We start from the raw sequence: 56962 nt of genomic DNA on the forward strand, positions 1-56962 counted from the left end.
GCACTTGCCATTCTTTTTACTCCAGGGGTTTTAATTCAACCTGACCAAAGGTGTCTTCCTGGATCTTGGAGGAACGCGGGACGCACAGCTTGGCAGCGATACTCTTGAACAGATCAGTCTCGGGGCCTTTGACGTGGATGCCGGAACGTCTGATGGTGATGACATCCTCGGACGGGCATGCATTGACGCAGGCACCGCAGAGAATACACAGATCAGCATTCACTGCAATTGTCGGCTCGATACTGTCCTTCTTCAGTTGAAGAGCGGGGACAGGGGTCGGCAGGTAGATGGCATTGCACGGGCAGATGTCAACACAGGTGGAACAGCCGCCGGGACATTTGTCGGCGTTGAAAACGATCTCACCGTCGAAGAACTTCTTGATAGTGACAGCTTCTTCGGGGCAGACTTTTTCACACCAGCTGCAGGTGACACAGGTTTCTTTGTCGATCGTGACTTTGCCGGCAAGCTTGCTGCCTTCCTTGACAACGCGCTCGACAACAATTGCATGTTCCGGACAGGCGGTTGCACACACCTGGCAGGCATTACACAGAGATTCGTCCCAGACGACTTCACCGGCAGAACCTACCTTTTCGGCAGTGAACGGAATGCGCTTGATCTTCAGAGCCGGACAGAGAGATGCGCAGATACCACAGACATTGCACTTCTCTTTGTCGACGACTAACGTCGTTACGGCGTCAAGAGCGGTTTGCCGCTTGGCACCGTCAGCGACCTCACCCTCATAGACAGGGATGTCGCGGACAATCGCATCACGCGGACATGCTTCACTGCACGTCGTGCAGCGGACACATTTGTTTTCATCAATCTCGGCAGTGAAATCATACTCCGGGAAACCTTCCTGTTCTTTGATCGGAAGGCTCGGTTCACCGTCAACTCTGACCTCAAGTGCGTCAAACGGACACAGAATCGTACAGACACCGCAGTAAGAACACTTGGCGGGGTCAACAGAGATAGCGGCTTCGTCTTTGACGGCGCCGCGGCGGACAGCACCGACAAGGCCGAGAATGATTGCATCCTTCGGACAAACTTCGGAACAGATACCGCATCCGGTACATTTGGTCGTGTTTAACACGAGGTTCGACACCTTCTTCAGGAGGCGCTGCTCCATAATGACGGTGTCATTCTCCATCTTCGTGGAGTATTTTGGATACATTGTGCTCATTGCCATGTATGAATCCTCGGTTCTCCAATCTTACTTAGTGGGTGGCTCCCTCAACAGCTTTCGCTGCAACAGGTCCATCCTGCGGTCCTACCAGTCTAATAACATCGTATGGGCATGCTTCGACGCACACACCGCAACCAGCACACAGTTCGTGTTTGATGTCAAGGATCATAGCCTTGCCATTCTGAACGAGATAGATCTTGTCTGTTGAGGCAGGATCTACGGTGTTGAGTTCCAGTGCGTTTACCGGGCAGGCGACCACACAATTGTTACAACCGGTACATCGCTCCATGTTGATATGCATTGCAAATGCCATTGCTTATATGCACCAGCCTATATCGATCGAAATCGATTACTGAAATGGTTGTGGGAGAATATAGATAAAGTTTCTTAATAAAATGGAGGCCGAAAACAGGTGTATTTTGCCCATTGTAAGTTTAAAAAGTTAACAAAATACATTTGTAAATGTAAAGTACACAAAACAGGAGAGAAAGAACACCCGGAAACCTAATATGACCAAGAACAAAGGATAATTATCAGATTCCAATATAACCGCATTAAACCCGGCATTATCCAAGAATATCTCATTTGCGCGCGTATTTGAAACAGAGATCATAGAGTCAAAAGTATTGAACCGACCAGCATATTAACAAGGTTTGATTATCCGGACAGATTGAGATTATCAGTGGGTAACTCAGGACCCCTGCAGACTCTATTATTATAGTGCATCTTCACGCCCGGAATTATTTCGGTATCGATTACCTCTTATACTCTCACCACCGATATTTCTGTTAACGAAAATTCCGGTATCAAAGCCGGACATAATGCAGGATATCCATGATTACCTTAACCCCGGAACAGGTAAAAGAACGGTTTGGACCGTTATTCTGCCATCGCCTGCTGGTGATGACTGATGAAAAGGAAGGAATCGCTGAACTTCACGAACAGTGCCACGCCCGCGGCCCCATTGAGTGGGACCACATGAACCGCAGACGTGCAGGTGGTGCCCTCATCTCCGCAAAGACGGAAGGAACTACCATGACTATGACAGCAAAGATCGGATCCTACCCCATCCGGTTCGGTCCATCTGACACCGAACTCGGCGGCCAGGCGCTTGAAGCAGTCATCATCAACAACAACGAAGTGGCCACCAGTTGGGCGGGTGCTGCGGGAGCGGGTATCGGTATTGCCGCATGTCTGGCACAGGCACCGGGTGTAATCAGAACCGAGTACAACTCAGAAGAGGATCTCCATGTCGGCGGAGCACATATCTGCCGGAGTACCATTGTTCTGCCGAAGTACGAAAAGATCACCTTCGGTATCGATGACACTGACACCAAAGAAAGCGGAGCGACCTGGGTGCTTGCCATGAAATGCGGAGAAGCCTGCACCATTGACGGAGCAATCTTCCTCGGTATGAGAATCATCCAACTCAACCCCAAAGCCCCGGAGAAAACCACCAACTGTACCGGATCCGTTATTACGTTTGCAATAAAGCCGGAGAAGAAAGAGGAACTGATTCAGTTCGTCAAAACATTCGTCGAAGAACGCTCGGCAAGTACCGACACCGGCATCTGCTACTGGAGCGGAATCAAACTGCCGGAATCTCCCTACGCAAAACGGATCAAAACCGAACTGCTGACAAAAGACGATGCCGCCGCCGAAGCGGAACGCCTCGGGATTCAGTTCGTGGACGCGGCAAACGGGAAAGGACGTATCGGTGCTCTTGGAGCACTTCTGTGGGCAAACGGAGGTGTGGAAGTTGCAGGGCTATATGGCGAATCTTCGTGATCCCTATCAGGCACCGTATCAGGAGATCATTGCGATCGCCTCCGAGGACGGTAAACAGATAGAACTCATTGAATGTTTCGACTGTATCGGCGGCGGCATGTGGGTGGCAAAACACTATGCCCAAAGCCCCCTGGTAACCAGTGTCAGAAAAGTAGGGACCACCATCCGTTACCACATTACCCCAGGATCAGCGGAACTCCCGCTTGCCGGATCAAAATTTCCCGCAGGAATCTCCGGAGCAAAAGTATCCGACACCGAGATTGCGGTCTCCTACCTTGGCATGGGCGGCGGGGGTGTCGGGGCATCCGTCTGCCGGGCAGGAGCGAAGGGTGTTCTCCGGGCCGAGACCACACCCTGCGGCGGTGGAAAACTTGCCGGCTCAACACTGCATCTCCGCAGAATGGAACGGGTCATCATCGGTATTGACGACACCGACACGCCGGAGGTCGGAGCAACCTGGGCACTGACACACAACATCGCCCGCGAGGTGGAAGACGACAACTCCCGCTACCTCTCCCATACCATCACCCAGCTTTTCCCGGTCGCCCAGCGAACCAAGAACTGTGTTGCAGTGGCAATCGAGTTTGCCACAACTGAACCGGATGTGCTGATCGACAGAGTACAACAGCTCGTGGAACAGTACACACTCTCCGACAAGACCGGCATGGTAGCTTTCCGCGGCTTTGATCCCGCACCACTGGAAGAGTACGCATGGATGGTCAAACGCGGAGAAATTACGCTGGAAAGCATGGAATCGATAAAACACTATCTCGACATCCGCATCGGCGGATCGGGAATTATCGGTGCAGCGGCGGCAATTCCGCTCTACACCAGATTTGACGAGGCACTGGAACTATGTGGGAATCCCTGAAAGCACAATTACTTGAGATCGGCACGGCACAGCTCACCGGAACCGACGCATCCGAGTATGAATCAAAATCAACCGCGGGACCCGGAGCCGGAGGACGCGGGTCAGTCTTCTTCAGCTACGAAGGACACCGTGTGCGTCTTTCTGTTGCAGACGAATCACCGATTACAATCCGCCACATCGGCGGCGGAACCGTGATGCTGACCTACGGGTGCATCGAAGTTCTCGGCAAACTCGAAAAACCGGGAAGTCACTGCCCCGGCCAAGCATACATTACCATCAGCGGTTCCTGTATTTTTCACTGCAAATACTGTCCGGTACCGGCAAACGCTGCACCGACAAAACAGACGGACGAAATCATCTCCCTCGTCCGGGACGCAGGTGACATTACGGCAATCTCTCTGACAAGCGGAGTCACCGGAAGTGCCGAAGAGGAAGAAGAAAGAACCCTTGCAGTGGTGAAAGCACTCAACGAGTTTGATATCCCCATCGGCGTTTCAATCTATCCGGTCTCCGGCACTGCCCGCCGCCTGCATGAGGCGGGGGTGGCAGAGGTCAAGTTCAATCTGGAGACCGCAACTCCCGGACTGTTCGCGGAGATGTGTCCCGGCATGGATCGCGACATGGTCAATGCCGAACTGGACGAGGCGGTGAAACTGTTCGGCAGAAACCATGTGTTCACGAATCTCATCTTCGGACTCGGTGAGACCGATGAGGAGATGAAGACCGCAATTGATGATCTCTGTGCCCGCGGTATCATCCCGAGCCTCCGCCCGTTCTCTCCCGGAGGCGAGTTGAAAGATCTGCCGCGGCCCGGCTTCAGGCGGTTCATGAATCTCTACAAACATCACCGCGCAGCTCTTGCGGCGAATGGTTTGGACACCCGTGAGGCAAAAACAATGTGCATCGCCTGTACCGGATGCGACATGGTGCCGGGCCGGGACTGACTGCGATAGGCGGATTTAATTTGCAGCATAGCAATAGAATAGAGTAGCAGCATGATCTTTCCAACCGAATGCAAATACATCGGCAGTGCGGCAACAAAACCGTACGGCGATACGGTGTACTTCCTGACGAAGTATCTGATCCATCCGGTACCGGAAGGTTTTGAGATTCTGGAAGTGGAGCACGAGGGAGAGAGCGGCTACCTGCGGAAGGTGAAGTCCGTCCGCCGTCTGGTAGGGCCGGAAGACATTGCCGTGTGGGAAGGACCGATCACACCGCACGACCGGACCGGCCTTATCAGAAAGGCGTTGTCCACCGGAAAACGATGCACCATCTTCGGCGCAAATGATGAACACCGGACCTTTGTCCTCGATCCTGATCTTTCGGGGCTGGAAACGGTGCATGTCTATGACATTACCCCGCCGCGGGCGAACCTGTCGGAAAATCTGAAGATTCTGGAAACACTGGGATTTTTCGGAACAGAAAATATTCTGTTCGAGCATCATGTCAGGGACATTGCAAAAATTCCGGCGGATGTGTATCCCTGCCGTGCAGGAGGTTTTGCGAAAACCCTTGACCGAGACAGTCTGCACGGCGGTGAACATGTCGCCTGCTGTCTGACCGGACGCCACATCTGCGGCGAGTGTTACGGCGATGATTTTGTGTTCGAGGATACGTGCCCTCTCTCGCAGGTGGCTGAAGAACCATTCATCGCCCGGTGCTGCCGGGCGGAACGGAGCGGGATCGGTATCTATAACGGAAAGTTCGGCGCTGTTGTGCACTGGGGTTCGTCGCCCCGCGTGATGCTGGAGGCGGTTGACAACATGATTGCCGCGTGGCGGAAGAGGTTGGAGGAGGAATCACATCATGGTTAAGCTCGGATTTCATGTCTCGATTGCCGGGGCTTTTGCAAATGCAGTAGAGCGGGCACAGGCACTCGGATGCGATACGTTTCAGATATTTACCCGCAGTCCGCGGGTGTGGGCGGCAAAACCGGTAGATGCAGTTGCGGCTGATGCATTCACCGCGGCTCTCGCCGCGTCCGGCATCAGTCCGGTAGTGGACCACATGCCCTATCTCCCGAACCCTGCGGCTGAGAAACCTGAAATTTATGAGAAATCGGTTGCGACGCTGACCGACGAACTCAACCGGTGCAGCCTGCTGAAGATCCCCTATCTTGTCACCCACCTCGGACATCACGGGGTGGAAGGACACAGGAAAGGGCAGGAAAAGGTTATCGCTGCAATCGGTCATGCTCTGGACAACGCCGCAGGCGACACCATGATTCTTCTGGAGAACACCGCAAACGAAAAGAACACGGTCGGAGGTACGTTCACGGATGTCGGTGCAATTGCCGACGGACTTGGACGCGAACCGCGGGTAGGTTTCTGTTTTGATACCTGCCACGCGGCAGCAGCCGGGTACGACCTCAAAGGCCACGGTGCGGAGACGGTCTTCGGATGGTTTGCGGATGAAGCGGGAGATCTCTCGCGGCTGAAGGTGATTCATCTCAATGACATGAAAGGAGGAGTCGGATCGCATCTCGATCGTCACGAGCATCTCGGACTTGGGACGCTCGGCGAAGAGACGATTCGCGATGTACTGACATTTCCGAAGATTTCCCACTGTGCATTCATTATGGAGACGCCGTCAAACGAGGTGCGGGACGATGCAGGGAACATGGCTGTTGCGCGGCGGCTCGCTGCGATGTGACGGAAATGAATGCCGCAGACCGGGACGGACTGCTCGCAAGCCTTCCAAAACTACATACAACTATGTTGGGGGCGGAAAGAGTCAGAAAAAATCTCTCACTGAACGCCACGGATGATGTGGTAAACTGGTGCAGGGAGCAGATCAAAAATCCCGCTGCAACGATACGAAAGAGCGGGAAAAACTTCTATGTCCAAATTGATGGCTGCGAGATAACGATTCATGCCCGCAGCTGCACGATCATCACCGCACATCGAATCTGAGGGAGCTCTGCTCAAATTTTTTTCGGGCGTTTTTCATGGAAAACTGCGAAACAACAGCGACAGCAGTTCCTCACTGCTGCCCACAACCTCTGCTTCCGTTTCCAGCATGAGATTCACCAGCTCATTCTCACTGTAGCGCCGGAAATCCGTGCGGATCGCAATTATCCGTTTGCCAAGTGCTGTTGCATACCCCATCTCCCATGCAGTTCCGGAGTCCACATCGGAACCATCAATCACCGCAACAACAATGTCGCTGTTTTTCAGAGCCGCAAGATTCCATCGGTAGATCAGTTCCTCACGGTTTTTACTCCGCGACTCTGCGGTATCCTCAAACTTCTGGGGAAGATGCACAGCATAATACTGCGAAGCAAGAAGATCGGCAAGACCGGCATTGTAGATCTTCTGTGCCTCGGAAAACAGCGGGGCAGCAAGGTAGATACGGTACCTGGCAAAACTCCGGACATCGATCAGCGGAATATCAGCAAACCGTTTGAGAAACACGCCGGGACCTGCCGATTTCTCGTCACCGTAGTAGGTGGTCGTGACACCGCAGGTCGGCGATGAGTTCACCCCGAGAATGGCAATCGGACCCTCACCCCGTTCGGCAATCAGTGCCCGCACATCCTCTTCAAGACGATCGAGAACTGCGGCAAACTCCGGCGTGTTGAGGCGGTCGAGGAAGGAACCGGGACTTCGGGGAACACCAAGATACAGCGTCTCGGGGCACGGAAGCGGTACCATCTCAATGCCGAACTGCCGGCAGCGTGCAGCAGCAGCTGCCCACACCGCACGATCTGCATCGGTGGTGATACCTTCGGCACGGAGCTTTTCGTTCAGAATGCACGGGGAGACAAGGACATACATTGGTATGTCGTTAGGAGGTCTGAAGAGATAAAATCCCCAGACAGACGAAAACACATATCCGAACCTCCCACATACACACTACGACAAGTGCGGGATGCGGTACCCGAAATCAGAATAACCGTTCACGCACAATAAGGATACAGAAATGGCCCGGGACAGAATTTCGCTTATCGCCTACCGCGACAACTCCTGCGATCCGAAAAAATGCACCATGAAAAAACTGGAGCGGTTCGGTATGCTGCGGATAGTAAACCGCATCCCGCAGATTCCCAAAAGCACGCTGCTCCTGGATCCGACCGCAGGGTTCGTTCTCTCCCCTGCAGATCGCGCCTGGGTGCAGTCGATAACCGCTCTTGACTGTTCGTGGGAAGTTCTTGACACCGCAAACCTCGGGTCATGGAAAGGACGGAGGGCACTGCCGTTTCTGGTTGCAGCAAATCCGGTCAACTTCGGCAAACCTTTTACTATGACCTCGGTCGAAGCGATTGCCGCAACGCTGTACATCCTCGGTGAAGAGGAACAGGCAAAGAACGTTCTTGCAAAATTTCACTGGGGACTTAACTTCCTTGCCCTTAACGCCGAACCGCTTGCCGAGTATGCGGCGGCAGAAAACAGTACTGAGGTCCTGAAGATCCAGAGCGAATACATCGGCTGAAACGGCGGCACCGAGACTATTAACATCTGAAACGACCAATTAACACCTATACAATGGCAAGCGTAAGCATCCGGAGATACGGGCAGATCTTTGATGTACTGGTGAAGTACGGATTCTCCTATTATCTCAACGAACTTTTCCCCGGATTCATCAACACCAAAAAGGCGGCGCAGGACGATTTCAGTTCCTACTCAATGTATGCCAGAGTCAGAATGGCTCTTGAGGAGCTTGGACCGACGTTCGTGAAGTTCGGCCAGCTGATGAGTACGAGAACCGAACTGTTCCCGCCGGAGATGATCGAGGAGCTGTCCAAACTGCAGGACCGTGTCGGAGTCGTGCCGTTTGATGAGGTTATTCCAACACTGGATGAATACATTCCCGACTGGCGGGATGTATTCACCTCGGTGGATCCGCAGCCGCTTGCCGCAGCCTCTATTTCCCAGGTGTACCGCGCTGTTATGCAGGATGGAACCGAGCTTGCCCTAAAGATTCAGCGCCCGAACATTCAGGACAGAATCGAACAGGACATTGTTCTCCTCAAATCCATTGCCGAGCGGATCGAGGAGCGGCGGCCGGATCTCCGCATCTATAATCCGGTGACGCTGGTGGACGACTTTTCAGTACAGATTAAAAAAGAACTGGACTTCACCCGTGACGGGATGAATGCCGAGCGACTCGCACGAAACATGCGGATCTCCGGCATTCCCGGCATTAAGGTCCCGAAGATTTACTGGGAGTTCTCCGGAAAAAGCCTGCTTGCAATGGAATTTGTCTCGGGGGTCAGGAGTGACGATGTGGATGCAATTGTTGCGATGGGCATGGACCCGAAGGATCTTGCAAGCCGCGGCCTGAAAGCGTTCATGGTGCAGATCTTCCAGAACGGATTTTACCACGGTGACCCGCACGCAGGAAATATCCGTGTCTCGCCAAAGGGCGACCTGGTGTTTCTCGACTTCGGTGTCTGCGGCGTGCTGATGAAGGATACGCGGAACAAATTCATCTCGCTGATGCTTGCGCTTTTTTCGGCGGATACGGATCTGACGATCCGGTACGTGAAAAATCTCGGCGTAAAGATTCCCTCAAGCGGCCTGGATGAGTTCCGCGGAGAACTGTATCTGGCGCTTCAGGACAGCAAGGATATGGGCGCCCAGATGAACTTCTCAGGTCTTGTTGCGGCAATTCAGGAGTTGTTCCAGAGGAACAACATCCGTGTTCCCTCGAATCTGATGCAGCTGTTAAAAGCGCTGATGCTGGTTTCCAATATTGCATTCACGCTTGATCCGCAACTGGAGTTTGCCAAAGAAGCCGAGCCGTATCTGAAGAAACTGATCGCAGAGGACATGAAGGATCCGGACAATGTACAGAAGAGAATTCTGGATGCAAAGGTGCGGCTGGAGGATCTCTCCCGCGTGCCGCAGCAGTTGTCCTCGGTTCTGGAGATGGCTTCGGAAGGAAAACTCAGAATCGATGTTGCGGCAAAGGAGGTCGGCGAACTCCGCATGACGATCGAAAGCTCTATTGATCGTCTGGTAATCGGTATGATGGTCTCGGCAATTGTTATAGGTCTGTCGCTGGTGCTGATGAGCCAACCAGCCGAGGCGGGATACTATCCGCTGCTTGCCTACATCGCCGCCATCATTGTGATTGCGATCATTTTCTACAAGATGAAGACCCGCAAAATCAAAAGAGAAGAATAATTATTTCTTTTTTGTGTGATTTTTCGGGAAATAGGGGAGCAGACGATCGTTTTGTTCTGAGATTTCTGTGCGCTCTGTGATGAACCCATCGGTCGGACCGGGAGAATATTCCATGTTGTGCCAACAATAAGGAAACCGCACGAGAACTCAGCTGACAGCAGAATATCTATGGTTGAGGCAGATAGACGCTTCATCTGATCAAATCAGATCATGATATAGCGGGAGCGGACGATCGTTTTGTCCGCAGCGGCCGCAACAGTGACGAACGCAGGGTAATGCCCTGCGGTCTTCATGGCTGTTTCGTCAACAGGGCCGGGGACAGTGAGTTCGGCACTGAGGGTTCCCGTACTGTTTTTGAGGGTTATTGTCAGTTCCTCCGGGTGCATCCCTTCCGGCATGGCACGGATGAGCGCCTGGATGTGATGGATTATCTGAAACATCTGGGTTTTGTCCATGGTCCAGAGGCGTCCGCAGTCAAGAAGAAGACGGGAGACGTCGATCTCCGGATGTTTGCCGAACCGGATACTGGTGTGTGTCGGAAGACCGATCTTGAAGAGGAGACCGAGGATGACCACGAAGATTGCCCCGGAGGTGAGCGGTGAGGCAAAGAAGAGTTGGATGGTCTCAGGGAGTGCAGTGTAGAGATTTGGACACATGACGGAGGAGACGCCGATCATGATGGGCAGGATAACAACGAAGGTCCTGCGATTGTCCAGTACACGGGAGGAGATGCTCTGTACTCCGCCGAGCATAATGAAGGCAATTGCATAGATGACAACTGCGCCCATGATGGGTTCGGGCATGATGTGGAAGAACCAGCCGATGGCAGGAAGAAATCCGCAGATGATCAGGAAGAGACCAAGACCGAGACCAATATTCCGGGATGCGATGCCGGTACCGGGAATGAGGCCGGTGTTGGACGCAGAGGAACCGATACCGATACCGCCGATGGCAGAACAAAGAGCTGCACCGAATCCTTCAGAAAGAATCCCGCGGCGAAGATTGCCGCGACCGGTTTCACCGGTGTACTCGTCAAGGAGTGCAATGTTTCCTGCGGATTTGAGCATGACGCAGAGCATGCCAATCGCGAAGGGGACCAGAAGGCCGATGTCAAAGCTGTAGCTGACAATACCTATCGGATTCGGGAGAGAGAAGAGGGGGGCGGACCCCGCAGACTCAATGTCAGCAGGGGTGAGAACACCGAAGAGGACAGAGGAGACGAGGCCGATGAGAATGCCGATAAGAACTGCGTAGAATCTGAATATTTTTTTCTGCTGGATGCCGAGGAGGATCATGGAGCCGAGCGTGATGATGCCGACGGCGGTTGCCGCGGGGTCAAGCGGTCCGGATTCTCCGCTGCCGAAGAACAGCGGGAAAGAGAAGGGAATGATCGCAAGTCCCAGCATGAACATGACGACACCGACGACTTCCCCGGGAAAGAGGAGGCGGAAGTACCGCGTAAGCCGGCTGAGGATCATTTCAAGAAAGCCGGAGACTATCATCATGCCGTAAAGGAGAGGAAGGCCGCCGGCGGTTGCGGCGAGCATGGATGCCGGGAGATAGGAGGAGTTCGGGACCATGGGAAAGATGTAACCGCAGCCGGTGTAGCGGAATGCCTGGAGGAGGGTGGCAATTCCTGAACCTATCAGGGTTGCGCTGATGAGGAAGGTAGAGAGGTCTTCACCGCCGCCGAGAGCCCGGGTGATGATGACGGGATAGGTCATATAGACGGCGAGGACAAAAAAGTGCTGGAGGATACTGAGGACGAGGACGGACGGGGGGACGCTGTCACTGACGTTGTACACCGGACGGTCTGCGTAGTCCATGATTGAGGAGATATTTTTGTCTGGGGGCTATTATAGCTTTGGAACACGTGATGATCAAAAATAGAGAGAACGAGGTTGATCTAAATCTGAAAGAGCGGGTTAATCAACTCCCGGTAATTAATACAGGCCCATTATAGAGAGTGATCGAGGACGCATTGACAGGGCTACCACTTGTACAATCCACAACCATTTCCTGAACTTTAACACGATATGTTGTTCCCGAATTAAATGGCTGATTATTATCATCGTGGGCAATTTCAAGTGAATTTTTCCCCAGATTTATCATATCGACTATTTCAGATGGATAATATGTACGTGAAACGATTTGTTCATTATTTGAAGGATCATACACAGACACCACGAGTTGTTTTCCCCACGTATATTTATAACGATGTATCCCGTCCTGCGACACTATAACTATCTCGTCCGGTAACAATTCACCATGGACATTCTCTGCATCCCAGCCATTTGGAAGAGTAACAGAAATCCTATACTCCCCCTCATACCACTGGCCATTCCACACTGAATTTACATCCACAGGCCACGGCTCAAAGTCCAGTTTCCCGGTCCATATCACCACCGCGGTGTCATCAGGAAAGATACCGGTTACCGTGGTAGTGTGCGTTCCCGGCATCCCGACATGAGCAAACCGGATAGGAACACCCACATGCCTGACAGCCGCGGTTGTATCTGTACTCTCGGCTTCGGTAACATAGGGGTTCCCCGCTACCGAAACGCGCAGAGCCTGCAAACTGCTGACATCCCTGCCGGTAAAGAATGTTACCAGTACATCGGTGTGATCCGAGGTTACCTTCAGTCCCACACTCTTCGGATCATTGCCTCCTCCCGCCATACCGGACGTCACCATCACAACAAGCGCAGCGACAACCACAACGATTGCAACAAGCAGAATCGTTGCGATCGTTGATGAAACCGCATCATCTCTTCTCTTCTCTTCTCTTCTCTTCTCTTCTCTTCTCTTCTCTTCTCTTCTCTTCTCTTCTCTTCTCTTCTCTTCATTGTGACAACATCCTGAAAATATTCCCAAGAGAATACCATACGATCTCATCAGAATAGGACGGCACAAAATATAATAGTATACCCTGATGAGACGTTGCACCTAAATTTGTTTATTCATGGGCGACGAATGATCGTTGTTGATCGAATTTCAGCCCACGATTCGCACGACAGAGCCGTGCTCACCGCTCCACGGGAAGACACAAAACGCATGCCTTCGGCCTGCTCACTGCTTCGCAGAAACACACGGAAGCAAAAAAATTGTTCTCCCGAAAAAAAGTCTGAAGAAACAGGGACTTGAAAATTTTGAACAGTGATAAAGAAATCCTCTCCCGAAAAATGAAAATGACCGGAGACATATAGGGATTAACATATTTTTCAAAAACTCACCGCGTCCCCGCAAACAACACCCATAAAAAAATTATTTCCCCATCACCTTACACACAAACGTACACTCCGGTCTTCCGCAGCGCCCGTCGCAGGGATCCAGATGCACAATCACCGACGTCCTTGGCATCTCCGCGACAAGCTCATTCTCAATTCCCTTCAGCACCGCATGCGCCGCATCAAGAGGCGTTGCATGCGGCATCATCAGATGAAACTCCACAAACCGGTTCGGTCCTGACCGGCGGGTCTTCAGACTATGGAAGTTCGTAAACTCATTTGCATGACGGCAGATGATCTCCTTTATCAGAATCACTTCGTCCTCGCTCAGGCTTTCATCCATCAGATCCGCAAAACTCCGGCGGATCAACGAATACGCTTCCCGGAGAATCAGCAGCGCCACAATAATTGCGATCACCGAATCAAGGAACACGAGATGGGTGATCTGAATCAGCACAAGGCCCGCAAACACTCCTGCAGACGTCAGAACATCCGTGCGCAGATGCCAGGCATCACTCTCCAGCGCAATTGACTCTGTTTCCTTTGCAACTTTCATCAGCCGCTGCGACACAAAGAAGTTCATCACCGCAGAAATACCCATCACAATCATACCTGCATACAGCAGATCGAGCGACACCATCTCCCCGCCGGAAATCAACTTGTGACATGCTTCCCAGATAATAATCCCTGCCGCAAGAACAATCAGCAGCGCCTCGACCAGACCCGATGCATCTTCGTACTTCCCGTGGCCGAACGCGTGATCCGCATCCGGCGGCTCGGCTGATTTCCGCACCGAAAAATACGCAATGCAGGAAGCAAGAAGATCCATGCCGGAGTGAATACCCTCCGAAATAATACTCACCGAACCTATCGAGACACCCGTCAGAATCTTTGCAACCGTCAGGAACAGATTCGAAAACACCGACAAACAAGCGACATTCTGTTTTCTGGCATCATCTGTTCCGGTATTCATATTGATCACGACAGTAGAAAATATAGGTCAGCGCCACGTAAATAACTTAAGCGAGTCCGGATACGACATGACAACCAAAGATGCACTGATTATCCGCATCTCCAGTCAGATCACACAAGAGCAGGAGTACGGCAAAACCCTTGAAGAGGGTAAGTGCCGTCTCGCCAGAACAAAATACTGGGTTCCTCTCCCGATCATTCTCCTCCTCGTCTGGACAGTCATCTGTATCCTGCATGACATAGACCCCGTTGACGTACTCATGATGTGGATCGTCGCAAGCCTCTTTATCTACATGTTTTACTTCTTCCTCATGATGATCCCCTCCCTCGGTTCCGGTACCAGTACCCCGTTGACTGATGCAAATACGCATATCCGGATCCGTGAGTTCCTGCGGCTTGCAAACCTTCTGAAAACATTCCGTAAAAACAAAGTCACTTTTATCGAAATTTTCTGGAATGCATTCCTCATCAACGCAAAGCCGCTTGCAAAAGGATTTACGATCATTTACTGCATTGACGTCATCTGTGCCGTTATCCTGTATGCAGAAGAGATGATCGACCTGCATCTGCTTCTGATCATCATACTGCAGATTGTCGTCATCCTCGCCTTCTATGCAAAAATTGTCCGGGCAAACCCCGATGCACCGGGTTTTTTCGTGCCCCGGACCATCACCTCTGAAACACCGGGGACGGAAGCGGCAAAGTTCAAAATCTGGCTGTATATTAGTACCGCCGCGATGTTCACCGGTCTCTTAATCGTAGGCGCAATGCTGTTTCCGGGACTCACCTTAAACCAGTATCTTGAGTTCATCTCCATCCTCCCGACCGAGTACCCAATCATCCTCCTGCTCACCCTTCTTACGCAGGCGGTCATTATCCGCTATTATCAGGGGGTGGAAAGCCATAGACTGATGACTGCGTTAAACACCCGCCATATTGCAGTTCTCAGAGATGATCTGCTGCCCCGTGTTCGTGCAGGAAATGAGGAGCAGATGAACGATCTGCGGCGGGAATTTTTGCTTCTCCGGATGAACAAACTCGTTGTGCAGGAGTTTTTCAAGCGGTTTCCGGTCTATGCAATCCTGCCGAATTTCCTTCTCATCGCCGATCCGACCGCCCGAGAGGTACTTGACAGTACCGGCGACGAGAAGAGTATCCGGGATCTGTTGTGAGGTGGAAAAAAGAAAGGTTACCAGGCGTAGAGTTTCTTGGCACGCTGGTCAATGTGGTAGGAGGGATCAATGCTGAGAATAATGTCGCGGAGGACTTCGGGGTCATCGGGAAGGTGGTAGGTACAGATGGCAAGCCGCGGATGATCGCGTCTGATGGTGTTTGCAGCCCCGCGTAACATGTCCCGTTCGGCGCCTTCGATGTCTGCTTTGATGAAGTCAATGCGGGGAATATTATTTTCGGCAACCCAGTCGTCGATGGTGGTGCATTCAATCGTGGTGGTTGCAGCGTCGCCTTCACGGGAGATGCGGCTTCCGCCAATGTTGTCATTGTCTTCCACAAAAGAAAGGGTACACTTTTTGTCCGAGAGTCCGTACGGAACAGGAATAATTTTTCCGTCACAGTTGTTGGAGGTGATGTTTGCGTTCAGGAGACGCAATGCACGTTCCTGCGGATCAAATGCATACACGGTTTTTGCTCCGCGCTTCACCGCAAGAATGGAGAAGACGCCTATATTCGCACCGCAGTCAATGACGATGTCATCGTTGTGCAGCTGGACGGATTCTGTTTCGTAGGGCCCTTCGCCATTGAACTCTTTCTGGGAAAAGTCAGGAATGCTGAGCCAGTGTCCCGAACGATCATAATACATTCCTGTGGGAAAAATATCAGCATATTCTATTGAAATCAATCTGAAAATTACAGGATGATCAAGATTTAACGTAATATCATGCAGACAAATCTCTTCAGGCGTAGTGTACTTTTGCTGAGACCATGCATGTAGTCTTCTTGATTCTTCAGCATCAATTCCCAGCCTTCGGGTAACCTCACCGGTCAGCCAGTAAACTTTCTGCCAGTACCGGTATTCCTGCTTGGCAAATTCATCATCAGGATACCTCTGGTACAATTCAAGTGCCAATCTCTTTGCCTCATATACCCCACCGCCTTCTTTTCGGTTCTGGATCAGCTTCTGATAAAATCTCATTGAATCCTTCTCAGTCAGGATATAACCTGTGGTAAAATATTTCCAAAAGAAGACGGACAACGAAAAAATCAGAGGCAATCGCAGTGTCTGCACAACATCAGAAAGTGCACAGAGATTGAATTTCTTTCCAACATCAGCACAATGAAAACCAGAAATATTCTCCGGAAAACCCACCATTGAAAACGTAAATCCAAAGAATATACTACGAATGGATTAGTTTATAATTCATACGAACAAATATCCTGACTGAGCAGGATTCAGTACAGACACCGCATCAGCAGGGCAATCGTCTTCGCATCGCAGATGCGGCCGTCCATCACCATACGCATCGCATCCTCTTTTGCCACACGCACCACCTCGATAATCTCATCCTCATCGCGGGGAAACTCCTCGCACACCGAAAGATCCCGTGCCTCAAACAGCCACAGCTTCTCCGTACAAAATCCCGGCGACGAGTACACAAACCCCCGCGGAATCAGCTCACCGGCAGAAAACCTCGCCTCCTCCGCAAGCTCACGCCGCGCCGCATCGATCGGATCGCAGTCGTCCGACTCCATACCCCCCGCCGGAACCTCATAAATATACGCATCAATCACCGCCCGGTACTGGCGGATCAGATACACCGCCTTCTCATCGGTCGGCAGAATACACACCGCAGACACCGGCTGCACAAACAGATACTCCCGATCCCGGCCGTTAGGGAGGTGCACCGGCTTTGTTTCGATCTTCAGACGCGGGGTATCATACAGAATCGGCATGGAAAAGACTCACTGAAACTCCATTGGTCGTACAAAAATAAAAAGCCTCAGGCATCAGTATAAAGGAACCGGAAGCCAATCCAGTACTCACGGACCATACCATGAACATCGTTCTCCTTGAACCCATCGGTGTCCCCGACACCTGCATACAGGAACTCGCCGCAGACCTCATCAGTGCCGGACACCGGTTTACCTCGTACCCGACCCGGACAACCGACCCGCAGGAACTCGGAAAACGATCCCGCGACGCCGACATTGTCATCATCGCAAACACCCCGTATCCCGCAGAAGCGATCCGGCAGGCCGGCCACCTCAAAATGATCAACGTAGCCTTCACCGGCATCGATCACATCGACACCGCGGAGTGCAAATCCCGCGGCATCACCATCTGCAACGCCGCAAACTACGCGAACCAGACCGTCGCAGAACTCACAATCGGCCTTGCCATCGCTCTGCTGCGAAACATCCCCGCAGCAGACACCATGGCACGATCCAAAAAAACCTCCGCAGGAATACACGGGAAAGAAATTGCCGGCCGGAAGGTCGGCATCATCGGTACCGGCCGCATCGGACTCGCCACAGCCCGTCTCTTCGCCGCATTCGGCGCAAAGATCATCGCCTACTCGCGAAGTGAATCAGACGCGGCACGTGCCCTTGGCATCACCTACGTCCCGCTGGAAACTCTCCTGCGGGACAGCGACATCATTTCCCTGCACGTTCCCGCAACCCCTGAAACCCATCATCTGATCAACGCCGATCGGCTTGCGCTGATGAAACCTTCCGCACTCCTCATCAACTGTGCCCGGGGATCGGTCGTGGACAACAACGCCCTCGCCCGTGCTCTTACCGAAGGAAAAATTGCCGGAGCAGGCATCGACGTCTTTGACACAGAACCCCCGCTTCCCGCAGACTATCCCCTGCTCTCTGCACCAAACACCATTCTCACCCCGCACATCGGATTTGCCTCCGACGAATCCATGCGCCGGAGGGCAGAGATCGTCTTCCAAAACATCACCGCCTACCTCAGCGGCGACCCGCAGAACGTATGCAGACGATAAAGCAGGTATAAAACCCGGAAAAGAAAAAAAAATCAGCGGCGGGCGTACGGAATCGGATCCGCAACACCCAGATCCGCAAACGCCTTCATCCGCGACAGACACGAACTGCACACACCGCAGGCCGCATCCTCAGTATCATAACACGACCAGGTATCCTCGTACGGCACACCGAGCCGCAGCCCTTCACGTAAAATATCCGTCTTCGTCATCGACACAAACGGCGTCAGAAGCCGGATATCTTTCTCCGTCTGCGTCCCGATCGAAATCACCCGCTGCATCGCCTCAATAAACTGCGGCGTACAATCCGGATACCCGATGTGATCGCCGGACTGCACCCCGATAAACACCGCATCACCATCGCGGGCCTCACAGTAGGACGTCGCAATCGCAATCAGGTTCGCATTCCGGAACGGCACATACGTATTCGGATGATCCGCTCTGCCAACCGTTCCTTCCTCCACCGGAATACACATATCCGTCAGACTGCTCGCACCGAACTTTGTAAAATAATCCAGGGAAATCTCCACAAAATCCACCGCATCCAGATGCTCCGCAATTTTTCTCGCACAGTCCCGCTCCTTTGTCTCCGTCCGCTGACCATAGTTCATGTGAAGGGCCAGAATCTCATAGCCCATATCCTTTGCAACGTACGCAAGCGTCGTCGAATCCATCCCGCCCGAAAGCAGACACACCGCCTTTTTCACGGAATATTCACCACCTTATGCAGCTGGAGCTGGAATCTGACCGGCAGCTTCTCTGCAATAATCGTCTCAACCAGCCACTTCACATCCGTCCCGAACACCGGCGTAATACAAACCGGCGCAGAAAGATGCGGATGTGCTGCCAGAACCTCCACCATATACAGATAATCCGCCTCATCGCCTATCACAAACTTCGCCGAATCAGCAGACCGCAGCAGATCCAGCAGAGACAGATCACTCATCTCCCCCGACGACGGACACTTCACATCCATACAGACGGACGCAAACTCCTGCACCTCATCAAACGGAATCGTCCCGTTCGTCTCAATATCCACCGCAACACCCGCCTCATGCATCGCCGCGATCAGCGGGACAAGTTCCTCCTTCTGCAGCAGCGGCTCACCCCCCGTAATGCAGACATACCGCATCCCCGACGCAATTACCGCCTGCATCACCTCCTCAGGCGTCATCTCAATACCCTGCGAATTGTTCAGCGAGTACCGCGTATCGCACCATGCACAGTGGAGATTACATCCCGCAAACCGCACAAACATACAGGGCATCCCCTGCCGCAGACCCTCACCCTGTAAACTCACAAACGTCTCGGTAATTCTCACTCGGCATCCACCTCCGCGTAACAACCGTCCGACTCCCAGACCCGGACCTTTGTCACTCTGGCATCAACGCCTGCCTCGCCGCAGAACCGGTTCAGTCGTTCGCGGATGTCTGCCGCAAGCAGTTCGCTGGTCGGATCACCGTCCGTCAGAACCGGCAGCTGGAACGGGGACAGGGCTTTGACCATCGGATCATCCTTGTTCAAAATCACCTGATGATCATACACCTCCACCACCTGCTTGATGATATTATAGTCAAGAAGAATCTTCGACGTCGCATCGATCGTTCCCTCCATCCAGACCTCGACCTCCCAGCGGTGACCATGCAGCCGGGAACATTTCCCCTCGTAATGCATCAGCCGGTGAGACGCATCAAAGTGTGTTTCCTTAAAGATCCGGGTACTCATAGTTGACCACATATTGCCCGCGGGAAACTATAATAATAGAGGTAGGGGTGACATACTATTACAAATGAACACCCCTGCATATGTTTACGACAAAAACCGTATCCTCGGCAATATACAAAAACTCAAAAATGCCTTTCCGCAGTTTGCAATCCTCTACTCCATAAAAGCAAACCCGTACCCGCCGCTCGTACACTGCATCGCATCCCAGAACATCGGCGCGGATGCAGCTTCTAAAAATGAAGTACTGCTCGCACGCGCAGAAGGAACTGCCCCGGATCAGATCTACTACTCAGGACCCGGAAAAACCGGAATCGATCTCACCGAGACCATAGACCACTGCGTTCTCATCGCCGACAGTTTCCATGAACTTGAACTGATTAACCGGATCGCAGAAGAACGGGGCATCGTGCAGGAGGCGGGCATCCGCATCAACCCGAACTTCACCATGAACGGCACTCCCGGAACCCCTGGAAAATTCGGTATCGACGAAGAACTCTGTACAAAAGATGCGTTTGCCGCGTATCCTGCAGTCAGGATTACCGGAATCCACGTACACGTACAATCCCAGGAACTTGACTGGGAAAAGATCGCCCGGTACTATGAAAATGTCTTTTCACTCGCTGTTCGCATCCAGCAGGAGATCGGACATCCGCTCACCTTCATCAACTTCGGTTCCGGTATCGGCGTTCCTTATCAGGAAGCTGACGCATCAGTAAACCTTGCCGCACTCGGGAAACGTGCAGCAGAACTTGTCACAATCTACCGGCCGCAGATCTCCGCAAAACTTCTGATCGAATCAGGCAGGTTCCTTGTCTGTGAAGCAGGCACCTACATCACCGAAGTACTCGACATCAAACGATCCCGCGGTAAAACCTATCTCATCGTTGCCGGAGGACTCAACGGATTTTTCCGCCCGGCAATCTCCGCGTTCGCCGGTGACGGACACGCAGCAGCAGAACCACTCTTTACCGCCAGAGATGCCTGGCGGATCACCTCGGACGCAACGACACCGGAAACTGAAGTTGTGGACATCGTCGGGAATCTTTGCACCGCCTCAGACATCCTCGCAGAAAATATCCGGCTGCCGCGTGCCGCAGTCGGCGATCGGATCACCTTTACCCATGCAGGAAGTTATGCCTGTACACTTTCTCCGCAGCTTTTCGGCAGTCAGAAAAAACCGGAAGAAGTACTGCTCTCACCCGACATACTCTCCCATTAATATTATTAGGACAGCCTGCTCATAAGTATAGGAACATGCAAGGGAAGGCTATCTCTCAAGACCCTTCCCCCGCATTCACAATATTCCAACAGAGGAATAGTTTCCCGTACATTTACGTGCACGTTTATTTCCGGGAAACACAGCACAGGCAACTGTGTTACAAGATTCATCCATCCAAAAATCTACTGTAACTGAGGTAATTTAATGGGACAGGGAAAATTCGCAGCAAGAAAGCTTGTCCGTTCCGCCAAGAAATTCCGGTGGAGCGACTCGGTTTATGCGCGCAGAGCGCTTAAACTGAAGCTGAAGGCAGACCCGCTTGAGGGCGCACCGCTCGGACGTGCAATCGTTCTGGAAAAAGTCGGTGTTGAAGCAAAACAGCCGAACTCCGCAATCAGAAAGTGCGTTCGTGTTCAGCTGATCAAAAACGGCCGTCAGGTCACTGCATTCGCAGTCGGCGACGGTGCAATCAACTTCATCGATGAACACGATGAAGTCACCATCTGTGGTATCGGCGGTCGTGCAGGACGTTCCATGGGAGATATTCCGGGAGTCCGTTTCGTCGTTATCGGCGTCAACGGTGTCACGCTCAACGAGCTTGTCATCGGACGCAAAGAGAAGGCACGGAGGTAAATAGTATGGCAGAAGAACAGACCGCAACCAGCAAGATCCTGCTGTTCAACAAGTGGGACACGAGCGAAGTCGTTGTCAAGGATGCAGGTCTCGTCCGCTACGTGACCGTAACCTCCACCGAGGTTCCGAGCTCCTGCGGCAGACTTACCCAGCAGCAGTTCACCAAAAGCCAGATGGCAATTGTTGAGCGGCTCATCAACCGTCTGATGCAGACGGAGACCAACACCGGCAAGAAACAGCTGTGTACCCGTATCGTCATGGACGCATTCGAAGAAATCAACGCAAAGACCAAGCAAAACCCGCTTCAGGTCCTCGTTGACGCAGTCGCCAATGCAGGTCCGCGCGAAGAAACCGTCCGTCTGAAGTACGGTGGTATCAACGTCCCGAAGTCCGTGGATTCCGCACCAATCCGCCGTGTCAACACTGCACTCCGCTACATTGCCATGGCAACCTGGAAAGGTTCCCACAAGACCAAGAAACCGGCACACCTTGTGCTTGCCAATGAACTCATCATGGCAGCAAAAGGAGATGCAAAGTGTTTCTCCGTTGGAAAGAAGGAAGAAGTCGAGCGGATTGCGAAGTCTGCCCGGTAAACAAATATCAAATCTTTTTTAGAAAAGGTGTTTTATGTCACGCGGAAAGAAGATGGTTGAAAGAATTACGGAGCTCATGAACGATCCTGAGCACATCCGTAACATCGGTATCGTAGCACACATTGACCACGGAAAGACCACCCTCTCGGATAACCTCCTCTCCGGAGCAGGAATGATCAGCGAGGAACTCTCCGGCAAAGCCTGCTGGATGGACTCCGATGAAGAGGAACAGGCTCGTGGAATCACCATTGATGCATCCAACGTGTCCATGGTCCACAAAGTCGGGGACAAAGAGTACCTCATCAACATGATTGATACTCCCGGCCACGTTGACTTCGGCGGAGATGTTACCCGTGCAATGCGTGCCGTGGACGGCGCTGTCGTTGTCGTGGACGCAGTCGAGGGTCCGATGCCGCAGACCGAAACAGTTCTGCGTCAGGCACTCAAAGAGGGTGTGCATCCGGTTCTGTTCATCAACAAGGTTGACCGGCTTATCAACGAGCTGAAAGTCAACCCGCAGGAGATGATGATCCGCCTTGGTAAGGTTATTGACAAAGTCAACAAGCTCATCAAGGGAATGAACGAGGAGCTCTACAACAACGGCGGATGGAAACTCGACGCTCTGAAAGGAAACGTCGCATTCGGTTCTGCTCTCTACAACTGGGCAATCTCGATCCCCTACATGAAAAAGTCCGGTGTGACGCTTCAGACGATCATCGACAAATGCAACGAGGGCGACGCAAAGTACCTTGCAAAGGCTTCCCCGCTGCACGCAGTGCTGCTCGATATGGTGGTTACCTTCCTGCCGAACCCGCTTGAGGCACAGGGAAGAAGATGCCACATTATCTGGCACGGCGATGTGACCTCCGAGATCGGTAAGGCAATGTATGCCTGTGATGCAAACGGACCGGCTGCCATGATGGTTACTGACATCTCCTTCGACAAGCACGCAGGAGAGGTTGCAACCGGCAGACTGTTCTCCGGAACCCTGACCCGCGGTATGGAAGTGTACATCTCCGGCACCGCCGGCAAGCCGAACAGACTGCAGCAGGTTGGTATCTTCATGGGCCCGACCCGTGTGGATGTGGACAAGGTTGTTGCAGGAAACATTGCGGCAGTTACCGGTATGAACGATGCAATCGTTGGTTCGACGGTTTCCTCCCTCAAAGATATGACGCCGTTCGAGTCCCTGAAGCACTACTCCGAGCCGGTTATGACCGTCGCAGTTGAGGCAAAGAACACAAAGGATCTGCCGAAGCTGATTGAGGTTCTGCATCAGGTTGCAAAGGAAGACCCGACCGTCCGCGTCAACATCAATGAGGAGACGGGAGAACACCTTATCGCAGGTATGGGCGAACTTCACCTTGAGGTCGTTACCGGCCGTATCAGGAGAGACAAAGGTGTGGACATTGTTACCTCCCCGCCAATCGTTGTGTACCGTGAGACCGTTTCAAAGGCCCTTGACGGAACTGTTGAAGGCAAGTCCCCGAACCGCCACAACAGATTCTTCATGTCCGTTGAGCCGATGCCGCAGAACGTCCTTGATGCAATCCAGGCAAGCGAGATCTCTATGAACATGGAGAACATCGCCCGCCGTGATGCACTTGCAGCACTTGGTATGGACAAGGATGAGGCAAAGAACGTGAAGGATATCTACGGTTCCAACATGTTCATCGACTGCACGAAAGGTATTCAGTACCTCAATGAGACCATGGAACTTATCATCGATGGTCTGCACGAGGCACTGGACGGCGGACCGCTCGCAGACGAGCAGGTGCAGAACGTTCTCATTAAGCTCCACGATGTGAAGCTGCACGAGGATGCAATCCACCGTGGTCCGGGACAGGTTATTCCGGCAGTCCGCGGCGGTCTGAAGGCAGCTCTTCTGATGGCAGGCGACACACTGCTTGAGCCGATGCAGAAGATTCAGATTACTGTTCCGCAGGACCAGATGGGTGCGGCAATCTCCCAGATTCAGGGACGCCGCGGTCAGCTGTCCACGACCGATGTCGAGGGTGACCAGATTGTGGTTAATGGTGAGGCACCGGTTGCCGAGCTGTTCGGTTTCGCAGGCGATATCCGTTCCGCAACCGAAGGCCGTGCAATGTGGTCCACTGAGTTCGCCGGATTCTCTCCGGTCCCGCAGGGTATGCTCTCCGAGATTGTGATGGGCATCAGAAAGAGAAAGGGTCTCAAGGAACAGATCCCGACTCCGAAGGATTACCTCGAGTAATTCTTTTTCTCCAATATACAGAGAATATTCTCTCCCGGAATGCGGGAGTCAACTCCATTCCTCTGTTATTCTTTTTTATTCCCATTGTAATGGCGCAAATGTGACGCAATCTTTTTCATGGCATCAAATAAATCGGGATGAAGTGCGACTAAAACGCCACCCAAGTTTCAATGTCCGGATTATTTTTCCGCCACTCCATCTCCTGCTCGAACATGCGCTGCATCTGCTCATCACTTACAGCCTTTCCAAGTGCGGAAACCTCCTCGTCGGTGAGACCAAGTTTTTCTCCAATCTTCTGATGGAATGTAGTACGATTATCAATGACATACACGGAGTAGGGCTCGCCATTCCATGTACAGTCTTCAATACGAAGAAGCGGAAGTACCGGGGACGGTTGAGTGAATACAACGGCCATTGCCTCCAGTTCGTCTCCGACTGCGATAAGTTTGTCTGAAGAAATATCCCACCCCATCTTTTCGTTCCAGTATTCCAGATATTCGACAACCTTCCTGGTTGAAAAGGAGTTGTGAGCATTTTTGCGAACATCAAAGAACGTATACAAAGGGGTGCCGTCATCTGCAAATGTTTGCGGAGGAGGGGTAAGAGTAGGGCTTGGAATAGGAGGGGCAACGGTGCCTCCCAGTTCCGGTACAGGAACAGTCCAGTTTAACCGGGGTGTTGGAACAGGCGTTATCATCGAACCATCTGATTTGGTGATATTATACAGTGCGACGGCACGGGGAGCAGAATAATTAAGATCCAATGCATCTATCCATATGAGATACGTTTTCGGGTACATATAAGAGGAACTGTCAATGAGTATCTTCCACGTGTTTACTGATCCATTTCCTGATTCCACAGTAATCACTGCAGAAACAAAGCCTGATCCATTTGGTAACAGTCGTGGTGTGATATCAATATCACCATACCAGTCATCCCAGACCTGCTCATAGAGCAGTTTGCTATCCAGAGGAAGATTCGTTGTTCCCGAAACCACAAACGCAGTTCCCAGAATCTGATCCGGTACGGGATCAATCGTAATGAAGTATCCGCCCTCCTCCGGAGCCGGCGGCTCACCCACACAGCCCGCTGCAAACACCAGCAGCATCACACAAAGGATCACCAATCCGCAAAAAAAATCAATTCGCCTCATAGAGAAAGAAAGGAACGCAGGCTCCATAAATATTGCGGGCATCCCCTCGTCAGGATAAACTACTTTTTCTCCCCCGCCCGCCAACATACTCAGCAATCATGCCCGGGACCGTTCAGCACTCCGCCTCCTGTCCGGTACAATGGACAGGAGGCAGTGCATTTGACATGCATGTCCACACAAACCATTCCGACGGGGTCGTCCGCGTCCCGGAACTTCTTGCTCACCTGCACCGCCGCGGCCTTCGTGCCGCAATCACCGACCACAACACCATTGCTGGCATCCGAGAAGCATACGAACGGAATGACGCGGCAAGTATAATCATTCCCGGCATCGAAGTCTCCGCCATTGACGGACCGCATCTCTTGATCTACTTCGACAACCTCCGCGACCTTGCATCCTACTACGATACATCCATCCGCGGTCATCAGGGAGCCTGCCCCCACATGGCAACCGATCTGCCAACGGAAAAAATCGTCACCGACGCAAACGAAAGCGGCGGCCTTGTCATCGCCGCACACCCCTACGGCTACGCCATGCTGATTCGCGGCGTACTCAAGGCAATCGAAGTGGGGATGCTCGCTCCAGAGGTACTGGACCGGATCGACGGCCTTGAAGTCATCTGTGGCGGACTGTCGCACACACTCAACACCCGCGCCGAGATGTACGCTGCTGCGCATAATTTCTGTATGACCGGCGGCTCCGACGCCCACACACTCCGCGAAGTAGGGCGGGCAGTAACCGTTACGACCGAACCGCTGACCCCCGCGGAGTTTCTCGAAGCCGTCCGGCAGCAGAAAACCGACGTCATCGGCTGCGAGCGGGGACCCGCAGACAATCTCCTCATGGGAACCCAGGTCATGACAAAATACGTCCCCTATCTCCCGTCAGGGATTGCCATGCACATCAAACAGGGAAAGATGCGGCTGCGGAAATGATACCGGATTGGTAAAGGAAAAAGAAATTTCAGGGCAGTTTTGCCCTGTGTATTGAAAAAAATTATTCCGTCTTGGACCACAGACCGTGCTTGTTGCAGTACTCGCAGGCCTTGACCGCTTTTGCCGTTGTTTTGACGATGATCTCCGGCTTCTCTCCCGGTGCGAGGAACTTCTCGTGCACAACACCGTCATCAGTCTTCAGGGCAACCCAGGTGATGTAGTGATCTGCATCCATCGGGTGAGCGACTGAACCGACCGCAACCTTGTATCCGCCGTCAGCCTTCGTCACAACCGGGACATGCTTCTCCTGTGCCGCATCGGTGGTGTTCTCCACCAGCTTGTGCATTGCTTCGCCGCAGCAGACGAGTTCGCCTGCACCTTTTCCGATGACTCTGACGGTATTTCCGCAGATGTTGCACTTGTAGATTTCACTAACTTCTGTCATGACAAATATGTTCGCGCAAGAACAATATATAGCTGAGGTTTGGGGTAATTATCTGAAAAAAAGGAAATTGAAAGAGAATTACAGTGTCTTATGACGCTGTTCGATTGCATCGGCCAGTTGCCGGAGGGCTTTAATTGCCTCTTCCTCCGGGAGGCCTCTGATGTAAACCGGATCGAGCATCTCTGCACCAAGGGGTTCAAGCATCTCTCCGAGATAATTGACGGCATTGGTACCCCAGCCGTAAGAGCCGATAACACCAAGATGCTTCACCTTCGGGCGCAGTGCACGAATGAGATAGGCGGCATTCACTGCGACCGGATGCGGGCCGAAAAGAACCGTCGGGGTTGCGACAATAATCGTTGCCGCATCCACAATGGCACTGCCGAGAACGCCCGTATCCGTTTCCAGCAGATTGTACTGCTGGACCGGCACACCACGCTGAACGAGATCGTCCACGAGGAACTTGGTCATCAGCTCCGTACTTCCATGCATCGAGACATAGGCCACGATGACAAGATTTTTCGGATTGTCGCCTGACCAGTCGCGGTAGAGATCGAGGATCTTTGCCGGCATCTTCAGTGCCGGACCGTGACTTGGTCCGATGATCTTCGGGGCAATCTCATCAACGAGTTTGAGGTGATCCTGCACCGAGGATCGGAACGGCATCATGATTGCAGCGTAGTACCGCTTTGCCGCCTCAAGATAATCAGGACTCTCATCATCCTGGAAAAGCGTCGGAGCGGCGTAATGAGTACCGAGGAAATCGGTCGTAAAGAGAACCTTATCCTCCACCACTTCAGTGAACATCGTGTCCGGCCAGTGAACCCAGGGGGCAAGATAGAACTTCAGTGTCTTATCACCCAGGGAAAGGGTTTCCCGGTCACCGATGGTAATGAACCGATCCTCAACCTCTTCGAGATGGTGCATTGCCAGTAAGAGACCCTTGCAGGTTTCGTTGGTAACGATCTTCGCACTCGGATACACCTCGAGAAGCAGCGGCAGAAGACCGGAATGGTCCTGTTCTGCATGGTCGATGACGATGTAGTCAAGCGAGTGCTGCTCGAGGCGCATGAGGTTGGTGATGAAATCTGCTTCGTCGTTCGGTTTGCAGGTATCAATCAGTGCGGTCTTCTCGCTGCCTTTGACGAGGTAGGCATTGTAACTGCTGCCCCGCGGGGTCGGCATGATAGCATCAAAGTACCGGAGATCCCAGTCAATCGTACCGACGGAGTAAATCCGGTCACAAATCTCACGCGCTGCCATGGGAGGTTACACCTTTTTGAACTGGCTCTTGGGCGCGCCGCAGACCGGGCATTTCCACGTGTCGGGAAGATCTTCAAAGGCGGTTCCTGCCGGATGCATGATGCCTGCACCTTTCTCGGGATCATACACGTATCCGCAGATTACACAACGATATTTGTCCATTTTGATTTTCCTTCCTTATAATAAGGCATAGTACTATTGGGAGCGATAATTTATATTTTGTTGGGATGTGACACTTGACGGGATATTTTTCGTCCCTGTCACCGAACTGACTTTATAAGTGAGTGCATCCTAAAATAGGAATAATTATGGAGGATAGAGGTGCAAACCAGAAAATTCGCGGCGTTATCTGCGGTCATTTTCTGATTGATATTTATACGCCGGTATTGGCACTGATTCTGCCGCTGCTGATTGCACAGATGAATCTTTCGTACTTCCTTGCGGGACTGATTGTTACCGTGTTCAATGTGACCTCATCAGTCTCGCAGCCGTTCATCGGCCTCTACGGGGACAAGACCGGCTGGCGGGCAAGCGTCCCGCTGTGTCTGGTGATCGGCAGTGTGGGAATCAGCCTCACGGCAATTTCGGGAAATTATCTGCTGCTGCTGTTCCTCGCGGCGGGAGCGGCGATCGGCCATGCACTGTTCCATCCGGCAGCAATGGATATTATGTACTCCTTGAGTCCTCCGGCAAAACGCGGTCTCTACAACTCTATCTTTACAACGAGCGGGAGTATCGGGTATGCGATCGGCCCGGTTCTTGCAGGAGTCCTGATCACAGTCGGCGGTCTTCCGGCGGTTGCATGGCTGGTAATTCCGGGTATTGTCGGGGCAACGTGGATGTACCGGAACAACCGGAGATTCCGTCCTGCGGCTGGCGAATCTGCGGCAGTACGAAAGCCGGTGCAGACGGAGATACCTGCAACGAAGAAGAAGTACTGGTGGGTGCCGGCAGGTCTGGTTGTTGCCATCTGTTCGCTGCGGGCATGGGCATATCTGGGGATCATTACGTATCTGCCGACACTGCTGGTGCTCGGTCATCACGGCCTTGACACCTTTACGGCATCACTTGTGGTGACCGTCATGCTGTTCGCAGGTGTCGCGGGACAGATTGCGGGAGGATATCTGTCGGATAGGTTTGGCCGAAAGGAGATGCTGGTCATCGGTCTTGCAGGGGCAATTCCGTTCTTCGCACTGATCTTTTCCACAAATGAACTGCTGATGTATCTGGGCGTGATGATGTATGCGTTCTTTGCATCGTCCTGCTACGTGATGTCGGTAACAATGACGCAGGATCTGCTGCCCGGCAACGTCGGCTTTGCTTCCGGGCTGACACTCGGCTTTTCGATGGGAGTCGGCGGAGTCGGGGCTGCGGTCATCGGCTGGGCAGCGGATGTGATGGGATCGCTTTCTGCGGCGCTGTATCTTTTGATCATCCCGACAATCCTCTGTCCGGTTCTTGCACTGCTGATCAGGTATCCGCTGAAGAGCCTGGCCCGGAAAAGCTCTCCGGCATAATTTTTTTCAAAAAAAAAGAAAATTCAGATCTTCTTCTCAAGCGCTTTTTCCACGATCTTAATCGCACACAGATCGCCGCACATCGAACAGGTCTCGCAGTCGCCGTCGCGGTCATGCACGGCACGGGCATGGTCTCCGAACAGTGCAAGCGAATACTGTGCCTCCCAGTCCAGCGTCCGGCGTGCCTCAGCCATGGCAGCCTGCCGGGGAAGCTCCGTCTCGCGTCTGCGGGACAGATCACCAATATGCGCCGCAACTTTTGCAACCCGCGTCCCCTCAATAATATCCCGCGTATCCGGAAGCGCCAGATGCTCGGACGGCGACACCATGCACAGGAAATCCGCACCAGCCGCCGCCGCCGCAGCCCCGCCGATAGCACCCGTAATATGATCGTACCCGGGCGCAATATCCGAGACAAGCGGACCGAGGAGATAGAGCGGCGCAAAATCCGTAATCTCCTTAATCATCTTCACATTATAGGAAATCTCCGCATAATCCATATGCCCCGGCCCCTCGATCATCCGCTGCACGCCTTTTGTATGCGCAACCCGGGCAAGCTTTCCAAGCGTCAGATACTCCTGCGACTTCGCAAGTTTCACCGAATCCACATACGCACCCGGCCGCATCCCGTCACCGAGCGACAGCGCAATCTCATACTCATCCAGAATCTCCAGCAGATAGTCGAACTCCGCATACAGCGGGTTCTCCTCGCCGGACGCAAGCATCATCGCCGTATGAAACGAACCGCCCCGGGAAACCACACCCATCACCCGGGGATCAAGCCGGAGCGTCTCCACAACCTCCCGGTTCACCCCGCAGTGCAGCGTCATGAAATCCACACCCTGTTCCGCCTGTTCGCGGATAACCTTGAACAGCAGATCCGCGGAGAGATCAATCACATTTCCGGCACGCCGCACCGCCTCATAGATCGGCACCGTCCCGACCGGAATCGCAAGTTTCAGAATCCCGCGCCGCATCGCCGCAAGATCGCCGCCGGTCGACAGATCCATAATCGCATCCGCGCCGTTTGCAATCGCCGCAGATGCTTTTTCCATCTCCATCGCAGGATCACACCGCTGACCGGACGTCCCGATATTCACATTGACCTTAACCTTCGTTCCCTCGCCGATAGCACACGGCGTATAATCCCGTTTCGCGTTCTTCAGAAGAATCGTTCTGCCGGCAGCAATGGATCGGGCAAGCGCCTCAGGCGTCATCCCTTCAGCCTGTGCCGTTTCAGCAAGACCAGTCACATCGCCGGCCCGGCAGTCGCGGAGTATTGAGTGCATTCGATTATATCATTTGTTCGCACGACTCATTATACTGTATGCGTGAACCTATCCGCTGGCTCAAAGAAATCGGCTGGCGTGCAAACTCCTACATCTGTGGAAACATTCTCGTTGACGCCTCCCAGCCGGTAACGGAAGTCGCCCCGTATAAAGAGCAGATCGACACCATCGTCCTCACCCACGGCCACTATGATCATATGGCAAACCTTGCCGCCCTCGCAGACCTTTGCGAAGCATCGGTCTGCATCGGGGAAGGCGACCTCGCCTTCCTCACCGACGACGCACTCTCGCTTGCCTCCCATTTCGGCCAGCACGCACCCGGACTTGCCGCCGAACCGCTCGCGGACGGTGACCGGATCGGAGAGTTCACCGTCATCCACACACCCGGCCATACACGGGGAAGCATCTGCCTCTACCGCGAAGAAGACGGCGCCTTAATCGCCGGAGACACCCTGTTCCCGCACGGCTCGTTCGGCAGAACCGACCTGCCGACAGGCAGCCACGCAGACCTCACCGCTTCCATCAACCGGCTTGCAGCACTCCGCATCGACTCGCTCTGGTGCGGTCACGACATGCCCGTCCCGTCCGGCGCAATGCGGGACGTGCTCCTCTCCCAGGCGGAAGTACCAAAGTATGGATAAAGGAGTCTACTGCCTGCTGCTGGAATGCACCGCCCCGCAAACAATCCGGATCGGCGCACTCGGTGAACGAAACTTTGTCCCCGGCTGGTATCTGTATACCGGCTCGGCGCTCGGCAGCGGCGGACTTTCACGGGTGAGCCGCCACATCCGGTTCTACCGCGAACAGTACCGCAAACCCAAATGGCACATCGACTATTTCATGGCAGACGAAGTCGTCCGGCTGCGCAAAGTGATCTGTGCAAAAACGGAAGCAGACCTCGAATGCGTACTCGCCGCAGCCATCGGCGGTGACGGCGTTGCCGCATTCGGCTGTTCGGACTGCGACTGTGCCACCCATCTTTTTTACCGGAAGAAAAATCCCGAACCAGAAGTCATGACCGCGTTTGAGCGGACCGGACTCTGCGGTGCGGTACACAACGTGGACGAATCGTAAAAAAAAGGGAGAGACTCACGCTCTCCGCAGAAGGAACACACCTGCCACAGCAATCCCTGCAAAAATACCGGCAAGCGGCACAGGAGACGCAGTGGGCGAGGGAACAACATCGCCGGACGACGAAATATCCCCGCCGATGGACGCCGTAACCTCCTCATCAATCAGATTACTCTCCACCACCAGCCAGGAAAGCTGATCTTCGGGGAACTCCTCATACCACAGATTCTCCAGCGGATTCGCACCGAACGTGAACGGGGTTCCCGCAACCGTGGTGATCGTATCCTCCGACTCATTATAGACCAGCAGATCCGGCACAAACACATCGCCGGGCAGCAGATCCGTAGTATCCCACAACTGCAAACTCATCAGACCGGTTTTTTCGTCCCGAAGAACCGAAAACACCTGCATCCGCAGAATATCCCCTGCAGCCGGATCAAGTAGTACCGTTATCATCGACGGATGGGTATCCTCCACACCGTTCACAACCCGCGTCAGATTACCTTCAATGGAATAAATCTCCCGTAGTTTTCCATTTTCATACATCGTACTCGCATACTTCATGCTGATGAGCACATCCTCGCCCCCATTGTTCAGCACAAACCATTTTCCGTCCCAGTCGCAGGGATAATACTTGCCGGTCGGCACCATTTTCCAGATACCATCATCCGATTCGTTGTAAATCTTCTCCAAGGGCCGTTCTCCGATCACAATATCGGATCCGTTCACCGTGTAGAGATACCCCGCGGTCGTCTCGGTGATACCGGAGGTATCTTCCTCTGCATCAGATGCCGGCGTCACATTGGTCTTCGGAGCCGTAGAGACATAGGCAGTGTAAAAACGATACCAGCCGTCATTGCCCAGGGACACGGATTCATGCAGTACCTCCTTTCCCGGAAGAGTCGAGAGGTACAGGGAGGGGAAAGAGGTTACTGAAATGCCTTTGGCAGAAGAATACTGCCCGTCATCAGTGGCAGCAATAACCGCTGCGTCAACTGCTGCCATCACCTCTCCTGCGGCAGTATGCAGATCGCCCTCCCAGGTATTGGCAGAGATGATATCGGCAAACTGCCAGAGATCAATGGAGACGGGAGTATCCGCTCCACTGCTGACACCAAAGAGCTGGGTTTCGTGATAGGCATCGGTGACTGCCGGAATAGAGTTGGCAGAGGACAGGGCATCCTCAAGAGCTGCACCAAAGGTGTTCAGCGCGTCCACCACTCCCGGAACCTTCGCCGACTCGATCAGTGCATACGTACTCACATGGTTATCGCGGGCAGTTTCGATGATCTCCACCCCGAGTTCTCTGGGAGAAATTGCCGGATTTTCGGACAGCGTCCGTCCAAGTTTCGTATAGTTTACTGCGCCGCAGTCAACGATCTGCTCGGCTGCGATCAGGTAGTCCGCGTGATCATCAAGGGTATTCAGTGTTTCCACCGTTCCCATGAGGCAGGCGTGCATGATGATCATATCATAGGTTCTGCCCGAAAGCCCGTCGGCCATATCCGGCAGGGACAGCATAGTACCGGTTACCGTATTCATTCCGTACCCGGAAACTCCGCCACCATGATCCAGAAAGATGAGATACGTGTTTGCATCAGCAAGGTTCATGCGGTGCTGGTACGTTTCAGCAAAAGTAAGAGATTCCCGCAGGCCGTCGGGCGTGGAAATATCAGCAGAAATCCGCTCCAGAACAGCGGCATCCTCACTCACGTTACCGTTGTGGGCTGAAAGGTCCCGGGCCAAAAGCGATGCATTGGTTATGGTGATGCCGGTATCCCAGCCGGGTTTCTGGGACCCGCCGTAGATGATCAGCATTTCCCCTGCGTCCGGGTTCCAGCTGGAGGTCATATTCTGCATAAGTACAGACATCTCACCGTGTTCCGACTCAAGATCAGCTCCGACGATGTAGATTATGAGATAATTCTTCGCGGTTCCGCTGTCAGTTCCGGCAGCCGCAGCAGGGAAGATGCAGGCTGCAACCAGCAGCAGGACAAGAACAGCAGACGCTGTCCGGATTCGTTGTTGGTTTTCAGGAATCACTGGCTTTTCCTCTACGAGGAAATATTACTGCATGATATATAATCCATTCTGTTTCGGGAGATGCGGAAAAAAGAACAGGTTCGGTTATTCCGGTGCTCCAAGCCGCTCTCCCACGCTCAGATAATGTCCGTTCACCAGTTCGAATCCCGGCATCTCCCGTTTCCCTTCCGGCTTCGCCGACAGAATACACAATGCCCCGGCTCCCGTCATCACAACCGGCCCCTTCTTTCGTATGACATCCACCACCTCGCCCGGCACACCCGAATATATCGCGGAAACCCGCTCGCTCCGGTAGATCAACAGTCGTTTTCCGTCCGGCAGCTGCGTATTCGCACACGGTGCGGGAGAGAGTCCCCGGATACGGTTATGCACCATACCTGCCGGAAGAGACCAGTCAATCACACACTCCTCTTTCGTAATAGACGGTGCAAACGTCGCCTGTGCCGGATTCTGCGGAACCGCACACACTCCGCCGCAGTCAATCAAATCCAGCGCTTCCGTCAGCGCCGCAGCGCCAAGCGCTGCAAGCCGGTCATGCAGTTCTCCAAACGTCTCATCCTCCCCGACGGCCAGCGAACGGGAAAGAATCACGTCGCCTGCATCCAGTTCCGGAGTGATATACATAATTGATACGCCCGCTTCCGGATCGCCGTTCAGCACCGAGTACTGCATCGGGGCGGCCCCACGATACCGGGGAAGCAGTGACCCGTGAATGTTAATCGTCTTATGTTTCGGCAGATGAATGATGTTTTCGGGAATCATCATCCCAAACGCTACCACCACGCCGACATCCGGGGAAAGGGCGGCAAGCTCCTCTGCGAGAGACGGGTCTTTCATTGATTCCGGCTGGAAGATCGGGACTTCGTGGGCAAGTGCCCACTCCTTTACCGGTGAAAACGCGATCTTATTTCCCCGCCGGTTCGGTTTGTCCACCCGCGTCACGACACCCACAATCTCATGACGGGCGGCGACCGCTTCCAGTGCAGGAACCGCGTAGGCGGGTGTGCCCATAAACAGAACTCTCATTGCGTTCCCTCCCGCCTCGCTGCTTCCGCTGCCAGCCGTTCCAGGTCACGGGAGATCAGTTTGCGGGCAATCGGAGTGATGCGGTCGACGAACAGCATGCCGTCCAGATGGTCAAACTCATGCTGAAACACCCGTGCCGGATAGTCTTTGAGTTCCTCTTCAACCGTCTCGCCCGCCTCGTTCAGGTACCGGACGGCGATCCGTTTCGGCCGCCGGACTTTTTTGTGAATGCCCGGAACGGAAAGACATCCTTCCTCCATCTCGGCGACGGAGTTTCCGGAAGAGAGGATCTCCGGATTGATCACTTTGCGGACTTTGTCGCCTGCGTCCATGACAAAAAACCGTTGTGATATTCCGATCTGCGGAGCGGCAAGGCCGACGCCGTGATTTCCCCGCATGAACGGCACCATCTCGTCCAGCAGAGTGCACAGCTCCGGAGTGACGGATTCGACCGGTACGGCGACATCTGCGAGGACGGTTTCTCCGTAAATATAGACCCGCATAGTGCAGTACTGTTCGACGGCGGACTACATCAATCTGCGTTTTGTCCAGATACCGGGACAAATGTGACATTTATTATCTCACCGATCCCTGTAGTATGCAAGGGGGTTCCCTTCACCAAGATTCGTGTGCAACCATTCATCCACTGATGAATGGACGCGTGCGAAAAAAACAAACACCGTATACCGGGAAGTATCCCGTCCTTCGTCCGCCAGCAGAATCGAAGCGGACACCATCCGAACCCCCGCTCACCCCACTTCAAGGTGATTATCATACTACAAAAAAATCTCACCCCCCCAAATACCGAATCCGACCTTGACCTCGCCGGATTCCTGACCCCGATCGAACCCGCCCCGACCACTGATGCGGCCTCTGCCTCCTCCCCTTCCTCCGGGCCGCAGCAGTTTCCGGCGGTGTTTTTTGTCCATGAAAAGATTACTGATTCCGTACAGCAGGTGCACCTCGCCCTCGTACGGCTGAATGCGGTCTCGCCGCAGGGGCCGGTTATTTTCCGGCAGGACGGCCGCCTTGTCCGGGTTATCCGAACCGAGGACGACGGCTATGCCGTCGTCCCCCTTGACCGCAACCGGCTGCGGCTGGCACTTTCCGAGGCAGGAACCTGGAGACGGTTCCTGAAAGAGGATATCACCGAGCCGGACAACACCCTGCTGGACGCAGCGGTTGCGGCGCCGCCCGACCGCTTCCGGAAGATTCCGGTGCTTGCCGGTCTCTACTCCGGGGCGCTCCTCCGCCCGGACGGGACGGTTGCCTGCACTGCCGGGTTTGATGCGGCAACAGGATTTTTCCTGACGAAGACCTATGCCCTTCCGCCGGTGCCGGAACATCCGACCGAGGAGGATGTCAGGTTTGTCCGCGAAATGTTTGCGGATATCTTTGATGAGTTTCTGTTTGCCACAGAAACGGATCGAGCGAATGCAATTGCAGGGCTGATGACGGCAATTTTCCGCCCGACGCTCGCAGGTCCGGTTCCGATCTGGGCGATTGACAAAAACACGCCGCGGGCGGGCGGTACGCTGCTTGCGCTGGTAACAGGGACGCTCGCATACGGAGAGCCGCCGCTGATGTATGCGGCGAGTCGCAGGCGTGATGAGATGGAGAAGGTGGTACGGATGGCACTGCGGGAGCAGGGCCGGTTTGTGCTGCTGGATAATGTTGCGCCGGGTGCGGATTGGACGCCGGAGGTGCTGCTGTCGGCGACTTCCGGGTCGGGACGGGTGCTGTCCCGGAATATGGGGACATTTACCTCGTTTGTGAGCAGGACGCCGGCGTTCTTTGTGGTGAACGGGGTGCATCTGGATATCCGGGCGGATGTGACGGGCCGGATGTTTCTGGTGCGGCTGTCGGCGCCGAAGGCGTGGCAGGAGATGCGGTTCCGCCGGACGAAGACGGAGCTGCTGGAGCTGGCGGCGGCAATGCATCCGCAGGCGGTGTGGGGTGCTGCGGTGCTGCTGCGGTTCTGGCAGGATGCAGGCGAGCCGGTGTTCCGGCTGGCGGACGGTAATCTGTCGGAGTTTCCGGAGTGGCTGCGGGTGGTAGGCGGGGTTCTGGCACATGCGGGCTGGCCGGAACTGCTGGCGAATCAGGGCGAGGTACAGACGCAGGAGAATGCGGCGGATACGGAGGGGGCAGAGCTGATGGCGGCACTGTATGCGGTGTTCGGGGAGGAGCAGTTTTCCGCGAAGGCCCTGATGAAGGTGCTGGTTACGGAAGGGGCAGCACGGAAACGCGGTGAGGGGGTTGACGGGCTGCTGAATTATGCGGATGAGGGGATGATCCGGTCGGCGGTTGCGGGAACGCTGTCTTCGGTGAAGGTGGGGATGTGGCTGAAGGGGTTTGTGGGGACACGGTTCGCGGGCGCGGAGTGGTATGTGGAGAAGGCAGATCAGCGAAAAGGAAATCAGCGGATGTATGCTCTTGTTCCGGTGGAGCGGCAGGCAATGCTGTGAGGGGCTGCCAGCTTTCTGCCAACTTTACTTCATTCTTTTTTTGACGGATTGTTGTTGGTTTGTGATTTCCGTCTGTGTATGTGCTTTACGCCAACCTGCCAGCTTTTGGGGTGTTCTGTTTTTGTTTCTTTGCGGTTGTCTGAACGGAGAAGGTTCTGACCCGGAGGATACGGAGAGTTTCGTTAGTTGGCAGGTTGGCGTGAACGATGTGTTCGGGTTGGTTTTGGATTTTAGAGAGAGGTCTCGTGTGTTCGGGTTGGCGCAAGGTTGGCAGAAGAGGTAGTGGTCATGAGTGGAAGATGTGAAAAGGGACAATTTTTCAAAATAGATCACACATTAGTCAAAATCAGATGGAGAAATTGAAAAATAGCAACAAACCTACACCATAGACGGCGTTGCACCTAAATTCGTTGATTGCCTATGAATGATCGTCATCGATCGAATTCCAGCCCACGGAAAACACGAAACACATGGAAGTAAAAACATCACGGAACATACGTGAACATCACGGAATCCAAATTAACCTATTTCCGTGGTTTTCTTGTTTATTCCATGATGTTGAAAATTTCTGCGTGTTCTGTGTTTTCCGTGGGATGCTCAGGAATAAAGGTACAACGCCACCATAGACAAAATATATAATATCACGTGACTTAATTTAATTCATGGCAGGACTTACAAAAATAGAATGGGAGGCGATAAAAAGGAGACATGGAAACAAATGTGTTCTTTGTGGAACACCTGATAAAGACGGAAAACTCTTAGAAAAAGCACATTTAATGGCAAAATCTAAAGGAGGTAGTCAGTACATTCCTCTATGCCCAAATTGCCATACAAAATATGACAAGGGAATGCTGTCTTCAACGCAACTTAAAAAATTAGGATTAACGCCGGAAATGTATAAAAAAGTCCTGCCAAAAAAACCAGGGACAACATCAAAAAAATCATCTCAAGATTTACTTGGATTAAAACCCCTTCCCAAGTCCATAAAACCAATTCGTATTAAAAAATCATCAGACGGAAAATTCAAAATCGAAGATTTGTTCTAACTACATTCGGTGATATAAAATGGCAACAAACACAGGATCAGGATACCGTTCAGGAGCTGTTGGTAATAAAAAACGTGGAAATCCACGAACTCAGGTTGAAACACCAAGTGGTTACCGGAAACGGGATGGAAATACTGGGCGTTTCATGGCTGGTAAAAAAGATGGAAGTGCCTTTAAAGGCGTACGAAAAGAATAATTTTTTTTAATTTATGGTTACTGTCCCCTGTATATCTTATTGTAATAAATCTTACAAACAAAAAAAAGCGAAACGTTCTCTTGAGGGAACACGCAAACCAACAATGATTCTGCTTCAATTCGGTGAAGAGGGTGATACAAATCCGATCATTGTAACGTATCAGTGGGATTGTGATCTGGAACGATGGTATCCAATCTATATTGATAATCGCTGGGCAGTACAGGCCAATATCCCGGAGCACCAGTTTACCCTCCACACTGAAAGAATAATACAAGTTGCCCAATCACATGATTTCCATCAGAATATAGAGAAATGTTTCAACAAATCACGTCACCTCACCATTAAAATCTATCCTACAGAACCACTCTATACAGAGTTCAAAACGTGGTATTGTTTACGAATATAATTTTTTCATTCTCATTAGATTTTTTGTAAAGGTTTTCGTCGTAACCATCATTATCTCCCGCACCAAAAAAGCAGTATATCCAAAACCCTGTGATGACCATGCCTCCTGCGTACCAGACAATCCGGCCCTTCGTTCTGCAAACTCTCTCCCGTGAGATGCATACCTTACAGGACGTCTATGGCGTTGCCACCATTGGCGTCTTTGGTTCGGTCATCCGGGAAGAGGACACTCACAAAAGTGATGTGGACATCCTCGTAACCTGTCTGCGGCCCTCCATTGAAGCGGAGGTTGTGGAAATATGAGGTTCAGAAAAGATCGCTGTGGGTCCCGGTTCGGGTCAGCGTAAGGACGAGCATTTCATCATCTATTCGGTAGATGAGTATCCAGTCCGGCTGAATGTGGCACTCACGAAAGTCCGACCATTCCCCGTTTAGCCCGTGGTCAAGATAATTCCTCGGAAGTCTCTCCCCCTGTACAAGAAGCTCAATGACGCCGGTCAGGAGCGTCAGATCATATCCTCGTTTTTGCAAAACTTTCACATCTTTTTTGAACCTGCTGGTTGTCGTAATTGCATACATTGGTTAGTCCAGCAGGTCTTTCATGAGGCTGTCTGTATTTTTGTAGCGTTTAACGGTTGTGTCGCCGGAAATATTTCGTGCTTCCTGCATTGCCTGCAGGGTTTCGTCGTTTGGTGTTTCTATTCTGAGTTCAAAGGGAAATCCATTGCATCGGACAAGGGAGGCGAGGAAGATGTTGACGGCGTTGGAGAGATTTGTTCCGAGTTCTTTGCAGACGGCTTCTGCTTTGTCTTTTGTTTCGCTGTCGACGCGTATGCTGAGGGAGGAGGTTTTTGGCATGGATTTTGTACCTGATATGTATGTTGTTTGTATTGCATTTATAGGTGATCGTGGGGGAATGAAATGTGTTCAGGAGAAGAAAAATCCGGTCACTGTGGTATGAAATATTCATCATCCAAAGGCGCCCAATCAGTATAGAAATGTCATTCCTCCCCCGTGCCGTCCTCTTCGACCTCGACAACACTCTCCACAGCCTGATAGCTGCCCGGCTCACCGCCGTCTCCACCGTTGCCGCATGGCTTAACGATGCCTCCGGCGCCCTCCCGTTCCTCTTCCTCCACAACGACAAACCCGCCATGGCGGAAAACGTCCTTACCGCCCACCTTACCGGACAGAACAACCTTGCCGCACTCCCCGCAGCCGCCCGGCTCTACCACACCCTGGAACGCAGCTGCATCACTCCTTTCCCCGGCATCCCGGACCTCCTTTTCGCCCTGCAAACCGCCGGCGTCCGGCTTGCCGTCATCACCAACTCCGACTCCGCCGAAGCACACCTGCGACTGGACCTACTCGGCATCGCCGACTTCTTCGAAGCGGTCGTCACCCCGGAAACATTCGGCATCAAAAAACCCGACCCCGCCGTCTATCAGAAAACGCTTCAGCTGCTCGGTGTCGCCGCCGCGGACACCATCATGATCGGGGACCGGCTCGACCGCGACGTTATTCCCGCCCGGGAGGCAGGTATGCGGGCGGTGCATGCCGCATACGGAACGTTTGAAAAAGGGGAAGACGGGGCCGTCCGGAATCCCGCAGAACTGCGGGACCTCCTACTCCTCCCGTAACCCGCCCAAATCACTATCTATCATCACCGCCAACATATACAGACACTATCCACGAGGAAAATACTGTGAAAGAAGTCACCGAAAGCTACGTTGCTGCAAACGTAGAATCCAACGTCCGCCAATACTGGGACGACCACAACACCTACCGGAAAACCCGGGCGCTCCGCAGTGCAGGCCGCCCCTGGCTCTTTGTGGACGGGCCGCCCTATACTACCGGCTACATCCACTTAGGCACCGCCTGGAACAAAATCCTCAAAGACAGCATTCTGCGCTACCACTCCATGACCGGCAAAAACATCGTGGAGCGTGCCGGCTACGACATGCACGGTCTCCCCATCGAGGTCAAGGTCGAGGAGAAACTCGGATTCAAAAACAAAGCCGACATCGAAAAGCACGGTGTTGCAAACTTCATCGAAGAATGCCGCGAGTTCGCCCTCACCCACAAAGACCTGATGAGCGACCAGTTCAAAAACCTCGGTGTCTGGATGGACTTCGACGACCCCTACCAGACGGTTGACTCCGGATACATCGAAGCCGCCTGGTACACCCTCAAACGCTGCGAAGAAGAGCACATGCTCGAACGCGGCAGCCGCGTCGTCAACTGGTGTCCCCGCTGCGGAACCGCCATTGCTGACGCCGAAGTCGAATACTGGGACGAAACCGACCCGTCCATCTTCGTCAAGTTCCCGATCATTGGCCGCGACAACGAATACCTCGTCATCTGGACAACCACTCCCTGGACTCTTCCGGCAAACATCGCCGTTGCCGTCGGCAAAGATTTCGTCTATGCAAGAGTCCGGGCGGTAAAGGACGGTGTCACCGAAGACCTCTGGATTGCCAAAGACCTCGCCGAACAGATCCTCAAATACGGAAAATATCAGGACTACTCGGTGGTGGAAACGAAGACCGGCGCAGAACTTGCCGGAACAAAATACACCTCCCCGCTTGAGAGTCAGGTTCCCCTTCAGAAACAGATCGAACACCGCGTCGTTATTGCAGACTACGTCGCGATGGAAAACACCGGAATGGTGCACATCGCACCCGGTCACGGCTGGGATGATTATCTCGTCGGTCTCCGCGAGAACCTCCCGATCGTCTGCCCGGTGGACGGCAACGGCAACTTCACCGAAGAGGCCGGCATCTTTGCAGGACTCTACGTCAAGGACGAAGAGACCAACACCAAAGTAATCGAAGCACTTGGTTCTGCGATGCTTGCCAAACGCAAGATTACTCACCGTTACGGTCACTGCTGGAGATGCAAGACGCCGATTATCTACCGGGCAACATCCCAGTGGTTCCTCAAGGCAAAGGATGTCCGTGACAAGATGCTGGAAGAGATCGCAGACGAGGTCACGTGGTATCCCGACTGGGCAGGTTCGGCCCGGTTCCACGACTGGATCGAGGAAGCACGCGACTGGTGTATCTCTCGTCAGCGGTACTGGGGTATTCCGATTCCGGTCTGGGTCTGCCCGGTCTGCAACAAATACCATGTGGTGGGCCGCTATGCTGAGCTGGAAGCGCTGTCCGGTCAGAAGATGACCGATCCGCACCGGCCTTACGTCGATGACATCACCATCCCGTGCGAATGCGGCGGCACCATGAAACGGGTGCCGGATATCTTTGATGTCTGGTATGATTCCGGTGTTGCTTCGTGGGCAACACTGCGGTTCCCGCAGCAGACGGAGGCGTTCGAGAAGGACTGGCCGGCGGAGTTTATTCTGGAAGGCCAGGATCAGACCCGCGGGTGGTTCTATTCGCAGCTCGCACTCTCGACGATTGCGTTCGGGAAGGCCCCGTACAAATCCGTGCTGATGCACGGATTTGCGCTGGATGCAAACGGGAAGAAGATGAGTAAGAGTCTGGGAAACGTGATTGCACCGGAGGATGTTATCTCCCAGTTCGGGGTGGATGTGCTGCGGCAGTATATTCTGTCGGCGAGTGCACCCTGGGATGATCTACGGTTCTCAATGGAGGGCGTGAAGACAACGCACCGGATGTTTAACGTGCTGTGGAATGTGTACCGGTTCCCGCTGCCGTATATGCAGCTGGACGGCTACACTCCTGCGGCGACCGCCGCAGGAGTGTGGGACCCGTCGGTGGTCGAAGACCACCTTGCGGCGTTCGGCCGCGAGGATCGCTGGCTGGTGAGCCGCGTGAACTCGCTTGCGGCGCAGGTCACGAAGGAGATGGAGGTCTGCAATCTGCACCGGGCAACCCGGCCGATTGCTACGTTTGTCCTGGATGAGCTGTCACGCTGGTATGTGCAGCTGGTGCGGCCCCGGATGTGGCTTGAGGAGGATTCGGTTTCCAAAAAGCAGGCGTATGATACGATGTACTATGTTCTGCGCAGACTGCTCGTGATTCTTGCGCCGTTTGCGCCGCATATCACGGAAGAGATGTATCAGAATCTGCGGCTTGCGGATGAACCGGAGTCTGTACATATGCAGGACTGGTTTGCTGGGAATGCGCAGCTGATCGATTCTGCTCTTGAGGAGGAGATGGAGATTGTGCAGGAGTTCGATGAGGCGGTGGCGAACGCCCGGCAGAACGGGAAGCGTAAGGGCCGCTGGCCGGTAGGTGAGGTTGTAGTTGCCACCTCGTCTTCGGCGGTTGCGGATGCGGTTTCGGTGATGAATGATCTCTGCTGCGACCGGGCAAATGCACGGTCGGTGAGGACGGTGACGGGTGTCTGGGATCGGGTGGAGTGGACGGCTCTGCCGGTGATGAAGGCTATCGGGAAGCAGTTCGGCCGGGATGGTCCGAAGGTGAAGGCGTTCATTGAGGAGTCGGACGGAACTGTTCTGAAAGCTGCCCTCGCCCGCGAGGGGAAGGTTGTCATGGAGCGGGAGGGTTTTGCTGCGGAGCTGACCGCAGAACATATGACGTTTGAGGAGCGGATGCCGGAGAATGTGTTTTCTTCGCCGCTCGGAGAGGGTAATATGGTGTATGTGGATGTTGCGCTGACGCCTGAGCTTGAGTCGGAGGGATACGCCCGTGAGGTTATCCGCCGGATTCAGGAGATGCGTAAGCAGGCAGGTCTTGCGGTGGATGCGAAGATTTCGTGCGAGGTTGTGGTGCTGGATAAACGTGTTGCGGAGCTGGTTGATCGGCTGCATGATCTGATTGCCGATGAGGTACGGGCGTCCGTTCTTGTGATTTCGGCGTTGCAGAGCTGCGGGGCGACGCGTAATCCGCTCCTTTCAACCGAGTGGGAGATTGATGGGCTGAAGGTTTCGATCAGTATTGCACCGGCCAACTAATTTTCTTTTTTTCGAGGGTTCTCTTATTATGCTGTATATTAATACATTGGTCATTCTCTCGTTTCTTTTAGTGACGGAACGGGGAGATACGGATTATTTTGGGAGATGCTGCGGATCTTGGTTGTTTGTGTGAGTTTTTTTGTTTTGGTGTGTTTTGTATGAGATGCCGGTTTTTTTGCGAATTACTTGTATAAATAAATATTGAGCATACTCTCACAAGGAGATTTTTTTGAGCAGAGAAGGAGCGTGTATTTCTTTGGAATTTTGAAAAGAATTTGTTTCCACGGATTTTTTGAATTACTCCATTGTATCTATCTGTTTTTCGGAATGACGGATGATAGTTTCTGCGTTGTTGAGACAGGGTTATAATTTTTTGTAAATGTCCAGAATTTCCAGTATTTTCGACTGATTTGGAATTTCACCGAGCATGTCGCCTTCTGTGGCATCATGCATCCCGGTAACTCCTCCTGCTGCGTGGAAGGGGATTGTATCTTTCACGACGGTTATCTGCGGAAGAAGAGCGGCGGCAGCATCGATGAGATTATCATCAACACTGCCGGACACCGCAGTCCGCTTCGTGATTGCAAGCAGTACAGCTGCCCCGATTACCGGACATTGATAGGATGTATATAACTACATTGGACAAAGTATAGTTTTTTGCAATGTGATGTTTTGAAATATTTTGCGTAGTGAATTGAATAGTAAATTACGGTTGTCTGATGCGGTTTTTTTGAGAGTGTTCTGAATTGACGGGGTATCCGAGTTACTTCGCGTGTTTCCTCTATTTAATATGGTTGAGCATTTCATCCCATGCTGTTTTGTGCGAATGAAATTTCGTTTGAATGTGTCCGGGAATCTCTTTAAATTTCTGTTTCCGCTGGTTTTTTGGATACAGTTGCCTTTCGGAGTATTTTCTGGCATGAGGATTTGTTGCAGCGGTCACAATTTTTCCTGACTCGCTCTGATCTTCGTATAAGTAGTATATAAATACATTGACCAAAGTCTCATCAGTCACCGTGTGAAGTTTCGAAATTTGCGTCAAAATGGATTAAATTTTTGATTTAAGATGTTTTCAGCATTTTCAGGATTTGGGGATGGTGTTGTATCGGAACCGATTTTCTGCGTATTTATATTATATTTAATATGATTGATCACAAACTCGAATTCCGTTTTTTGTGGATGGTGTTTGTGGGTGATTTTTTCCCGGATGCCAGGAAATTTTTGTTTCCGGAGTTATTTTTTTGTTGCGTGTTTTCTCGGGTTTATTTTTCACATCTGCCGGATTTATTTTCCGGTTATATTTTTTATCCATAGATTTTTTTGTTATTTTTCCAAACAGAGGATAATGATAAATTTTTATTTTGTGCCGGTTTTTCTCCGATTTTTGCCCAGGATATACTGATATCCCCTATATAATATCATTGGCCAGGAATTCGTTTTGAAATGTTGGCAGGGATAAGATTTCCGCAAATTCTGCGGCAATTTCTGAAAAACATTGTTTGCAGATTTTTGTTCACAAAAAAAGAGGAGGTTGACTACAGCAGCGGTGAGACCAGACGGCAGATACCTTCCTTGACCTTGATCCATTTCGGGCGGTTGTTGTACATCTCAACCGTCACCAGCGTGCACTTCTCCTCCATCTCTTTTACCATGATCTCATCCATTTTCCGACCGAACGCCTCGTCATACACGAAAGCATCCGTCTCAAAGTTCAGTTTGAAACTGCGGATATCCCAGTTTGCCGTACCGATAGCAGACGCCACACCATCAATGATCGCGGTCTTGCTGTGAATGAACCCGTTATCATAGGTATAGCCTTTTGCTCCCGCCCGGATCAGATCGCCGAGATACGAGTAACTCGCCCAGTACACAAACGGATGATCCGGTTTGCAGGGGATGACGATCCGCACATCAATACCGGAACGAACTGCCATCAGAAGTGAGGTGAAGATCGTCTCATCCGGAATGAAATACGGCGAGTGAATGTAGATGGATTTTCGGGCGTGCCCGATCAGGCTGACAAATCCTGCATAGATTGCCCGGCCGGAAGAGTCCGGGCCCGAGGAGGCGATCTGTACGCCGGACGTACCGTACGGGAGGCTGAGTTCCTTCACCGGATAATACGGGCAGTTCTCACCGACAATTACCGGGGAGTCGGGCACTGCATAATTCCAGTCCATGATAAACCGCGTCTGAAGACTTGCAACCGCTCCGCCGTGGAGCCGCAGATGGGTGTCACGCCAGTAGCCAAGCGGGCCTTTGCCGAGATACTCGTCACCGATGTTGAATCCGCCGATGAATCCGGTTTTGCCGTCCACCACCAGAATTTTCCGGTGGTTGCGGAAGTTGATGCGGGTGTTAAGGAACGGAATCTTCAGCGGGAAGAAGATTGCAACCTGCCCGCCCGCCGCCCGGAGGTTTGCGAAGAACTCGCGTTTTACCTTCTGCACCCCGACCGCATCAAAGAGCACCCGCACTTCCACGCCTGCTGCGGCACGTTCGGTTAGGAGGTCGATGATCTCGCGGCCGAGTTCGTCACCCCGGAGAATATAGTATTCCATATGGATGTGATGCTGCGCGGATTTGATCGCTTCTTTGAATGCGGAAAACTTGTCCTCGCCGTGAACGTAAACGTCAACCGCGTTGTTGTCCGAGTAGGCAGCATTGTCCTGATTGAGGAGCAGTGCCATGGTGCTGTCGAAGCGTTCAATCTCCGGCGGCAGGTTCATATCCTTTTCGAGAATTTTTTGGTACTGATCCTTTGCGATGCCGGAGATGCCTTCGTCGGCTGCGGTTTTTTTGCTGAAGATGTGTTCCCCGTAGAGGTGTCTGCCAAAGAAAAGGTAGACGACGAATCCGATGATGGGCAGGAAGAGAATCAGGAGCAGCCAGCCGGCAACCACCTGCGGGTTTCTTCGTTCGAGAAACAGCAGGGTTATGCAGGCACCAAGGTCCACGAGGAGAACGATAAGGAGGAAAAACCAGGCAACTCCTTCAGCGATGAGGTTCAGCAGAAGATCAAACATACGTTACTCCCTATTGTACGCGGGGAGAGATATATTTTCCATGCGAACACAATGGAATAGTAATGGTGTTATCCTATAAACAGTTCTGTCGTTTCTGGGGCAAGGGATTTTTACTTGCTGCAATCATTGCTGCAATTGCCGGACTTTTGACCGGAGACGGCGAATGGGTGGGCGTGCTGTATCTTGGCGCGGCGGTTCTGCTGGTGGTTGCGGTGGCATTTCTTGCGATGGGAAGGATGATTCGGGAGGATGAGCAGGAGTAAGAGCATTCCTGTTTTTTGTCTGAGATGTCCGTGGGTGATGATGGTTCATCCGGACGTATTCTTTATTTTCGCACATTCTGTTGTGTCTTGGGGTGATGAGTCTTTGGTCAATGATGATATATACTTCAAAGAACGAGTATGTGTATCAGCTGTGTGAGATGAACCATGGTCATGTGTTCCCTTAGATTCTATCTAATGGTATCTGAAAAATCTGGAATGTGAGATATTACCATGAACAAGAAAAAAATTATCAAATTTGTGAGCATATTGCTTACACTTCTGCTCGTTACTGCGTTGTTCCAGCCAGTAATGGCCGGTTCCCCGGACAATTATGGATTAGAAGAAAATGCGGATGCAAATAATCCTCAGCCGAGATTGGTGTGGGCCGCTCCTATATTTGTTTCGGTGGGCCCTCAGATAGGAGCGTATGTTTATGCTGGTACTGCTATTATCGGGGGGCTTCTCACGGGTGTATCAGCCTACTTAATCGTAAATAATCTGGAGAGTCAGGTTCAGAGCGGGTCCGTTGAAAAAACCGTTTCCGGTACTGAAACTACATACGTCCTTAAGAGTGAGTATCAGTCTCAGTTTGGGGCGAATCCCCAGGAGGATGCTTATTATGATACGGTGGCTGCCCTATTATCAGAAGCAACTGGTGAGGGGTGGGAAAAAATCAAAAATGAAACCCCAAAACTTAGATTAATTACTGCTTATTCCGAATACCAAAGTTATGCGACTACTGAGGAAAGAGATCAATTAGGGATATATTTTAAGGACAAAAAAAGTGGAAAACATCATATGATATCTTATGATAGACCGATGAATTTACAGGAAGCCACAGCGTATATGGTTAATGCTCTCAACACAAACACTGTTGGTCGCGGTGATAGTGGTAACGGACATGTACTGACCATAAATCAAGCTTCCGCAGAACGGTTATGTGAAGCAGTTTCCCTTGCAAGAGGTGGATCTGGCTTTGTTACTGCAAGTCCCAACGATGATCCAATCGTATCAGGTCAACCGCAAGTCAGACATTGTCATCCGAGAAATCTTGATGGAACTCAGATGCATGATCTAAATGGCGATAGTCCACATTGTCACTATCTGGTGTATCCAATGAATCTTGCAGGAATTATGAGTGTCTGAGTATGTGGCATCACGAGTATATTGACAAGTATGTGGACACGCTGGTCTTTGATCCGGCAGAAAACACGGTGTCCTGGGTGCAGGACGGCATCTGTGCAGCAGATTCCATCTCTGATGAGGTGTTGTTGGCGTACTGCCGCAGATCTCCACTGTGGTTCTACTCACCACTTCTCCGGCATGATGACGGGAGTGTCCGTTTTTCGGATATTCTCGCATTGGCGGTGCATGAAGCCGAAACGAACGATATACTCATGACAACTATCGGCAGATACCGGTGCTGTACGATCAATCTCGCCCTGCATCCGTGTGAAACGCCGGAGGGGGTCGTTGATGAACTCCGGGAAGATTGGGATCATGTTGCTCTGTCACTCATGAATGCCGAGAACAGCAAAACCATGGACCAGAACTATGGTTTGCTGTTTCATCTGCCCGGCAGACTGATGACCAATGAACCCTATGAGGACGGTCTTCCCCTTGCACCAAAGCAGGTTTACACCGATCGCGACAAGTACATTGAAACACTGATCTTTGATCCGTCGAACAACACCGTCTCATGGATGCAGGACGGCATCTGCACCGCAGATTCCGTCTCCGAGGAAGCACTGCGGGAGTGCTTCCGCAGTCATTCACTGCCGTTCTACTCTCCGCGTCTCTCCGACAAAGATACTTTTGATTTTGCGGCACTGCTTCACTGGGGGAGACAGTCAGCGGAAGAAAACAGGAATCAGTATGCGCTGCATATTCATACGTCAACCGTGGGAGGCCTTATCTTCTGCACGCTGAATGTACTTCTTCATCCCATAGACGGGACGAATGCATTTGATCCGGTTCTGGATGACTGGAATTTGGTGAAACAGATTGTGCATGAAGCGGACAAAAAGAAAACGCTTGCAAAGAATCTCCCCTTGCTTCTGACCTTTGCCGGGTATGACGCCGAAGGCGGACGTTCCCTCTAATCTTTTTTTTGAAAAAACCGATCAGGTTCATATGCGTTCAGCACCCAATCTTAGAACAGCTATGTCCCGGACGATTACGTTTTCCCGGAATGTGTTTCTCCCGCTGACGAATGTATGTGCAAACGCCTGCGGATACTGTTCGTTTAAGGCATCCGTCGCCGACGGCTGTGTGATGCCGGAGACGGAGGTTCTCGCCACACTTCGCCGCGGAGCGGAGTTCGGCTGTACCGAGGCATTGTTCACGTTCGGGGAACGGCCGGAAAACGAACCGGGATTTCGGCGGTATATCGAAGCGGCAGGATATCCTGACATCCTTTCCTACTGCGAAGCAATGAGCCGGGCGGCGCTGGAACTTGGCATGCTGCCGCACACCAACGCCGGAATTTTAACGTATGAGGAACTGGAACGACTCCGGTGCGTGAACGCGAGTATGGGGCTGATGCTGGAGACGACCGCAGACATTCCGGCACACCGCCACAGTCCGGGAAAAGATCCTGCGGTACGCATTGAGATGATGGCCGATGCCGGAAAACTGAAGATTCCGTTTACGACCGGGCTTCTGCTCGGTATCGGAGAAACTGCGTCCGACCGCGAAGAGTCGCTTGCGGTGATCCGTGACCTGCACAAACGTTACGGCCACATTCAGGAGGTGATTATCCAGAACTTCTGTCCGAAAGAGGGAACGGAAATGTCAGGTGTTCCGGGGGCGTCGCAGGAGATCATCGCCGACACCATCCGGCTTGCGGCAGAGATTCTGCCGCAGGACATCTCCCTTCAGATTCCGCCGAACCTTGCGGATGCAGCCCGGCTTCTCCCGCTTGGTGTGACGGATCTCGGCGGCGTCTCGCCGGTCACGATCGATTACATCAACCCGGAACATCCCTGGCCGGCACTGGACGCACTGGCAGAGATTGCCGCCGGATACGAACTGCGGGAGCGGCTGTGTGTCTATCCGCAGTACTGCAACCCGGAGTGGATTTCACCGGAGCTTCTCCCGCTGGTGGAGCGATTGGCAAAACGGGTGTATGGATAGTGTGTCATGCTAACACTTATCATAAAATCCGTTCAATAAATATGACACGATGAAACAGGGCGATCTTCTCTATCTGGGTAAAGCAAAGTCCGTGTATCTGACCGACAAAACCGATGAGCTTCTGGTGGTGTTTCGGGATGATATTACTGCATTTGACGGGCAAAAGAAGAATGTCCTTGCAGGCAAAGGCGGGTACAATGCAAAGGTTACCGCATACTTTTATCCGCTTCTTGAAGCGGCCGGTATCCCGACGCATTTCCTTGCAGAGGTAACGCCGAACTCACATCTGGTTCGCCGGCTTTCGATGATTCCGCTGGAGGTCATCGTCCGCAACCGTGCAGCAGGTTCGCTTGTGCGTAACTACGGGTTCACCGAAGGACAGCCGCTTTCCCCTCCGCTGATTATGATGGATCTCAAAGATGACTCGCGTCACGACCCCATGGTAACCGATGAACTTATTCTGGCAATGCATCTCGCCACCGCAGAGGAACTTGCGGAGATCAAACGGCTGGCGCTTGCGATCAATGCGGTTCTTCGGGAAAATCTTACAGCAAAGGGTCTGGACTTAATCGATATGAAGTTTGAGTTCGGCCGGGATACAACCGGCATGATCCGGCTGGGCGATGAGATCAGCATGGACTCACTGCGGCTGTGGGATCACGGCGCGATCGGTGCCTCGCTTGATAAGGATGTATACCGCAAAGAACTGGGCGATGTCATGGAGACCTACGCAGCGGTTGCACAGCGTATTTGCGGGAAATAACTCTTCCTCTATGTATGTCCTGAAATTTTCAGAGAATTTTAGAGGATAAATCGCAACATTATTTTTGAAAAATGGAACTGAGCAGGGGGTACACGCAGCTTTACTTGGAGTAGCCACAAAAACTCCACGTATCACGTACTTGTTTTCATTCCCGGTCTTCAGAAAAAATATCCAACCAACTATTTTTGAATATTTCATCAGTATGATCCCTTATCATTATATTTGAGCAGGTTCGATCATCATATATCAAATGGGCATCTTTCGTGAACTTGCAAGTGTCGGACATGATCTTGGAGCAGTATTTCTCCTGATAGGCCTTGCAACCATTCTGCCGCTCGGAGTCGGGGCATACTATCAGGAATGGGATGCATTCTTCGTGATGGGACAGGCAACACTTCTGTTTCTCCTTCTCGGCGCTTCTCTTCGGCTCCTCCCCAAAGGCAATAAGCCTGCACGCAACAGCTTGTCCATTGCGGCAACCGCTCTTGTCTGGGTCTTTGTGAGTTTTTTCGGATGTCTGCCCTTTCTGTTTACCGGGATGGGGCTGCTTGATGCGGCATTTGAGTCCATGTCAGCCTGGACCGGCACAGGATTTACACTTGCGACAAATATTGAAGACTGGCCCAAGACGCTGCTGTTCTGGCGATCGTTTATGCAGTGGATCGGAGGTCTTGGAATTATCGCGTTCACCCTCACGGTTGCCAGCAGGTCCGGCCTTGTTGCCCGCGGTCTCTATCGCTCCGAAGGCCGCTCGGAAGCGTTCATGCCAAGTGTGATCGCGACCGCATTTCAGATGTGGAAGATCTATGTGGTACTCACCATTATCTCTCTCTTTGCCATCATGGCAACCGGCCTGGACCTTTGGGACGCGGTAAACGTCGCATTCTGTGCAATTTCCACGGGAGGATTGTCCATTTATACAGATGGCATTTCCCATTTCCAAAACTTCGGGCTGGAGATGGTCCTTATCCCGATCATGCTTGCAGGTGCATTGCCGTTCCGGCTGTATTATCTCGTCTACACGAACCGTTCCTTCAAAGAGATCCTCTCCGACCGGGTTCTTCATCTGCTTGCCGGGGTCTTCCTTCTCGTTGCTGCGGTCCTTACCTGTGACCTGATTCTGTTCAATAACTATACGCTGATCGACGCTGTCCGGGAAGGATTCTTTATGTCCGGAACTGCCATTAGCTCGACCGGATTCCAGAACACAACCATGGCAGGATGGAGTGCTGCCATGATCCTGTTCCTCGCAGTGTTCGTTCTCATCGAAGGAGGATCAGGCAGTACATCCGGAGGTATCAAGCTTGACCGCATTCAGGTGATGTTTGAGGCGATGGTATGGTGGTTCAGAAAGACAATTGTAAGTCCGCGTGCCTACATTCCGATGCGTCACGATGGAAAACCCGTTGCAGGGAAGGACGCCGACATGCTGATTGCAAAGTCTCTGCTGCTGATCATTCTGTATATTCTGCTGGTCGTTGCAATACTGGTTATTCTTCTGCATGATCCTTACTTCTCCAAAGACGTCATTGGAACGATGTATGATGTTTTCAGCTGCGTGGGCAATAATGGCAGTACGGCAGGCGTTGTCGGACCTGATATGCCGGATTACGCCAAAGTCGTGATGTACTTTGCAATGTGGATCGGCAGACTGGAGATCATCCCGGTTATCATTCTCGTCTGGGGTCTGCTCCGCGGATTTGAGTGGCATCTGGGAAGCGGACCATCGAAAAAGTGAGCGGGCCGCCTCTCCTCATCCCTCATCATTCACTATTTTTTGCCGTTGGAACAAAGAAAGGAAGATTGCCACAAGTCAAGATATATGTGGCATGCCGGTCAAATAGGTAGTGAATGAGACAGATAGCCCTCTACGGCAAGGGAGGTATCGGAAAATCCACGACATCCGCGAACCTGTCGGCGGCGTTTTCGGAGATGAACCTGGATGTCATGCAGATCGGTTGCGATCCCAAGCACGACAGCACCCGGATGCTGATGCATGGACGCTGGATTCCAACCGTTCTGGAACAGATGTATGAAAGGAAAGATCTCACCGCCGATGATGTTATCTTCACCGGGTTTGGCGGTGTCCGGTGTGTTGAGGCAGGCGGACCAGAACCGGGAATCGGATGCGCAGGACGGGGAATCATTGCAACCTTTCAGCTGCTCGAAAAAATGAAAGCACTCTACGGCGACGTGGTGGTCTACGATGTGCTGGGCGATGTGGTCTGCGGCGGGTTTGCGATGCCGATGCGGGACGGGTATGCACAGGAGGTGTATCTGGTGACAAGCGGCGAGCTGATGAGTCTGTATGCCGCAAACAATATCTGTAAGGCAATTGCCCGTCTGTCGCAGCGGAGTACCGCCCGGTGCAGGCTGGGAGGGGTTATCTGCAACTCAAAGAATATGGATAATGAACGCGATCTTGTTGCGGAGTTTGCGCATCGGATCGGGTCGAACCTCGTGCAGTTTATTCCCCGCGACAAGGCGGTGCAGGCGGCCGAGGTGAATCAGATGACGGTGATCGAACACGCCCCCCGTTCACCGCAGGCTGCAGTGTACCGCAACTGCGCAAAAACAATTCTTGAGAATGAAGATTTGCGCATTCCGAAAGCTCTCGAACTTGACGAGCTGGAACATCTTGCCAGAGAATATTTATGAAGCCCGGATGGCAGGGTGCACGCTCGGCGGTGCCCTGTCGGTTGCCTGTTTTATCCCCGGAGCGGTAGCTGTGGTGCATGCGCCACAGGGCTGCGTGCATCAGACGTTTTCAATGCTGCATGCGATGGCAAATGAGAGTGAGGTCTGGACGGTCCCGGAGATTCTTGTCTCCAATATTGGTGACCGCGAGGTGATCTTCGGCGGTGAGGAACGACTGTCTGCAACGCTGGATGAGGCGGCGGCAAAGAATCCTGATCTGATTCTGGTGGTGACTTCCTGCGTACCCGAGACGATCGGAGATGATTGCGGTGCAGTGTGTGCCCGTCATCCGTATGCGGACCGGATTGTGTATGTACCGACATCAGGCTTTCTGGGCGGCAGTGCAAAGGACGGGGAAAATGCGGTGCTTGCGGCGCTCGCGAGACGTGCACCGGTTGCTGATCTGATTCCGGGGACAGTTGCTCTGGTCGGGGAAAAAAATCTGGAGTCGGAAGCGGATCAGAACTATGCAGAGGTGGAACGGCTGCTTGCCAGGCTCGGACTGCGGATCACGATAAGATTCTGCCGAAATTGTAACTATGCGACGCTGATGCAGCTTGGAACGGCGGCGTGTTTCATTCTGCGGGATGAACGGGCAGCAGATGCAGGACGAATAATCGGGGAACGGTTTGGTCGTCCGGTAATTCCTGAGTTTCCCCGCGGACTTTCCGGATGTCTGGCATTTCTGCGTGCGACGGGTGCTGCCTGCGGTGTTGCGGAGGAGCGGATTTGTGCAGCAGTTGCGGAGGAGACGGCATATCAGGAGTTGATGCTTTCAAAATTTTCAAATCTGTCCGGAAAGACAATATTCCTCGGTGCCGAACCGTTCGCAGGAACGACGGCGGTTGCCCGCGAAGCGGCTGCACGGCTGGGCATGCAGGAGAGAGCGGACGGATTTTTGATCCGGCTGCCGTTTTATCTGCCCATCGGTACCGCAGGGGTTGAGAAGATGCTGTATTTGTGGCGGCGGGCGGTGAACAATGGCTGAGAACACCTGTGCAAATCCGGTCTGGCCGTGTGCAATGACCGGGGCTGTGGCGACACTTGCGGGTTTTCCGGATATCTGTGTAATTATTCACGGATCGTCGGGTTGTTACTATTATCCGCGGTCTCTACTGAAAGTGCCGCTGTTCAGCACGTATCTGCTGGAGTCGGAGATTGTGTTCGGAACAATCGACCGACTACACGAGGTTGTCACTGAGGTTGCGGCGACCGGAAGGCCGATTGCAGTGGTGAACACCTGTGTTCCGGCGCTGACCGGTGAGGATTTGAAGACGGCGTTTTCAGAGGAGACAGCGATGTTTGTGGATGCACCGGGTTTCTGCGGAAATGCGGAGCAGGGTGCGGTAAAGGCGTTTGAGGCGATGATGCCGGACGTTGCAGCAGATCGGCCCGGCATCAACATCGACGGCATCAATCTGCTGGACCTGTTCTGGCGCGGGAATCTTCACGAGACGGAACGACTGCTCGCCCTTCTCGGGATTCCTGTTGCGGTGAGGTTCTGCCGCGATACCTGGAAAAATCTCCGGAAGGGAGCGGCTCCGGTTACTGTATCGGCAAATTCATCCTACGCATCAGGTGTGGGAACGTGTATCGGCAGTATGCTGTTTCCGGATATGCCGAAAACGATTGACCGGTGTCTCGCGCAGTTCCCGAACGCAGACGCGGATGCGGTGCTTGCGGAGCATCAGCGTGCCGAGGAGCAGATGTTTTACTCCTGCGATAAGTATCTGCGGAAGTACACGCCGCCGGTCGTTGCAGTTGCTGCGCAGGAAAGCTATGCGGTGTTTGCGAAGGCAATGATGGAGCGGTATTTCGGGTCAGACGTCCCGGTGATCTTCGCCCGCGATCGTCCGGCACCGGAGGTTCCGTACTCCGTGAACTCCGCAGAGATCAATGCAGACATTGCAGCAGCAGAACCGGATCTGATCCTCGGCTCAACCTTTGAAGCGGCAGCCTGCCGGAAAGCAGCGTTCTTCGGCATCACGCCGCCGGACAGAAGCCGTGTCTCCGTCGCCGCCCGGCCCCTTGCCGGTGTTGAGGGAGGACTGGTGCTGATAGAAGGAGCGCTGAATGCACTGATGAACCGACATGCAGCAGAAGAGAAAAAGCGGTAGTTTTTTGAATCTGCCGTTGTCCACGGATGCAAAAAAAGCTGCGGCAGTTTTCACTGCCCAAATGTATTTTTACTGTACTGCCTCGATCCGATCGAGTGCCTCTGCAAGCCGCTCCATCGATGCCGCATACGAGATGCGAATCCAGCCCGGAGCGCCGAACGCCGTTCCCGGCGTTGCCGCAACATGCGCTTTATCCAGCCACCGGTTCGCTGTCGCTACATCATCGCCGCCCACATTGATGAACGCATAGAACGCACCCTCTGCCGGAGCAGTGGAAAGACCCATACCTGCAAGACGACCGATGACGAAACGTCTTCGCTCCTCAAACTCTTTGCGCATCTCCTCAACGCAGGCCTGATCACCGTTCAGCGCTGCAACGCCGCCCCACATCGCAAACGTATTCACACAACCGACCGAGTGCTGCATCACCTTATCCATCGATGGAATCACATCAAGGGGAGCCGCAAGATACCCGAGCCGCCATCCCGTCATTGCATACGCCTTGGAAAAACCGTTGATCGTGATGGTTCGTTCCAGCATGTCGCCGATCGTTGCAATCGACACATGCTCTTTCCCATAGACGAGTTTTTCGTAGATCTCATCCGAAAGACAGAACAGATCATGATCCATGCACACATCCGCAATCAGCCGGAGAGAGGATCTG

At 52.8% G+C, this 56962-nt stretch carries 58 protein-coding genes (1 of these 58 cut by a window edge); 33 read left to right on the top strand and 25 right to left on the bottom strand.

The window, feature by feature from the left end; translation table 11 throughout:
* Window positions 1–16: 16 nt before the first annotated feature.
* Complete coding sequence (locus tag O0S10_RS02920) at window positions 17–1186, bottom strand: 4Fe-4S binding protein (protein ID WP_268924406.1); 1170 nt, start codon at window positions 1184–1186, stop codon at window positions 17–19.
* A gap of 28 nt (window positions 1187–1214) precedes the next feature.
* The gene (locus tag O0S10_RS02925) at window positions 1215–1496 is read right to left on the bottom strand and encodes a 4Fe-4S binding protein (RefSeq protein WP_268924407.1); all 282 of its coding nucleotides are present in this window, start codon (window positions 1494–1496) and stop codon (window positions 1215–1217) included.
* Window positions 1497–2017: 521 nt separating this feature from the next.
* Here O0S10_RS02925 and O0S10_RS02930 point away from each other — a divergent pair.
* The 6 genes from O0S10_RS02930 to O0S10_RS02955 are packed head-to-tail and all read left to right on the top strand — an operon-like array spanning window position 2018 to window position 6757.
* Window positions 2018–2971: a tRNA(Ile2) 2-agmatinylcytidine synthetase gene (locus O0S10_RS02930; protein WP_268924408.1), complete on the top strand. Its 954-nt coding sequence runs from the start codon at window positions 2018–2020 to the stop codon at window positions 2969–2971.
* Window positions 2955–3842: a methanogenesis marker protein 11 gene (gene mmp11 / locus O0S10_RS02935; RefSeq protein ID WP_268924409.1), complete on the top strand. Its 888-nt coding sequence runs from the start codon at window positions 2955–2957 to the stop codon at window positions 3840–3842. The genes O0S10_RS02930 and mmp11 overlap by 17 nt, the downstream gene beginning before the upstream one ends.
* Window positions 3827–4786 carry a radical SAM protein gene (locus O0S10_RS02940; RefSeq protein ID WP_268924410.1) on the top strand — a complete coding sequence of 320 codons (960 nt, stop codon included), beginning with the start codon at window positions 3827–3829 and terminating at the stop codon, window positions 4784–4786. Before mmp11 ends, O0S10_RS02940 begins: the two co-directional genes overlap by 16 nt.
* A gap of 51 nt (window positions 4787–4837) precedes the next feature.
* On the top strand, window positions 4838–5659 hold the full coding sequence (locus O0S10_RS02945; protein ID WP_268924411.1) for a DUF7714 family protein: 822 nt from the start codon (window positions 4838–4840) through the stop codon (window positions 5657–5659).
* Window positions 5652–6497, top strand: coding sequence for a deoxyribonuclease IV (locus O0S10_RS02950; RefSeq protein ID WP_268924412.1), 846 nt, complete (start codon window positions 5652–5654; stop codon window positions 6495–6497). Before O0S10_RS02945 ends, O0S10_RS02950 begins: the two co-directional genes overlap by 8 nt.
* Before the next feature lie 5 nt (window positions 6498–6502).
* Window positions 6503–6757, top strand: coding sequence for a DUF3781 domain-containing protein (locus O0S10_RS02955; RefSeq protein ID WP_268924413.1), 255 nt, complete (start codon window positions 6503–6505; stop codon window positions 6755–6757).
* 33 nt (window positions 6758–6790) lie between these two features.
* Here O0S10_RS02955 and O0S10_RS02960 read toward each other — a convergent pair whose 3' ends face one another.
* A complete protein-coding gene (locus O0S10_RS02960; protein ID WP_268924414.1) occupies window positions 6791–7621 on the bottom strand; it encodes a nucleoside 2-deoxyribosyltransferase in 831 nt (276 codons plus the stop codon).
* Between the two features lie 145 nt (window positions 7622–7766).
* On the opposite strand from O0S10_RS02960, the gene O0S10_RS02965 reads away from it, so the two are divergent.
* Window positions 7767–8276: a DUF367 family protein gene (locus O0S10_RS02965; RefSeq protein ID WP_268924415.1), complete on the top strand. Its 510-nt coding sequence runs from the start codon at window positions 7767–7769 to the stop codon at window positions 8274–8276.
* A gap of 53 nt (window positions 8277–8329) precedes the next feature.
* Window positions 8330–9973, top strand: a complete 1644-nt coding sequence (locus O0S10_RS02970; RefSeq protein WP_268924416.1) for an ABC1 kinase family protein — start codon at window positions 8330–8332, stop codon at window positions 9971–9973.
* A 203-nt stretch (window positions 9974–10176) separates the two neighbouring features.
* Here the strand turns inward: O0S10_RS02970 and O0S10_RS02975 are convergent, their stop codons facing one another.
* The 3 genes from O0S10_RS02975 to O0S10_RS02985 all read right to left on the bottom strand — a co-directional run bounded on the left by O0S10_RS02975 (window position 10177) and on the right by O0S10_RS02985 (window position 14173).
* Window positions 10177–11799, bottom strand: a complete 1623-nt coding sequence (locus O0S10_RS02975; protein WP_268924417.1) for a uracil-xanthine permease family protein — start codon at window positions 11797–11799, stop codon at window positions 10177–10179.
* Window positions 11800–11902: 103 nt separating this feature from the next.
* Window positions 11903–12868 carry a type IV pilin domain-containing protein gene (locus tag O0S10_RS02980; protein WP_268924418.1) on the bottom strand — a complete coding sequence of 322 codons (966 nt, stop codon included), beginning with the start codon at window positions 12866–12868 and terminating at the stop codon, window positions 11903–11905.
* Between the two features lie 369 nt (window positions 12869–13237).
* On the bottom strand, window positions 13238–14173 hold the full coding sequence (locus O0S10_RS02985) for a cation diffusion facilitator family transporter (protein ID WP_268924419.1): 936 nt from the start codon (window positions 14171–14173) through the stop codon (window positions 13238–13240).
* 67 nt (window positions 14174–14240) lie between these two features.
* Here O0S10_RS02985 and O0S10_RS02990 point away from each other — a divergent pair, with 67 nt between their 5' ends.
* Window positions 14241–15344 (top strand): hypothetical protein, encoded by a 1104-nt coding sequence (locus tag O0S10_RS02990; protein ID WP_268924420.1) that lies wholly within the window; start codon window positions 14241–14243, stop codon window positions 15342–15344.
* Window positions 15345–15361: 17 nt separating this feature from the next.
* On the opposite strand, the gene O0S10_RS02995 is transcribed toward O0S10_RS02990, so the two are convergent.
* Both O0S10_RS02995 and O0S10_RS03000 read right to left on the bottom strand, forming a co-directional pair.
* Complete coding sequence (locus O0S10_RS02995) at window positions 15362–16258, bottom strand: FkbM family methyltransferase (protein ID WP_268924421.1); 897 nt, start codon at window positions 16256–16258, stop codon at window positions 15362–15364.
* A 323-nt stretch (window positions 16259–16581) separates the two neighbouring features.
* On the bottom strand, window positions 16582–17082 hold the full coding sequence (locus O0S10_RS03000) for an NUDIX hydrolase (RefSeq protein ID WP_268924422.1): 501 nt from the start codon (window positions 17080–17082) through the stop codon (window positions 16582–16584).
* Between the two features lie 101 nt (window positions 17083–17183).
* On the opposite strand from O0S10_RS03000, the gene O0S10_RS03005 reads away from it, so the two are divergent.
* Complete coding sequence (locus tag O0S10_RS03005) at window positions 17184–18140, top strand: 2-hydroxyacid dehydrogenase (protein WP_268924423.1); 957 nt, start codon at window positions 17184–17186, stop codon at window positions 18138–18140.
* Between the two features lie 32 nt (window positions 18141–18172).
* Here O0S10_RS03005 and queC read toward each other — a convergent pair whose 3' ends face one another.
* Genes queC through O0S10_RS03020 form a run of 3 tightly spaced genes read right to left on the bottom strand, consistent with a single transcriptional unit; the run spans window position 18173 to window position 19862 of the window.
* Complete coding sequence (gene queC, locus O0S10_RS03010) at window positions 18173–18844, bottom strand: 7-cyano-7-deazaguanine synthase QueC (RefSeq protein ID WP_268924424.1); 672 nt, start codon at window positions 18842–18844, stop codon at window positions 18173–18175.
* Window positions 18841–19458, bottom strand: a complete 618-nt coding sequence (locus O0S10_RS03015) for a 7-carboxy-7-deazaguanine synthase QueE (protein ID WP_268924425.1) — start codon at window positions 19456–19458, stop codon at window positions 18841–18843. The genes queC and O0S10_RS03015 overlap by 4 nt, the downstream gene beginning before the upstream one ends.
* On the bottom strand, window positions 19455–19862 hold the full coding sequence (locus O0S10_RS03020; RefSeq protein ID WP_268924426.1) for a 6-carboxytetrahydropterin synthase: 408 nt from the start codon (window positions 19860–19862) through the stop codon (window positions 19455–19457). Before O0S10_RS03020 ends, O0S10_RS03015 begins: the two co-directional genes overlap by 4 nt.
* 64 nt (window positions 19863–19926) lie before the next feature.
* Between O0S10_RS03020 and O0S10_RS03025 the strand changes: the two genes are divergently transcribed.
* The 4 genes from O0S10_RS03025 (at window position 19927) to O0S10_RS03040 (ending at window position 24540) form a co-directional block, all read left to right on the top strand.
* Window positions 19927–21081 (top strand): type III PLP-dependent enzyme domain-containing protein, encoded by a 1155-nt coding sequence (locus O0S10_RS03025; protein ID WP_268924427.1) that lies wholly within the window; start codon window positions 19927–19929, stop codon window positions 21079–21081.
* A gap of 204 nt (window positions 21082–21285) precedes the next feature.
* Window positions 21286–21714: a 30S ribosomal protein S12 gene (locus O0S10_RS03030; protein ID WP_268922812.1), complete on the top strand. Its 429-nt coding sequence runs from the start codon at window positions 21286–21288 to the stop codon at window positions 21712–21714.
* 5 nt (window positions 21715–21719) lie between these two features.
* Complete coding sequence (locus tag O0S10_RS03035) at window positions 21720–22307, top strand: 30S ribosomal protein S7 (protein ID WP_268924428.1); 588 nt, start codon at window positions 21720–21722, stop codon at window positions 22305–22307.
* A gap of 34 nt (window positions 22308–22341) precedes the next feature.
* On the top strand, window positions 22342–24540 hold the full coding sequence (locus tag O0S10_RS03040; protein ID WP_268924429.1) for an elongation factor EF-2: 2199 nt from the start codon (window positions 22342–22344) through the stop codon (window positions 24538–24540).
* Between the two features lie 148 nt (window positions 24541–24688).
* On the opposite strand, the gene O0S10_RS03045 is transcribed toward O0S10_RS03040, so the two are convergent.
* Window positions 24689–25693 carry a hypothetical protein gene (locus O0S10_RS03045; RefSeq protein ID WP_268924430.1) on the bottom strand — a complete coding sequence of 335 codons (1005 nt, stop codon included), beginning with the start codon at window positions 25691–25693 and terminating at the stop codon, window positions 24689–24691.
* A gap of 98 nt (window positions 25694–25791) precedes the next feature.
* Between O0S10_RS03045 and O0S10_RS03050 the strand changes: the two genes are divergently transcribed.
* Window positions 25792–26628 carry a PHP domain-containing protein gene (locus tag O0S10_RS03050; RefSeq protein WP_268924431.1) on the top strand — a complete coding sequence of 279 codons (837 nt, stop codon included), beginning with the start codon at window positions 25792–25794 and terminating at the stop codon, window positions 26626–26628.
* 61 nt (window positions 26629–26689) lie between these two features.
* On the opposite strand, the gene O0S10_RS03055 is transcribed toward O0S10_RS03050, so the two are convergent.
* From O0S10_RS03055 to O0S10_RS03065, 3 genes are all read right to left on the bottom strand, one after another.
* Entirely contained in the window at window positions 26690–27073 is a 384-nt protein-coding gene (locus O0S10_RS03055; RefSeq protein ID WP_268924432.1) for a desulfoferrodoxin, read from the bottom strand.
* 78 nt (window positions 27074–27151) lie between these two features.
* Window positions 27152–28336, bottom strand: a complete 1185-nt coding sequence (locus O0S10_RS03060; RefSeq protein ID WP_268924433.1) for an FprA family A-type flavoprotein — start codon at window positions 28334–28336, stop codon at window positions 27152–27154.
* Between the two features lie 6 nt (window positions 28337–28342).
* Window positions 28343–28498 carry a rubredoxin gene (locus O0S10_RS03065; RefSeq protein WP_268922820.1) on the bottom strand — a complete coding sequence of 52 codons (156 nt, stop codon included), beginning with the start codon at window positions 28496–28498 and terminating at the stop codon, window positions 28343–28345.
* 146 nt (window positions 28499–28644) lie between these two features.
* On the opposite strand from O0S10_RS03065, the gene O0S10_RS03070 reads away from it, so the two are divergent.
* Window positions 28645–29853, top strand: a complete 1209-nt coding sequence (locus tag O0S10_RS03070) for an MFS transporter (RefSeq protein ID WP_268924434.1) — start codon at window positions 28645–28647, stop codon at window positions 29851–29853.
* 23 nt (window positions 29854–29876) lie between these two features.
* Here the strand turns inward: O0S10_RS03070 and thiC are convergent, their stop codons facing one another.
* Window positions 29877–31142 (bottom strand): phosphomethylpyrimidine synthase ThiC, encoded by a 1266-nt coding sequence (gene thiC / locus O0S10_RS03075; protein WP_268924435.1) that lies wholly within the window; start codon window positions 31140–31142, stop codon window positions 29877–29879.
* Between the two features lie 38 nt (window positions 31143–31180).
* On the opposite strand from thiC, the gene O0S10_RS03080 reads away from it, so the two are divergent.
* Both O0S10_RS03080 and O0S10_RS03085 read left to right on the top strand, forming a co-directional pair.
* Window positions 31181–31783 (top strand): MBL fold metallo-hydrolase, encoded by a 603-nt coding sequence (locus tag O0S10_RS03080; protein WP_268924436.1) that lies wholly within the window; start codon window positions 31181–31183, stop codon window positions 31781–31783.
* Window positions 31776–32216 (top strand): GIY-YIG nuclease family protein, encoded by a 441-nt coding sequence (locus O0S10_RS03085; protein ID WP_268924437.1) that lies wholly within the window; start codon window positions 31776–31778, stop codon window positions 32214–32216. Before O0S10_RS03080 ends, O0S10_RS03085 begins: the two co-directional genes overlap by 8 nt.
* 15 nt (window positions 32217–32231) lie before the next feature.
* Here the strand turns inward: O0S10_RS03085 and O0S10_RS03090 are convergent, their stop codons facing one another.
* The 3 genes from O0S10_RS03090 to def form a co-directional block, all read right to left on the bottom strand.
* Window positions 32232–34256, bottom strand: a complete 2025-nt coding sequence (locus tag O0S10_RS03090) for a clostripain-related cysteine peptidase (protein ID WP_268924438.1) — start codon at window positions 34254–34256, stop codon at window positions 32232–32234.
* 84 nt (window positions 34257–34340) lie between these two features.
* Window positions 34341–35282 carry a methionyl-tRNA formyltransferase gene (gene fmt / locus O0S10_RS03095; RefSeq protein WP_268924439.1) on the bottom strand — a complete coding sequence of 314 codons (942 nt, stop codon included), beginning with the start codon at window positions 35280–35282 and terminating at the stop codon, window positions 34341–34343.
* Complete coding sequence (def, locus tag O0S10_RS03100) at window positions 35279–35785, bottom strand: peptide deformylase (RefSeq protein WP_268924440.1); 507 nt, start codon at window positions 35783–35785, stop codon at window positions 35279–35281. The genes fmt and def overlap by 4 nt, the downstream gene beginning before the upstream one ends.
* 150 nt (window positions 35786–35935) lie before the next feature.
* Between def and O0S10_RS03105 the strand changes: the two genes are divergently transcribed.
* The 4 genes from O0S10_RS03105 to O0S10_RS03120 all read left to right on the top strand — a co-directional run bounded on the left by O0S10_RS03105 (window position 35936) and on the right by O0S10_RS03120 (window position 39700).
* Window positions 35936–37750: a hypothetical protein gene (locus tag O0S10_RS03105; RefSeq protein ID WP_268924441.1), complete on the top strand. Its 1815-nt coding sequence runs from the start codon at window positions 35936–35938 to the stop codon at window positions 37748–37750.
* Window positions 37751–38412: 662 nt separating this feature from the next.
* A complete protein-coding gene (locus tag O0S10_RS03110; RefSeq protein ID WP_268924442.1) occupies window positions 38413–38796 on the top strand; it encodes an HNH endonuclease family protein in 384 nt (127 codons plus the stop codon).
* A gap of 19 nt (window positions 38797–38815) precedes the next feature.
* Window positions 38816–38992 (top strand): hypothetical protein, encoded by a 177-nt coding sequence (locus tag O0S10_RS03115; RefSeq protein ID WP_268924443.1) that lies wholly within the window; start codon window positions 38816–38818, stop codon window positions 38990–38992.
* A gap of 504 nt (window positions 38993–39496) precedes the next feature.
* Window positions 39497–39700, top strand: coding sequence for a nucleotidyltransferase family protein (locus O0S10_RS03120; protein WP_268924444.1), 204 nt, complete (start codon window positions 39497–39499; stop codon window positions 39698–39700).
* A 3-nt stretch (window positions 39701–39703) separates the two neighbouring features.
* Here the strand turns inward: O0S10_RS03120 and O0S10_RS03125 are convergent, their stop codons facing one another.
* Entirely contained in the window at window positions 39704–39976 is a 273-nt protein-coding gene (locus O0S10_RS03125) for a type II toxin-antitoxin system YafQ family toxin (protein WP_268924445.1), read from the bottom strand.
* A gap of 3 nt (window positions 39977–39979) precedes the next feature.
* Complete coding sequence (locus O0S10_RS03130; protein ID WP_268924446.1) at window positions 39980–40255, bottom strand: type II toxin-antitoxin system RelB/DinJ family antitoxin; 276 nt, start codon at window positions 40253–40255, stop codon at window positions 39980–39982.
* 140 nt (window positions 40256–40395) lie between these two features.
* Between O0S10_RS03130 and O0S10_RS03135 the strand changes: the two genes are divergently transcribed.
* The gene (locus O0S10_RS03135; protein ID WP_268924447.1) at window positions 40396–41037 is read left to right on the top strand and encodes an HAD family hydrolase; all 642 of its coding nucleotides are present in this window, start codon (window positions 40396–40398) and stop codon (window positions 41035–41037) included.
* A gap of 65 nt (window positions 41038–41102) precedes the next feature.
* Window positions 41103–44297: an isoleucine--tRNA ligase gene (gene ileS, locus O0S10_RS03140; protein ID WP_268924448.1), complete on the top strand. Its 3195-nt coding sequence runs from the start codon at window positions 41103–41105 to the stop codon at window positions 44295–44297.
* Between the two features lie 363 nt (window positions 44298–44660).
* On the opposite strand, the gene O0S10_RS03145 is transcribed toward ileS, so the two are convergent.
* The 3 genes from O0S10_RS03145 to cls all read right to left on the bottom strand — a co-directional run bounded on the left by O0S10_RS03145 (window position 44661) and on the right by cls (window position 47323).
* A complete protein-coding gene (locus tag O0S10_RS03145) occupies window positions 44661–44861 on the bottom strand; it encodes a hypothetical protein (RefSeq protein WP_268924449.1) in 201 nt (66 codons plus the stop codon).
* 574 nt (window positions 44862–45435) lie between these two features.
* On the bottom strand, window positions 45436–45609 hold the full coding sequence (locus O0S10_RS03150; protein WP_268924450.1) for a hypothetical protein: 174 nt from the start codon (window positions 45607–45609) through the stop codon (window positions 45436–45438).
* 223 nt (window positions 45610–45832) lie between these two features.
* A complete protein-coding gene (gene cls / locus O0S10_RS03155; protein WP_268924451.1) occupies window positions 45833–47323 on the bottom strand; it encodes a cardiolipin synthase in 1491 nt (496 codons plus the stop codon).
* 62 nt (window positions 47324–47385) lie between these two features.
* Here cls and O0S10_RS03160 point away from each other — a divergent pair, with 62 nt between their 5' ends.
* The 9 genes from O0S10_RS03160 (at window position 47386) to O0S10_RS03200 (ending at window position 56298) form a co-directional block, all read left to right on the top strand.
* On the top strand, window positions 47386–47586 hold the full coding sequence (locus tag O0S10_RS03160) for a hypothetical protein (protein ID WP_268924452.1): 201 nt from the start codon (window positions 47386–47388) through the stop codon (window positions 47584–47586).
* A 231-nt stretch (window positions 47587–47817) separates the two neighbouring features.
* A complete protein-coding gene (locus O0S10_RS03165; RefSeq protein ID WP_268924453.1) occupies window positions 47818–48732 on the top strand; it encodes a hypothetical protein in 915 nt (304 codons plus the stop codon).
* Between the two features lie 2 nt (window positions 48733–48734).
* Entirely contained in the window at window positions 48735–49688 is a 954-nt protein-coding gene (locus tag O0S10_RS03170) for a hypothetical protein (RefSeq protein WP_268924454.1), read from the top strand.
* Window positions 49689–49749: 61 nt separating this feature from the next.
* Window positions 49750–50721 carry a 7,8-didemethyl-8-hydroxy-5-deazariboflavin synthase CofG gene (gene cofG / locus O0S10_RS03175; protein WP_268924455.1) on the top strand — a complete coding sequence of 324 codons (972 nt, stop codon included), beginning with the start codon at window positions 49750–49752 and terminating at the stop codon, window positions 50719–50721.
* Between the two features lie 49 nt (window positions 50722–50770).
* Window positions 50771–51484, top strand: coding sequence for a phosphoribosylaminoimidazolesuccinocarboxamide synthase (purC, locus tag O0S10_RS03180; protein WP_268924456.1), 714 nt, complete (start codon window positions 50771–50773; stop codon window positions 51482–51484).
* Between the two features lie 250 nt (window positions 51485–51734).
* Complete coding sequence (locus tag O0S10_RS03185; RefSeq protein WP_268924457.1) at window positions 51735–53222, top strand: TrkH family potassium uptake protein; 1488 nt, start codon at window positions 51735–51737, stop codon at window positions 53220–53222.
* Window positions 53223–53335: 113 nt separating this feature from the next.
* Window positions 53336–54142, top strand: coding sequence for a Ni-sirohydrochlorin a,c-diamide reductive cyclase ATP-dependent reductase subunit (cfbC, locus tag O0S10_RS03190; protein WP_268924458.1), 807 nt, complete (start codon window positions 53336–53338; stop codon window positions 54140–54142).
* Window positions 54123–55169: a nitrogenase component 1 gene (locus O0S10_RS03195; protein ID WP_268924459.1), complete on the top strand. Its 1047-nt coding sequence runs from the start codon at window positions 54123–54125 to the stop codon at window positions 55167–55169. Before cfbC ends, O0S10_RS03195 begins: the two co-directional genes overlap by 20 nt.
* Window positions 55162–56298 carry a nitrogenase component 1 gene (locus O0S10_RS03200; RefSeq protein ID WP_268924460.1) on the top strand — a complete coding sequence of 379 codons (1137 nt, stop codon included), beginning with the start codon at window positions 55162–55164 and terminating at the stop codon, window positions 56296–56298. The genes O0S10_RS03195 and O0S10_RS03200 overlap by 8 nt, the downstream gene beginning before the upstream one ends.
* A 69-nt stretch (window positions 56299–56367) precedes the next feature.
* Here the strand turns inward: O0S10_RS03200 and O0S10_RS03205 are convergent, their stop codons facing one another.
* Window positions 56368–56962: the 3' portion of a pyridoxal phosphate-dependent aminotransferase gene (locus O0S10_RS03205; protein ID WP_268924461.1), read on the bottom strand. 536 nt of this gene lie beyond the right edge of the window; 595 of the gene's 1131 nt are visible here — the last part of the coding sequence; the start codon falls outside the window, past its right edge; its stop codon occupies window positions 56368–56370.

The sequence above is a fragment of the Methanocorpusculum petauri genome (assembly GCF_026891975.1).
GTDB lineage: Archaea > Halobacteriota > Methanomicrobia > Methanomicrobiales > Methanocorpusculaceae > Methanocorpusculum > Methanocorpusculum petauri.

Bases quoted from the DNA above. Each gene is read 5' to 3' on its own strand.
- O0S10_RS03000 (WP_268924422.1), bottom strand. From the start codon at position 17,082: ATGCCGATTCTGTATGATACCCCGCGTCTGAAGATCGAAACAAAGCCG.
- O0S10_RS03135 (WP_268924447.1), top strand. From the start codon at position 40,396: ATGTCATTCCTCCCCCGTGCCGTCCTCTTCGACCTCGACAACACTCTC.
- O0S10_RS02980 (WP_268924418.1), bottom strand. From the start codon at position 12,868: ATGAGATCGTATGGTATTCTCTTGGGAATATTTTCAGGATGTTGTCAC.
- O0S10_RS03170 (WP_268924454.1), top strand. From the start codon at position 48,735: ATGTGGCATCACGAGTATATTGACAAGTATGTGGACACGCTGGTCTTT.
- O0S10_RS03110 (WP_268924442.1), top strand. From the start codon at position 38,413: ATGGCAGGACTTACAAAAATAGAATGGGAGGCGATAAAAAGGAGACAT.
- O0S10_RS02950 (WP_268924412.1), top strand. From the start codon at position 5,652: ATGGTTAAGCTCGGATTTCATGTCTCGATTGCCGGGGCTTTTGCAAAT.
- O0S10_RS02940 (WP_268924410.1), top strand. From the start codon at position 3,827: ATGTGGGAATCCCTGAAAGCACAATTACTTGAGATCGGCACGGCACAG.
- O0S10_RS03125 (WP_268924445.1), bottom strand. From the start codon at position 39,976: ATGTATGCAATTACGACAACCAGCAGGTTCAAAAAAGATGTGAAAGTT.
- O0S10_RS02985 (WP_268924419.1), bottom strand. From the start codon at position 14,173: ATGAATACCGGAACAGATGATGCCAGAAAACAGAATGTCGCTTGTTTG.
- O0S10_RS02970 (WP_268924416.1), top strand. From the start codon at position 8,330: ATGGCAAGCGTAAGCATCCGGAGATACGGGCAGATCTTTGATGTACTG.
- O0S10_RS03150 (WP_268924450.1), bottom strand. From the start codon at position 45,609: ATGGATAAAAAATATAACCGGAAAATAAATCCGGCAGATGTGAAAAAT.
- O0S10_RS03035 (WP_268924428.1), top strand. From the start codon at position 21,720: ATGGCAGAAGAACAGACCGCAACCAGCAAGATCCTGCTGTTCAACAAG.
- thiC (WP_268924435.1), bottom strand. From the start codon at position 31,142: ATGCACTCAATACTCCGCGACTGCCGGGCCGGCGATGTGACTGGTCTT.
- cofG (WP_268924455.1), top strand. From the start codon at position 49,750: ATGTCCCGGACGATTACGTTTTCCCGGAATGTGTTTCTCCCGCTGACG.
- O0S10_RS03165 (WP_268924453.1), top strand. From the start codon at position 47,818: ATGAACAAGAAAAAAATTATCAAATTTGTGAGCATATTGCTTACACTT.
- cls (WP_268924451.1), bottom strand. From the start codon at position 47,323: ATGTTTGATCTTCTGCTGAACCTCATCGCTGAAGGAGTTGCCTGGTTT.
- O0S10_RS02955 (WP_268924413.1), top strand. From the start codon at position 6,503: ATGAATGCCGCAGACCGGGACGGACTGCTCGCAAGCCTTCCAAAACTA.
- def (WP_268924440.1), bottom strand. From the start codon at position 35,785: ATGCGGGTCTATATTTACGGAGAAACCGTCCTCGCAGATGTCGCCGTA.
- O0S10_RS03005 (WP_268924423.1), top strand. From the start codon at position 17,184: ATGAACATCGTTCTCCTTGAACCCATCGGTGTCCCCGACACCTGCATA.
- O0S10_RS03025 (WP_268924427.1), top strand. From the start codon at position 19,927: ATGAACACCCCTGCATATGTTTACGACAAAAACCGTATCCTCGGCAAT.
- O0S10_RS03045 (WP_268924430.1), bottom strand. From the start codon at position 25,693: ATGAGGCGAATTGATTTTTTTTGCGGATTGGTGATCCTTTGTGTGATG.
- O0S10_RS03115 (WP_268924443.1), top strand. From the start codon at position 38,816: ATGGCAACAAACACAGGATCAGGATACCGTTCAGGAGCTGTTGGTAAT.
- O0S10_RS02990 (WP_268924420.1), top strand. From the start codon at position 14,241: ATGACAACCAAAGATGCACTGATTATCCGCATCTCCAGTCAGATCACA.
- O0S10_RS03080 (WP_268924436.1), top strand. From the start codon at position 31,181: ATGCGTGAACCTATCCGCTGGCTCAAAGAAATCGGCTGGCGTGCAAAC.
- O0S10_RS02960 (WP_268924414.1), bottom strand. From the start codon at position 7,621: ATGTATGTCCTTGTCTCCCCGTGCATTCTGAACGAAAAGCTCCGTGCC.
- O0S10_RS03130 (WP_268924446.1), bottom strand. From the start codon at position 40,255: ATGCCAAAAACCTCCTCCCTCAGCATACGCGTCGACAGCGAAACAAAA.
- O0S10_RS03070 (WP_268924434.1), top strand. From the start codon at position 28,645: ATGGAGGATAGAGGTGCAAACCAGAAAATTCGCGGCGTTATCTGCGGT.
- O0S10_RS03060 (WP_268924433.1), bottom strand. From the start codon at position 28,336: ATGGCAGCGCGTGAGATTTGTGACCGGATTTACTCCGTCGGTACGATT.
- fmt (WP_268924439.1), bottom strand. From the start codon at position 35,282: ATGAGAGTTCTGTTTATGGGCACACCCGCCTACGCGGTTCCTGCACTG.
- O0S10_RS03105 (WP_268924441.1), top strand. From the start codon at position 35,936: ATGGACGCGTGCGAAAAAAACAAACACCGTATACCGGGAAGTATCCCG.
- cfbC (WP_268924458.1), top strand. From the start codon at position 53,336: ATGAGACAGATAGCCCTCTACGGCAAGGGAGGTATCGGAAAATCCACG.
- O0S10_RS03200 (WP_268924460.1), top strand. From the start codon at position 55,162: ATGGCTGAGAACACCTGTGCAAATCCGGTCTGGCCGTGTGCAATGACC.
- O0S10_RS02930 (WP_268924408.1), top strand. From the start codon at position 2,018: ATGATTACCTTAACCCCGGAACAGGTAAAAGAACGGTTTGGACCGTTA.
- O0S10_RS02965 (WP_268924415.1), top strand. From the start codon at position 7,767: ATGGCCCGGGACAGAATTTCGCTTATCGCCTACCGCGACAACTCCTGC.
- O0S10_RS03040 (WP_268924429.1), top strand. From the start codon at position 22,342: ATGTCACGCGGAAAGAAGATGGTTGAAAGAATTACGGAGCTCATGAAC.
- O0S10_RS02945 (WP_268924411.1), top strand. From the start codon at position 4,838: ATGATCTTTCCAACCGAATGCAAATACATCGGCAGTGCGGCAACAAAA.
- O0S10_RS03160 (WP_268924452.1), top strand. From the start codon at position 47,386: ATGGTGTTATCCTATAAACAGTTCTGTCGTTTCTGGGGCAAGGGATTT.
- O0S10_RS03050 (WP_268924431.1), top strand. From the start codon at position 25,792: ATGCCCGGGACCGTTCAGCACTCCGCCTCCTGTCCGGTACAATGGACA.
- O0S10_RS03120 (WP_268924444.1), top strand. From the start codon at position 39,497: ATGCCTCCTGCGTACCAGACAATCCGGCCCTTCGTTCTGCAAACTCTC.
- O0S10_RS03085 (WP_268924437.1), top strand. From the start codon at position 31,776: ATGGATAAAGGAGTCTACTGCCTGCTGCTGGAATGCACCGCCCCGCAA.
- O0S10_RS03055 (WP_268924432.1), bottom strand. From the start codon at position 27,073: ATGACAGAAGTTAGTGAAATCTACAAGTGCAACATCTGCGGAAATACC.
- O0S10_RS03020 (WP_268924426.1), bottom strand. From the start codon at position 19,862: ATGAGTACCCGGATCTTTAAGGAAACACACTTTGATGCGTCTCACCGG.
- O0S10_RS03185 (WP_268924457.1), top strand. From the start codon at position 51,735: ATGGGCATCTTTCGTGAACTTGCAAGTGTCGGACATGATCTTGGAGCA.
- O0S10_RS02975 (WP_268924417.1), bottom strand. From the start codon at position 11,799: ATGGACTACGCAGACCGTCCGGTGTACAACGTCAGTGACAGCGTCCCC.
- O0S10_RS03065 (WP_268922820.1), bottom strand. From the start codon at position 28,498: ATGGACAAATATCGTTGTGTAATCTGCGGATACGTGTATGATCCCGAG.
- O0S10_RS02925 (WP_268924407.1), bottom strand. From the start codon at position 1,496: ATGGCATTTGCAATGCATATCAACATGGAGCGATGTACCGGTTGTAAC.
- O0S10_RS03030 (WP_268922812.1), top strand. From the start codon at position 21,286: ATGGGACAGGGAAAATTCGCAGCAAGAAAGCTTGTCCGTTCCGCCAAG.
- O0S10_RS02920 (WP_268924406.1), bottom strand. From the start codon at position 1,186: ATGGCAATGAGCACAATGTATCCAAAATACTCCACGAAGATGGAGAAT.
- purC (WP_268924456.1), top strand. From the start codon at position 50,771: ATGAAACAGGGCGATCTTCTCTATCTGGGTAAAGCAAAGTCCGTGTAT.
- mmp11 (WP_268924409.1), top strand. From the start codon at position 2,955: ATGGCGAATCTTCGTGATCCCTATCAGGCACCGTATCAGGAGATCATT.